The sequence below is a fragment of the Streptomyces sp. Ag109_G2-15 genome, assembly GCF_900215565.1.
Lineage (GTDB): Bacteria > Actinomycetota > Actinomycetes > Streptomycetales > Streptomycetaceae > Streptomyces > Streptomyces diastatochromogenes.
Genome location: NZ_OCNI01000002.1, coordinates 1 through 54,326 on the forward strand (window position 1 = coordinate 1; position 54,326 = coordinate 54,326).

Here is a 54,326-nt window from a genome sequence, read left to right on the forward strand (position 1 = left end):
GACGACGTCCGGGCACGTGTGCCGGGCGTGTGCGGTCTGCGCCTGTTGGCTTGGCGGTACTCGCGAGCCGCGTGCCACAGGTCGTACCACCGTCGCTCCGCATCCTTGTCGAGTTTCCCGTTCGGCAGCAGGACCACGGACAGAAGCTGCTGTACTGGTGGCCACTCGGGATGTTCTCACCCCGCTGCCACCGGCTCAGCTGCTGTTTGGTGATCTGCAGCCCTCGTTGTCTGCCTCGCTGCGCGGCCTGACCGAGCGTCAGCCCCCTGGAGCTCACCAGCTCCTGCAGCTTCTCCCCGAACGTCACAGCCGGGTCGTCGTCGCGCGTCCGGTGGTCACCCGTGTCGCCGGACGATCCCGTGACACTTTCTGCACCGTCCTCGGGCTGCGAAGACGCACCTTGACCGGAGGGCCGTGCGTCGCGCGACGGCGGTTGGGGGTGAACCGTGCCATGGCAAGTCAACTTACTCCAAAGGGGGCACTTTCATGGTCCATTTGTCGGCATTGCATGACGGTGCGTTGTCTGCGGGGGTGCTGCACTGCTCTACAGCGCAACCATCACCGTCAGCGCCCTCGTCGCGGTACTCGCGCCCACTCCGGCCCGTCGCCGGGCGGCACGCGACGTCCTCGGCATCCTGCTACGGCGGCCCCTGATGCTCAGGCGGAACCGGCGGCGTGAGCGGCGCGCCGGTCCCGGACGATGAGGCGCTGCGGAGCGCCGCATGGCGTGAGGGGAGATCCACAAGTGGCCGTGGGTCCCGGTACATCCCTGCGGCCGGCCGGCCGAGAGCGCGTGCGGCGCGGCCTCATGTCCGCCGCTGCGGGCCGTTCGCCGCCCGGATGAACGGCGGGGACGCGTCGTCGGAGCGCTCCGCGGCGACAAGCCGCTCGGCCGGTTACTGAGGCCGACACTGGCCACGAGGGCGGTTGATGGTATGACCTCCGCACGCCGAGGTGGCCACGAGGCCGGTCCTGGACCGTCCTCGTGGCCACCGGGACGACTTCTCAGCGCTGCAGCTGACGCTCCCTCAAAGGGCTTTTTCGGCGTGGCCACTGATCGGGTGACGCCGGTGAGGCCGAGGTGAAGACCGCAACGCACAAGGCCCCCGTGCCGTTGGGGGAGGTGTTCGACGTCTCAACCCACCGGCGCTGGAGCCCTGTTGGTTCCCTATCCTGCCGCACTCGACCTGCCGCACACCTGGTCGAGTGCGTCACCATGCTCATCGTCACCCGTGAGGGTGACCGGCGGTGCAAACTCCCGCCGCACCAGCGCGCGCTCGTCGCTCTGGTGTACCTGCGCCGCCACGACACCCTCGCCCGGATCGCGGCCGGCTTTCGGGATATCCGTCGGCACCGCCCACGCCTACGTCACCACCGTGACCGGCCTGCTCGCCGAACGGGCCCCTGGCCTGCTCAAGACGCTGCGCGAGCACGATCCGGAGTTCGTCCTGCTGGACGGGACCCTCTCCGAGTGCGACCGCGTCGGCGACAGCCGGGCCGACTACTCCGCCAAGAATCGCGGGCACGGAGTGAACGTCCAGGTCGTCACCGCCCCCGCGGAGAGGTGCTGTGGATCTCGCCCGCACTGCCGGGCCGCACCCACGACCTGACCGCAGCCCGGACCTACCGCATCATCCGGATCTGCGAACGCCAGGGCGTCCCCATCCTCGCCGACCGCGCCTACACCGGCGCCGGCCCTGGGTCACCACCGGCCTCAAACACCCACCGGGTGGTGAACTCACCCTCACCCAGCGCACCGTCAACCGGACCCTCGCCCAGGCACGGGCACCGGTCGAACGCGGCATGGCACGGCTGAAGTCCTGGCAGATCTTCCGCAGATCGCGCATCAGCCCCAACCGCATGACCGTCATCACCAAAGCCGTCCTCACCTTGGAGAGGCAACGCTGAAAACGCTCAGTAACTTGCCCGATGTGGCGCACGTGGGCGCCGGCAGTTGTTCCCGTGACGATGGTGAACCAGAGCCGGGGCCCGGGTAGACACGGCGACGTGACCGAAGCTCGTGGGCTCAGCCGAGACCGAGGCTGCTGAGCGCGGTGGTCCAGTCGGTGACAATGGCGTGCTGAGCGGCGGCCAGGGGACCTTTCCGTTGCAGACCGCGGTGTGGAGCTTCGTCTCCACCGGGTCCTTCTTGTTGTTCACACCCGCTCCCGGCTTGTGGCCGGGGTCCGCGGGCTCCACCCACAGGTTGCGGTAGTCGTTGGGATCGCCTCCGAGCTGAAGGCTGATCAGGTGGTCGTACTCCGCGTCCCCGAGGCGTCCGGTGTAGCCGTAGGAGGCGGCGTTCAGCATCTTCTCCTTGCGGGTGACCGACTCCGGCGGCCGGATGTCCCCGGTGTAGCCGCCCTTGCGGCAGATCGTCGACTTCAGATTCGCCTGGGTGACAGCCGGGGAGATCGCACCCGGCGTGCACTTGGTGTCCTCCAGCGGCTCCCCGTTCTCGTAACCGGTAGTGGCAACTGCCGCCGCCGGCTGCTGCTGCACCGTGTACGTCGTCTGCGCCCGGCACCCACCGCGATTTCCTGCCCCGCAGAACCCGTGGGCGTGACGGCACCGACGGCCCGGCCGCTGGGCTCCCCGTTCTTCCCGGATCCCTCCGAGTCGGAGAGCGAACCGGACGAACAGCCGCCAGCAGCAGGCAGGAGAGCAGCACCGACGGCACGGCGCGGCGGATGGAACCCATGGCAACCCCTCACGAAAGGCGTGACACCCGGGCATATACTCCCCCACTCAAGTACCGTCCTACCGCGCAGGGTCGGGCGCGAAGGCGCGGGTGCGCGTCGGGTGTGGAGAGCCGATCCGACGAGGTGTCCTGCGAGGGCCGTCTCCTGCGGCTGGAGGCGATCGCTGTGCGCATTCGGGGTCGTTTGCCGATGGCTACGGAAGTCATCGAGGAGGTGCCCGTGTGATCAACATCGATGAGTTTCGACGTCGTTCGGGCGACGTGCGTTCGTCCAGGTCGCGATGGTCTCGGGTCTGCTCGCCGACTGGAGCATCGATCCCCCAGCCTCCCACCGCTCCACGCTCTGGCCGAAGGCTCCGCGAGGACCTGGACTGCACCATGTACAACTCGCGCTCCACACCGGCCTCGTTCGATGCGGCCAAGGCGCCATCAGCAGGGGTCACGCCGGAGCCGAGGCGTCTCCTTGGGCAGGCACTTCCCTAGGATCGCCCCATACCGGCCAGTAAGTAGTTCAAACGGCTTATAAGATCCCGCTGCACTCGTCCACATCAAGGGGGATTCCTTTGCGCGCACGTCTTGCTGCCTCGGTCGTTGCTGTTGCCCTGGCCGGTGTCTTCTTCAGCGCACCCACTGCTTCGGCGGCGACACTGCCGTCCACCAACACGGCACACCACTGCGTCCACCACACCACCGGGGTGTGCGGCTGGACGCACCATCAAAGGCCGAAGGACAAGTACGAGACGGCGAAGTGCAAGGACGCTTCCCTGTCGTACTCCGGCACTCGCAGGGCACCTGCTCGCACCACCACGGCGTGAGGTACTGGTTCAAGTAGACCGCCTCAACGCAGGTCGCCTCCTCTGTTCCCAGAGAAGGCGACCTGCCCGGGTTCACTGCCAGCCCGATACCCGGGGGCATCCTGGACGTGCAGCCAGACAGCCCGGCCGGCGGGGCGACACGGCATCATCCCGAGCGGACCGCATCAGAGGCACATCAGGCCGCTGTCAGAAGCCCCTGCCAAAGTTGTTCACGTGAACGGCGCGGGACACCCCGAGGCCGGGAACAGGGAGAGGTGCCCGGAGTGGTTGATCGGGGACCAGCGAGCACGCCTCAAGGTCGGGCCCCACAAGGCCCACGCAGGTTCGAATCCTGCCCTCTCCGCCAGAACGTCTCCGGACGCACGCCTCAAGCTTTGCCGATCGGCATCCACGGCTTCTCACAAGTGGCGGGCCCTACGCTCAAGCGGTCAACGACGCAATGAGTGCGGTGGCGGCCTACCGCACAGGCGCCACTTCACCACTGGACGACGAAGACGACGCCCGGCTGATGCTCGGGACCGCCATACTGGCCGCGTCGCACGTCATCGCACACCCGGCTCCGAACCCCACGGCAGTGCCATTACCAGGGGGGTCGCATGCTGCGCGCCGACCGCCCCCTCGGACGCCTCGTAAGGGCCCTGGCCGGGCCGACTCCCCGGTCCTGCCGGCAGCAGACCAAGTCGGCTTCGGGCGCCGCCTCGTTCCCGCACTCGCCGACCGCGTTCCCTCACCATCAGGCGAAGACCGCCCGCCCAGGGACAATGCCGGCGTACCGCGGACATGGCCAAGGCCCACGCAGTCCCGCAGCCTGTGTGACTTACCACCCCCGCGGGTGAGACGACTCCGGATAACCCGGCAGCCCGCCAGGCCGTCCGCTACGAAGATCACAACAAGTTCGTGATCTTCGAGAGGAAGACCTCGTGCGCCTCCCCCGCATCGCGTTGACCACGGCCGCCACCTTCTCCGCGCTCACCGCCCTGCTCGCGCCGGCCACCGCCCACGCCGCCATCGCCCCGCCTGCCGCCGCCCCCGCTTCGCTGCAGCGGCACGCCCCGGGCGACACGATCACCCTGCCCGTCCGCGACGCCCTGGCCGCGCTCATCGTCCAGGACGAGAACCGCACCGGCTACTCCCGCGACAAGTTCAAGCACTGGACCGACGCCGACAAGGACGGCTGCAACACCCGCGCCGAAGTCCTCCTCGAGGAAGCCGTCACAGAGCCGACTATCGGACCGGGCTGCACCCTCACCGGCGGCTCCTGGTACTCGCCCTACGACGACCAGCACTTCGACAGCGCCAAGAAGCTCGACGTCGACCACCTGGTCCCCCTCGCCGAAGCCTGGGACTCCGGCGCCTCCGCCTGGACGCCCAAGCAACGCGAGCTCTACGCCAACGACCTCGACGACAAGCGCGCCCTGATCGCGGTCTCCGCCAAGTCCAACCGCTCCAAGGCCGACCAGGACCCCTCCACCTGGCTGCCCCCGTACGCCGGCTACTGGTGCACCTACCTCACCAACTGGGTCGCCGACAAAACCCGCTACCAGCTCACCATCGACCCTAAAGAACAGACCGCCCTCGCCGAAGGCCTCGCCCGCTGCCCCGACCAGCCCATCACCGTCACCCTCGCCCACTGACGCAGAACATGACCCCAGAAGGCCCGCGCCACCGCCTCAAAGCGCGGGCCTTCGTCATTCCACTCAGGTGCTGGCTGGGGCAGCTCTGTCCTCTACACCGCCGCCAATGCGCCGGAGCCGACAGCGGCACCCACGGACGAGGTCCAGCCCGAAACCGCCGGATAAGCCGCGGACCCTCGGCTGCCCGCATGACCGTGCTCGCCTGTCGTCTTGCGTTGGTCAGCGCTCCCGGACGGAAGCTCCGTAGCGGTCGGTCTGGCGGAGCACCACCACGTCCTGTGCCGGTGCGAGCCATAGCTGGATGAGGTACCACTCGGTGATCTCGTCCGGAGCAAGGTCGATGGCGGTGTCCCGGCCGCGGGCGTGGATGCGCAGCCGGTAGTCGCCGGGGCCGTTGAAAGACAGCACGGGCAACTCTTCGTCGAGATCAGCCATCAGACCTCGCACCATGAGTTCTGCCGATACCGCGTGCAGGGACAGTTCGACGATCTCGTCCCACCCGATGTGCTCCGGCTGGGGTGCATGGGTGTGGAAGGTGACGGTGACGTCGACGTCGCCGGTGTGGATGCCGGTGAGGACCGTCGCAATGCCGTCTTGGACGTGGACGAGACCGTTGTGCCCGCCGGGCAGGTCAGGGCCGGCGGAGCCGTCCTCGTCGCTGATGTGGAACTGGTGGTAGTGCACGGGCACGAGCCCACGCCCTTGCCCGACCTGGTCTCTCGTGGTGTGTCCTGAATGGTCTGCGATCAATTGGCTCACCCACGGGCATCGACAGTGCCGCCGGCAGGCCAGCCCTGTACGTCTACCCTGACGGGTGGCAGGTCCGACCGCGCACCAGGCTCAGCCTGCCCGGCCATCTCCCGGAGTCTTTCGCAGCCCTGATTGCCTGTGTCTGAACCCGCCGCCTTCTAGGCGAGGTCGTGTACGGGCGTTTGAAGACGGCTGCCGAGACGCATCCTTCTGCCATTGCGGCGAGCGTTGGCAGGAAGTGGTGGGGGATGGCCAGGTCGTCCAGAGGACAGAGGGTCCTGCCCGGACACCCCATACGCGAGGAGATACCCCCCGGGCCGCGCCGCGTCGGCCGGTCATGGGCGACGGGCCTCGCCGTAGTTTGCGGCAGCGTGGTGCTGGTCGCCTTCGTCACCGTGGTAGCACCGCGCTACCTGCTGAGCTGGGACGCTCCCTCGACACCCGTCGCAGACCGGGCGAAGGCGGTCAACGACATCCGCACCACGCTGCTGCAGGGCCTGGCGGGCGTAGCCCTGCTGATCGGTGCGTACTTCACCTGGCGGCAGCTGGACGTCAGCCGCCAAGGGCAGATCACCCAGCGCTTCACGGCAGCCGTGGAGCAACTGGGCAGCACCAGCCCGGAAGTACGGATTGGCGCGATCTACGCCCTCGAACGCATCGCCCATGACTCGCCGGACGACCGCGGGCCGATCGCGGAGGTCCTGTGCTCCTTCGTGAAGCGCAACGGACTGGCAGTTCCCCTCAGCGAGCGGCCGGCCCCCCGTGACGAGGCGCACAAAGCGAACTGGCACGTACCCACGGCGGGGAAGAGCCGCTGTCCGTGCGGTCCCTGACCGGCAGGCCGCGATGACGGTGCTTGGCCGCCGGGCGCTGACGCCGCGCCATCAGGTACTGCCACTGGACCGGATGACCTTCGGCGGGCGCGGCTGGCCTTCGCCGACCTGGCCGACGCCGACCTGCACTACTGCGACCTCTCCGACGCAGGCCTGACTAGTGCGGATCTAGGACGTGCGGATCTGACCGGCATCTGGCTGGCCGGCGCCGTGCTCATCAACGCCAACCTGCACCAGGCCGACCTGCGGACTGCGGTCTTGTGGCATGCCCGGCTCGATGGGTCGGACCTGAGCGCGACGGACCTGACCGGGGCCGATCTGACGGGTGCGGTGGTCATAGGCGCGCGGTTCGAACTGGCCGATCTGCGCGGCGCTGACCTGACGGGTACCGACCTGGCTATGGCCAGCCTGACAGGCGCAGTGTGTGACGCCCACAACGATCTGGCCAGCAGGATTTGACGCCGCAGCCGCTGGCGTCGTCACGGCCCCGGACGACGCGCCACCGCTGCGGCCGCAGTCGTCCCACGACCTGCCCCGGTGAGAGCCGCGAGGTAGCCGGCCCAGCTGTCCTGGGCCAAAGCCCCCACTGCGTGGCGGTGTTCCTGTGGATTCCGAACAGGTCACACATGATGATCGGCGGAAGTTCACCGGCCATGCCGACAGGGCTGTGTTCCGGGCTGCGAGGGTGGGCAGATCGTGCTTCGCAAGCTGCGCCGCCAGACCTCCAGGGCTTCGCGGCGGCCAGCGAGACGGCTCGGGAGGAGCAGCTCCAGGTGCTCGCTGTCGGGCAGGGACCCCACAGCCGAGCGTCTCCGGCCCTCAAAGAGCGTTTTGTCCTGGCAAGGATGTTTGTAACTGGCGCGATGCCAGCCGCTTGGGGTGGCCCGTGCTGGCGTGTGAGGATCCGCCTGTGGAGTGTGATGTGTGCGGGCGGTCGATGTGGCGGTGGCCGTGCCACCGACGGCCTGGGAAGAGGAGATCTGGTCCTGTTCCTGGTGCCATGCGGCCACCCATGTGGGCGGCGAGTGGTTCGAGATTTCGCGACCGCCGTATCTACCATGGGGATGCGCTGGAGGGTTGCGTCTGAGAAGTGGTGTACCGGTTCCCACCTGATCCGGGCGTTTGCCCTGGCGTCGGAGTGAGTGTCCGGATACAAGAACGGCCACCGGCTGATCTCGAGATGTCGAAGGCTCGAAGGAGATCAGCACGATGACCGCACCTGACAGTGTGCCCCTGCACACCCTCGCGGAAGACGCCCTCGCCGCGGCGAGTCCCGATCTGCTGCGCGCGATGGTCAAGACGATCGCCGACGCACTCATGTCCGCCGAGGCCGACGCGCTCTGCAACGCCGAATACGGCAGGTCAGCGATGAGACAGTCAACCACCGCAACGGCTATCGCCCACGCGAGTGGAACACCCGGGCCGGCACCGTCGAACTGGCCATCCCCAAGCTCCGCAGCGGCAGTTACTTCCCTCACTGGCTCCTTGAGCGCCGCCGACGGGCCGAGCAGGCCCTCATCAGCGTGGTTGCCACCGCATTGGCTCGGTGTCGGTAAGAAGGCCATGCTCGGACGGTACGTTGTACCTCTGACAGCGTCCCGCCTCGGTCTCCCCTCGCGCCGCCGCCGACCGACCCGACACCCTCGGCGTCGTCGGCGTCGCGACGGCAAGCCGGGCCTCGATGCTGGTGATGCGTATGACGTCAGCCTCTTCGCTCCGTTCGATACGGTCGCCTCGCCGGGCGCCCCGCTCTACCTCCTCAGCGGCCTCGACCGCAGCGACCGGTCGGCCACCTGGCGTCCGAGCGTCGAGCAGCCGTATCGATCGTCTGCCGGGCGGAGGTTCATGCCTCGGGGAGCCGGTCGAGGAAGCCGAGGACGGAGGTGATCCGCCCGTCCTCGGCGAGGGTGACCACGTCCGAGCCGGCGACCGGCGCCGAGCCGTCGGCGGTGGACACCAGCTCCCAGCCGAAGCGGCGATGTGATGGTTGCCGTCCACCTCACCGCCAGCCTGAACTCAAAGCCGGGGAACTGCTCCTGGCGGCCCGGATCACCGCGGCGACCTCCTCGTGGCCGCGCACGTCGGCCAGCGGGTCGGTGTAGGTGCCGTCCTCGGTCCAGGCCGCGGCAACCGCCTTGGCGAGCGCGTCGGCGTCGGTGCGTTCCACGCCTCGAAGTAACGGACGACGGCGGCAGCGTAGATCGACATGGCGAAACTCCCCTTTAGGCGAAGTGGCACAGTAATGAAGTCAGTCGGCCCGGGCCCCGGACCGGAGTGCGCCGGCCCGGAACCCGATGACTCCACCTTGCGGCCCCCGCCCGGCCACGCGATTACCCCCCAGGTAATAGCCCCCGTCCCACCGAAACAACCCTCGATCGATTTGCCATCGCTGTTGGCTCGAACGGCTATAAACTCCGGCTGCACTTGCTCCACATCAGGGGGATTCCGTTGCGCGCACGTCTTGCTGTGCCGGCCGTCGCTGTTGGCCTGGCCGGCGTCTTCTTCGGTGCATCGGCTGCTTCGGCGGCGACGCTGCCGTCCACCAGCACGGCCCACCAGACCACCGGGGTGTGTGGCTGGAGGCACCGTCAAAGGCCGAAGGGCAAGTACGAGACGGCGAAGTGCGAGGATGTCTCCCTGTTGTACTCGCGGTACTCGCAGGGCTCCTGCTCGCACCTCCACGGCGTGAGGTACTGGTTCAAGTGGATCACCTCACGGCAGGTCACCTCCATGGCGCCCTGGGACGGCGACCTGCCTGGACTCACCGGCGGCCCGATAGCGGGGGCATGCTGGACTTCCGGGGAACAGCCGCGGTCAGCGGGGCAACGCGGTGGTCCCGAGTCCGATGCGCAGGGCTCGTCCGCCTGACCACTGGCTGACGGCCGCGTGAGTCGGAAACCAGTCACCACACGAGGAGATCGTTCTGTGTCCCGATGGTCCACCGCCCTGACCCGGGCCGGCGTCAGCGATGAGGGCATGCGGCGGGACTACGACGTCCAGCGCAAGCTCGTACGGAGGTATCGCCGTGAGGAGTACCTTGCGGCTCGCCTGCTGCTTCCGGCCGAACTTCGCCCGTATGTCCTGGCCGCAGTTGCCTTCATGCATGAAACGGACCGCCGAATCGACCTTGGAGACCTCAGTGCTCGGCACGAGGCTCTTCGCTCCTGGAACGGTGAGGTCGGGGCGGTCCTGGACGGCGCGGAAACCGAGCAGGGCACACTGCGGGCCCTGGATGACACAGTGCGGCGCCATCCGCAGATGGCCGGGCGTGTGCGCGATTTCCTGGACGGAGCTCCCGTCGAGGCCGCCTGGCGCGGTTTCGAGAGCGAGGCCGAGTTGCAGACGTATGTGGACTGCTACTCGATGCCGGCCCTGATGCTCACCGCCTGCCTCATCGGCCCGCTCCCGGGGCTGAACCGTACGAGGCGTTCGAGAGGGGCTGCCGTCGGCTCATCGAGGCGATGCAGCGCACCGACTTCCTGGCCGACTTGCCCGAGGACCTGCGTCAAGGGCACATCGGCATTCCCCGGGACGAGCTGCTGCGTCATGGTCTGGACGTTGAGGATCTTCGTGAACGGCCCGAGGCGTGCCTGCCTGCGATGGAGAGGGTGGTGAACGCCCAAGCGGCTCTTGCTGAGCAAGTGTTCTCGCAGCACGAGGGCTGCCGGCACTCGTGGAGCCGCAGTATCGCTCGTTCCTGCGTGCTCTGATAGCCGTCCAGGAAGTGCGCCTTCAGGCGGTCAAGGCCGCGGCGGCTCTGTTCTCAAGAGCGGGGCGAGCCCGGCCGCTTCGACGACTTTGAAGATCCTCTGGAAGGAGTACCGGGCGTTCAGGAAGTATCAGCGCTGAAGGTGCGGAAAGGGTGCATGGTCCCGTGCACCAGCTGACCCTGACGGCACCGATCGTGTAGTGGGACGCTGGGGTGGGGAGGGTCTTGTCAGTCCATCCCCACAATGGTGCGGAGAACGCGGATCACGCCTCTCCGCTTCTTCTCCGGCAGTGACCGGCCGGTAATTCCTGAGTTCGCGCAAGTCGGCGTCCTCTTGTGCGGGAGGCGTCTTCGTTGCAGGCGTCCTGGCTCGCCGGGCAGAGGCACGTCAGGCGGGTGTCAGAGGCCCCTGTCAAGGTTGTTCACGTGACCGGCGCGGGGTACCCCGGGGCCGGGAGCAGGGAGAGGTGCCCGGAGTGGTTGATCGGGGACCAGCGAGCATGTCTCACGGTCGGGCCTCACAAGGCCCACGCAGGTTCGAATCCTGCCCTCTCCGCCAGAACGTTTCCGGATACGTCCCTCAGAAAATTCGCGCGACCGCCGGCTGGATCGAGACCGCGGCCGCGACCGGGCAGGTCGTCCTGGACGAACAGCTCGCCCGGCTGCTGCGGGGCCGGTAGCCGTGGGGGCGGGTCTGCCCGCCGGTCGCCGTCCGCTTCACCCGCTCGTGCTTCCAGGCCGTGATCATGGCTCGATCAACGCCCACTGCTGGTCGGACAAGTCGCTCGGATACGCCGCTCGCTCCATGCCCCGCATCCCAGCATGTCCATGGCTATCGGCGAGCCCACCCCGGCGATCAGTGCTCCGAGCGAGCGATCACCAACCGAGAGAGAAGAGGCATGACGACCCATTAGCGGGCTGGAATCGGCACGGCCGACGGCCGCCACTCTCGCCTGATCAACCCGAACACCCACGAGTCGGACACCTCGCCGTTCACGACGCAGTCCTCCCGCAACGTCCCTTCACGCACGAATCCGATCTTCTCCAGGACCCGGGCAGACGCCACGTTGCGCGTATCGGTCTCAGCCTGAACTCGATTCAGGTCCAGTGTGTCGAATGCCCACTGCAGCAAGGCGTGCGCAGCCTCCGTCGCGTAGCCGTGACCCCACATCGCATCGTCGAGACAGTAGCCCAACGATGCACTGCGGTAGTCCGGGTTCCATCCCGTCAGACCGCACCAGCCGACGAAGGCCCCGTCAGAAGCACGGTCGATGACCACCCGCGCCCCGGTGCCTTCGTCCGCCATCTTCCGGCAAGCCGTGATGAAGCGCTCGGCGCGCCCCTGTTCGTTCCACGGTGGGGAGTCCCAGTAGCGCAGCACGTAGGTGCTGCTGTGCAGCGCGAAGAGAGCGTCCGCGTCGACGTCGTTGAAGGGTCGCAGTCGCAGGCGAGCAGTGTGCAGTACGGGAGTGGCCAAAGTCATGCGCACCATGTTGCGTCCTCATGGGGCGGGCCGAACACCGAATATTCGATCCCGGTCCGGTCCCTTCAACCAGCACCCCGACCAGTCGTTCCGGGTCCGCGAACTGCACGAACTCCTCGGCATGCCCACCGACGACCCCGCCATGAACGTCACCCGCAGCCGCCTCGGACGCCTCACCCGCCAAGGCTTCCTCACTCAACCCGGCCGAGGCCGCTGCCAGAAGCGGACCTAACGACCTCTAAGAAGTGAACGCCCATCCGCCCGCCTGTGTCGGCCCCCTCGCCCTGACGTGCACCGGACTCCCGAGTTGAACGCGTTCAAAAGAAGGGCTACGCTGATGTCGAGCGAAGCCGAGGGGGTTCGATGAAGGTAGTGCTGCCCGGGGGAACCGGACAGGTGGGCACGATTCTCGACCGTGCGCTGACGGCGGCCGGCCACGAGGTCACGGTAGTGACCCGACGTCCTGTACGGGCGCATGACATCGGATGGGACGGGGCCACGCTCGGCCGCTGGGCCGCGGCGATCGACGGCTGCGACGTCGTGATCAACCTGGCCGGGCGCAGCGTCTCCTGCCGTTACACCGCCGAGAACCTGCAAGCCATGATGGACTCCCGGGTGGATTCGGCGCGGGTGCTCGGCGAGGCGATCGCCGCCGCCGCGCGGCCACCGCGCGTCTGGCTGCAGATGAGTACGGCCACGGTCTACGCCCACCGCTTCGACGCGGCACACGACGAGGCGACCGGAGTGATCGGCGGCTCGGAGGCCGGGGTGCCGGACTACTGGGCGTACAGCGTCGAGATCGCGCAGAACTGGGAGCGCACGCAGGCCCAGGCGCCGACTCCCGCGACCCGCAAGGTGGCGCTGCGCTCGGCGATGGTCATGAGCCCGGATCGGGGCGGTGTGTTCGACGTACTGTCGCGGCTGGCGCGACTCGGGCTGGGCGGTCCGGTGGCCGGCGGCGCGCAGTACGTCTCCTGGATCCATGACGAGGACTTCGTGCGAGCGGTGGAGTTCCTCATCGCCCGGGACGACCTCGAGGGGGCGGTGAACCTCGCCTCGCCCGGCCCCCTTCCGCACCGCGACTTCATGCGGGCGCTGCGCACGGCCTGGGGCGTCCCGGTGGGGCTGCCGGCGACGCGCTGGATGGCCGAGCTGGGGGCGTTCGCGCTGCGCTCGGACACGGAACTGCTGCTCAAGAGCCGTCGGGTGGTGCCGGGCCGGCTGCGCGCAGCCGGGTTCACTTTCGCGCATCCCGAGTGGGAGAGGGCCGCTACGTCCCTCGTACAGCGGGCCAGGCTGGTTCGCGCGACCTCGAGGCGGGCCCGTGAATCGAGCCACGCTGCGCAGACCACCACAAGAAGCGGACCAGAGCCTTTGTGAGGGAGTCATTTCGAAGCGACTTCGGGAGTCATTCCGGGGCGGGCATCGCGATCAATGGCAGTGACTTTTCATGTCACTTGGGCACTGCGGAGCTACTCCCTCCGGTTCCAGGCTTCTCTGAACCAGACCATCGCTCTGGCTTGCAGGAGTCGCCTCGGATCGGCTCTTGCTGCCGTGAGCAGGGGGCTCTTGACCCTCACGTGGCGTCAGGCTGCATAGTCGGTGCCGTGGAGGATCACTGGACCGTGGGACGCGTGGCCGAGCTGGCCGGCGTGAGCGTCCGCACGCTGCATCACTATGACGAGATCGGGCTCGTTCGGCCGTCGGCGCGGACCGCGGCCGGGTACCGGGCCTATTCGGCGGACGACGTGGAGCGGCTGCGGGAGGTGCTGGCCTATCGGCGGTTGGGCTTCGGGCTGCGGGAGGTTGCGGAACTGGTCGGCGACCCGTCCACCGACGCGGTCGCACACCTGCGCCGCCTGCGCGGCCTGCTGCTGGAGCGGCGTGATCGCGCTGACGCCATGGTGGCGGCCATCGACAGGGAACTTGCGGCACGGGCGAAGGGACTGATAGTGACTCCGGAGGAGCAACTGGAGGTGCTCGGTGCACGGTTGTACGACGCGATCGGCGGCGCTTACACCGCGACACGGCGTACCGAGCCGCGGATCGCCGCGCAGATCTGGGACGCGCTCGGCGACGCGCAGACGGTGCTGAACGTCGGGGCCGGCACCGGCTCCTACGAGCCTGCTGATCGCGACGTGACCGCGGTGGAGCCATCGGCGGTCATGCGAGGGCAGCGGCCTGCCGGCTCGGCGCCGTGCGTGGCCGCCGCCGCGGAGAGCCTGCCGTTCGAGGACCAGTCCTTCGACGTCGCGATGGCCATCTCCACCATTCACCACTGGGAGGACCCGATAGCGGGGCTGCGCGAGATGCGGCGCGCGGCCCGCCGCGTGGTGGTGCTCACGTTCGACACCGACGAACCCGGATGGCAGGACCGGTTCTGGCTCACCCGCGACTACCTGCCCGAGTTCGCCGCCGTCCTCGCAGAATTTCCCTCCCTTGCCGGGATGGCCGACGCGATCGGCGCCCGCGCTGAGCCGGTGCCCATCCCGTGGGACTGCGCTGACGGCCTGTTCGAGGCGTACTGGCGCCGACCCGGGGCGTATCTGGAAGATCACGTGCGCCGTGCGATGTCGGTGTGGACGAGGGTCGGGCCGGAGGCCGAGCAGCGCGCGGTGCGAAGCCTCAGCGACGACCTCGACTCCGGCCGGTGGGCCAAACGCAACAGCGACCTCGCCGACCTCGACGCGGCAGATCTCGGCCTCCGCCTGCTCATAACCTGACCCGCATCGCAGGTTCAGCGTCATGGCGGCTCCTGGACAGCCCGCTTGGAGGCCGGGCTGACCGACTGCGCTACTACGCCAAGCCCGGGGTGCTCGCCGGGATCGTGGAGAAGGCCGACCGGCCCTACGAGAGCCTGTCCGAGGACGGTGCCTATGCGATCGGCATGACGCCCCGGCGCTCATCGGGAGGGCAGGACTGATGGCCGTCACGGACGTGCGGACCGGCGAGTAGAGCGAGACAGCTGGTCCCAGGCCCAGCCCAGCCACAGGTGCACGTGCCCGAAGGCGGACGCTGTGCTCGATCCGCCGTTTCAGCTGCTCCATACGGTGACATCAAGCTTCATGATCCCATTGGCGGAGGGGAACGTGATCTCCTTGATCTTGGCTGCCACCACGGCGTCCTTATCTGTGCGGATGCAGAAGGTGGCGCCCTTCCTGACTCCCGCAGCTCGATTCGACAACCCGCTGTTGTCGTCCAGTTCGAAAGTGGTGATGCCGCCGCCGCTCGCTTGCCTGCATGCCTCGGCAGTGACTGTTTCGTCCGGCTGCAGGACTGCGGCGCCGGACGCCGACAAGAACTCCACAGTCGGCTCTCCCCGGTCGTTCGTGCCCATGTCGTACCGCGCCTTTGTCGGCCTCGGTCATGGACTCGAATTCGTCCGCTGCGATCCGGCGGGTCACCGGTTCGCCCGAGCTCCCGCTTCGACCTCAGCCCCTGCCAGTCTGCTGCGTCGGTTGCTGTCGCGTCCTACGTCGCTGCGCAGGAAGCCCACCCCTGCTGAGAGTCCGGCGGAGACGAGAGCCAGCAATGCCACAGGGACACGAAAATCCGGCGACGTCAGCCCGGCAGCTCCGGAGATGCCGGCGAGCACTGCAGCGGGAAAACCCAGCGCGACCTCGATGACAAGCCAAAAGCGCAGCCGTAGTTCGGCACGGCGTTCTTGAAGCGGAGCATCAGATGCGGGTGGCGACCAGTTCGTGCAGCGACAGCCCCTCACCGAGGTTCGCGTCCAGGGACAGCACCCGGCCGTGGACCGTGCGGCGCCGCCAGATCGGCACCAGCTGCCGGTGCAGCGCACGCGCCTGCGCCTTCAGTGCCCCGAGCGCAGTCGAGGACAGTTGCCCGGTCTGCCACAGGGGATCGCACCAGCTGCCGAGCAAAACGGTGGACACCGCTTCCCGCCAGCGCTCGCTTCGTGGGACGACGAGGACATTCGCAGCCAGGAATTCATCCACTGCCAGGCTGGGCAGTTGGGAGCTGCCGCTGATCCAGCCGCGGGTCTGCACCGCGTGTACCAACCCCGGGATGTGGGGCCGCCCGCCCCATACCCATCCCTCTTCCTGGGCCTTCTTCGGCAGCGCCGACCGGACCCTGGCGAAAGAACAATCCGTAGCCCCTCCGGACCTCTTGCTGTAACTGTTATTGTTACAGCAGGGGGTGAAGGACGTGAGCGCGAACAGCAGGATGACGGTCGCCGTCCATGTGCTGACCTGGATGGCCCTGGTGCACGGCCGCGGACGTGACGTGGTCACGTCGGACCAGATCGCCACGAGCGTGGCCACCAACCCCGTAGTGATCCGGCGCAGCCTCGCCGAGCTGAGGAAGGCGGGCCTGGTGACGGTCCGCCACGGTGCCGGGGCCGGCTGGACGCTGGCTCGCGAGCCTGAGTCCATCGCGCTGCTCGACGTCTACCGCGCGGTGCACGCCGAGCCCCTGTTCGCCCTGCACCACGGCGAACCGAACCAGGCATGCCCCGTCGGCCGCGGCATCCAGCCCGCGCTGCGCCGCATCTACGTCGACACGGAGGAGGCCGTCCGGCGACAGCTCGCGGGGGTCTCGATCGCGAACGTCCTGCGGGACACCCTGGCCGCCCGCTCCGACTGAAGCGCCAGCAAGGCCGGTCGGGGCTCATCCTTGCGCATAGCTGTAACAGGACCTGTTTCATTGACTTGATCACCAAGGGGCGCCGAACGGCCCGTGATCCGATGTACGGAGGCGAAACGCCATGCGAGCGATCGAGTACCAGCGCCACGGCGGCTACGAGGAACTGCGGCTCGTGGACCGTCCCGCCGAACCGGCCACCGGCCACCGGGCGTCGATTCGGCTCTCCTATGCCGAGGTAAGCCCGGCCGACAACACCATTAGGGCAGGACGGATGGACCCCTCCCTGCACCAGACGCCTCCGCACATACCCGGCGGCGGCGCGGTGGGACGGATCAGCGACCCCGGGGCGACCGGCTTGGCGGAGGGAGCGCGCGTCGTGGTCGGCGGCGGCGGACTCGGCTGGCGCACCGACGGCACCTGGCGCGAGCAACTGACCGCGGACGCCCGCCAGCTGATACCGATCCCCGACGGGGTGAGCGACGAGGCCGCCTGCGCGCTGTTCGCCGGTGCCGGATACAGCACCGCCTACCTCGTCCTGACCCGACTTGCCGGGCTGAAGGCCGGCGGCACCGTCCTGGCGCCAGGCATCGGTGGCTCCGTCGGCATGGGCACCGTGGAGGTGGCCCGCGAACTCGGCGCATCCCTGACCGTTTCCACCGCAAGCCGCACCGATAAAGCCGAAGCCGCCCGCGCCGCCGGCCACGAGCACGTCATCGACCTGTCCCGCGAATCCCTGACCAACGGCGTCGCGCGCATCACCGACGGCAGGGGCGTGGACATCGTGGTCGACGGCGTCGCCGGTCCGCTGCTCGGTCCCTGCATCGCCTCGCTCGCACACGGCGGCGTCTACGTCGGTGTCGGGTACTCCGGTGGCACCGAAGGCACGGTGAACATCACCGATCTGATGTGGAAGAACGCCACAGCCTACGGCTACACGTTCACCATGACTCCGCCGGACGTCGCCCGCGCCGCCCGCGTGACCCTGCTGGACTGGCTGCGCACGGGCCGCATCACCCCTGCCATCGCCCGCGTGTTCCCGCTGGAACAGGCCGCCGAAGCGCAGCGCCATCTGATCGAGGACCGGCCCTTCGGACGCGTCCTGCTCACCATGGCCCGCTGAACCCGGGCCGAACCAGCAAGAGGAGCTACGACATGCAGCCCCGCAAAGCCTCCACAGCCGATATTCCGGAACTGATCCGGTTGCGCGCCGTCGCGCTGGAGAGCCTGGGCACCGACCCCGGACCCGCCGACACACCATGGCGGCGGATCGCCCGCGACTGGTTCGACGAGCGCATCAACCACCGCGACGACTGCGTCTGCCTCGTCGTCGGCGGCGACCCCGGCCAACCCCTCCTCGCCTGCGGCATGGCCTGGGTCACCTACCATCTGCCCGGTTCGCGCTGGCCCGACGGACGCCGCGGCTACCTCGACGGCATCGTCACCGACACCCCGGCCCGCGGCCGCGGCCACGCACGCCGCATCGTCAACGAACTGGTCGACTGGCTCCAGCAAGCAGGCATCCACTACATGCAACTGCACGCCAGCCAGGCCGGAAAACCGGTCTACGAAGCCGCGGGCTTCGTCACCAGCCGCTACCCGGGCATGGACCTGATCACGGCACCGCCCACCAGGTGATCCCTCATGGCATCCGCAAGGCACCCACGAAAGCCAGTCAGTCTTCGAACCCGTCCTTCTTCGAACCCGTCCTTGGTTCGCGTCCGCCGGCGCCCTGCCGCCGAAGCCGTCACCAGCACAGACATCTCCGTCCACCGTCCCCATCCACGGGAAGCGACTTCGCCACAGGCGTCCTAGCACGCCGGGCACAAGCACGTCAGGCCGGTGTCAGAGACCCCTGCCAAAGTTGTTCACGCGACCGGCGCCCAACACCCCGAGGCCAGGAACAGGGACAGGTACCCGGAGTGGTCGTCCGGGGACCAGTAAGCACGCCTCACGGTCGGACCCCACAACGCCCACGCACGTTCGAATCCTGTCCTCTCCCCCAGAACACTTCCAGACGCACGCCTCAAGTGTGCCGATCGGCGTCCACGGCTTCTTAAAACCGTGTCCTACGTGGTGAGGCGGACGAGTCGCTTGTAGCAGCAGAGAGCGGCGGCGAGTCCGAGGAAGGCCAGGTAATTACGAGGATTGCGTTCGTAGCGTGGGCTGAGACGTCGGTAGCCGGAGAGCCAGGACATCGTCCGCTCGATGACCCATCGGCGGCGCCCTAATCGTGCGCTGGACTCGATGCCTTTGCGGGCGATGCGTACTCCGAATGCGTTTCCATCGAAGCCATCTGCGCAGGTCAGCTCGGTCGTAATCTTTGTCTGCAGGTAGGCGCTGGGGCTTGAAGTGTCGGCCGCGGTGCGGGTCGTGTCTCGTTTGGTGACCCGTCACCATGGGCTTCAGTCCTTCGCTGTCGTGTGTGTTGCCGGCTGAGAAGCCGTATCTCAACCGAACGTGATCGTTTGATTTCTGCTGGTCAGGCATGGTTTTGCACGCCCTGAGGCAGGGATGCGGCGTCCTGTGTCCGCTTGGTGGCTGAGGGGTGCGCGGTGGCGTCGGTGCTGGGAATGCTGGAGGAGCGGGAGACGGCTGCCCGGGTGCGGGTGGAGGGTCTTCGGGAAGAAGTCGCGCGGCTGGCCGGCGTGTTGGAGGCCGCGGAGATCGAGCTGGACCGGCGGGTGATCGCGCGGGAGGAGCTGGTCGAGGCCCTGGCTGTCTCCGCGGCCGAGTCCACTGCCATGACCGAGTCCGAGGCGGAGCAGGAGACAGCGCCCTCGCCTGTGCCGGGCTCGACGGTGCCGCCCTGGCGGGACGGGTTGCCGGTGACGGTGCTGACACCGGACTACCAGCGGATCCTGGGTGTGCTGGAGGAGCGGCCCTCAGCGGGTCAGGGATCGCTGAAGGCCAGGGAGATCGCGGTGCAGCTGGGTCTGGAGACGACGCCGGCGAAGGTCGAGGGGGTGCGCTCGAAGGCCAGGCGCCTGGCGGAACGCGGGCGGCTCGTGCAGGAGACGTCGGGGATGTTCAGCGCCGGCCGGCGGCCCGTGCCTTTGCCAGACGCCGGCCCGTCCGCGTGATCATCGACCACCGGATCATCGCCTCGCTGGTGGCGGGCAGAGTTTCGTAATCGCGGGCCAGGCGGCGGGAGTTCATCAACCATGCGAATGTGCGCTCTGCCACCCAGCGTCTCGGCAGCACCACGAACCCCTTCATGTCGTCGGTGCGCTTGACGATCTCCAGCGTGAGGGCGAGTTTCTGCCGGCACCAGTCGACCAGGTCGCCGGTGTAACCGCCGTCGGCCCAGACCAGGGTGATGTCACGGTGCAGTCGGCGCACTCGCCCCAGCAGGCCCGTCGCGGCGTCCCGGTCGCCGATGTTCGCGGCGGTGACCACGACGACCAGCAGCAGACCGAGTGTGTCGGTCACGATGTGCCGCTTGCGTCCGGGTACCTTCTTCCCGCCGTCGTAGCCGCGTGAGGCGGCCGGCACCGTCGCGGCGGCCCGCACCGACTGCGCGTCGATGATCCCCGCCGTGGGCTCGGCCTCACGGCCTTCGCGCTCCCTGACCCGTCCGCGCAGCCGGTCGTGGAACTCTGTGATCAGCCCGTGCTCGCGCCAGCGGCGGAAGAAGGCGTAGACCCGGCTCCAATCGGGGAAGTCTGCGGGCATCGCCCGCCAGGAGATCCCGCCCGCGACCAGGTAGCGGATTGCATCCAGCATCTGGCGGTGGCAGTAGCCCTCGGGCTGTCCGCCCCGCCCCTGGAGCCATGCCGGCACCGGCAGCAACGGCCGGATGGCCGCCCACTCCGCATCCGTCATGTCCGACGGATACCGGCGCACCCGATCGGGGTGATCGGCCGCGTTGCCGTACACGTGCGCGAGACAATCGCACGACACGGCAGGCGAGTTGAAGCGGACGGGATCGGGCGCGTACAACAACGACAACAGGGCCTCCGGGAACCGCTCGGAACGGGGTCGCACCCCCGAGCTACCAGGAGGCCCTGCCTCCATGCACCTACCGCCGGAAGTTCACTCAACCAAGACCCTGTTCGACCCACACGTTCCAAGGTCGGTTGAGACGGCTTCTGACAACCACCCAGGGGGTTTGAAATGGCTGTTCCATGGGAGCTCTTGATATCCACCGTAGGCGGTGTCACGGCCACCATCGTGGGCGTCGTTGCAGGCGGGGTCATTGGGCGGCGCAGCGAGAATCGAAAGTGGCTTCAGGAGACACAGACGTCCGCCTACGAGAGGTTCCTGCAGGCTTTCGGCGCCGTCGAGACGGAGCTGCGTGAGGCGTTCCTCGAACGGCGCAGACCTGCAGTCGCATGGGGACCGTTCAATGCCTCGATCCAGTCGCTGAGCTTGGTGGCGAATCCCGAGGCGGCCGCAGCAGCTCTCCAGCTCTGCGATGTCATCGAGGATTTCACCATCCTCTTCCACGATCGTCAGCCAGCGGATCTTGAGGAGCTCCGACCGATCCACACCGCCTTGGACCAGGGGCACTTGAAGTTCGTCAATGCGACCCGACGCTCACTCCATCCCTCGCAGGAACGTCTCACCCAGACACTCGGCGGCCCGTCGCCCTGGCGTGGCGTCGCCTTCGTGGACCAAGGCGACGGCGCCGGCGAGGCTGAATAGCACAATGAGTCTCTTCATCGGTGCTTCTCCAGGGTGAGGACGGCCTTGCTCACCGCCGGAAGATCACTCAACCAGCACCCCTGTTCGACCTGCACGTTCCAAGATCGGTTGAGATACGGCTTCTAAGCAGCCTGTCCCAGGAGCGGCCGTCAGCTGCGCGGCACTCCAGGGCAATCCCCACATTCGCAGGGTCCCCATGATGGAACCCCAGCCCAGCGCACAGGTCGAGGACCGTACCTGGCGCAGGGATGTTCCATACGACAGGCTGTGGCAGCCACTCATCGCTGTGCTTCGATCGCCGCAGACCTCGGACATCAGTGCCGGACACGGTGACGCGAGCTGTCTCCAAAGCGGCACCGCCAGTCTGGCGGATTTTGATCATGGCGAACCACTCGCCATAGTCTTCCTTCACTGCAGACTCGACCTCGAACTTCGGGCCAGTTTCCTCATGTTGGGCCCGTTGCTCGGCGTCGAACTGCACACGGGCGAGAGTCAGGGCCTGCTTCGCAGTCTCGTTTGCCTCAGCAGACACCGTATTGGCGGGGTGTGTCAATTTAACGGCTGATCTTGGTTGTTGAAGGTCAGTTGTTGCTCGGGGTCAGACGGCCCTCGAAGGCGATCTGGAACGCGTTCAGGGGTGCCTTCCAGCGCATGGTCCACCGCTTGCGGCCCTTGCCCGCCGGGTCCAGGCTCATCAGCGCCATGTAGATGCACTTGAGGGCGGCGGCCTCGTTGGGGAAGTGTCCGCGGGCGCGGACGGCCTTGCGGATGCGGGCGTTGACGCTCTCGATGGCGTTCGTGCTGCAGATGACCTTGCGGATCTCGACGTCGAAGGAGAGGAAGGGCACGAACTCGGCCCAGGCGTCCGACCACAGGCGGTCGTGACTAAAGATCGGGGACGCCGCCACGAAGCGCAGCCCGCAACTACTTCAGACAGGCCGGTTTCTAACCGCCTTCAGCAACTGAGCAGCAAGCATCGGCAGCAAGAGGCGCGCGACAAGTACATCGGGCGTTCGATCGTGGCCAGCGCGAGCCTAGCCACATTGATCTTGTTTTTGGCCAATGTATACAGGATGGAGGAGGCTGCGAAGCCACCGTTCTCATGGCTGTGGCTCATCCTTCCCATCGCTGTCATCGTCATCACCTCCGTTGTCATCGCTGTACGCGTTTCAGACCGGAGAGCCGCATATGAGCAGCAGGAGATCGACGAGCGAATCGAGCAAGAAGCAGTTGCTGCGGAGGCAGACAAACATTTCTCATCTGGTCTGCGATTCAACCGATCACTCTTGAAGCGGTATCACGACCTGTCGACTGAGCAAGCGCGCGCTTGCCCACTACGTGATGATCGCCACCGCTTCGCTCCTGATCGGCGGCACCGTGGCAGCTGTGGTGGCCCCAAGCAAGACGGCAAGCGTGACCATCGGCGCATTGGCTGGCCTGGCCTCTGCGTTGAGCGGATACATCTCCTCAACCTTGATCAAAAGTTACCAAGTGGCCGTCCAGCAGGCGCAGGTGTACTTCCGAGAGCCGCTCGCGGGTGGTTATCTGCTCTCCGCTGAGCGTCTCGTTTCCGACCTTCCCGACGCATCGACCCAGGCTCAGGCCACACAGCATGTGATCAGCGGACTGGTTCAAGCAGCTGTCGGGGTGGCGCAAAGTGCACCTGGTTCAGCCCCGGACGACGCTGCTGGGACCACAAACGTTGGCCCCCAGCAGGATCCCCCTAAGGGATAAGCCTGGCCGCGCTGCCCGGCTGCCTGGCTGCCCGGCTGCCCGGCTGCCCGGGGTCACCCTCCCGAGCGTCTGGCCCCAGCCATACCCGCTGCCTGGAGCCGGAGTTATGTGCTCCATTCGGCGGTATTGCGGTTACGGAGAGCGCGATGGGGCGTTGAACGTGTATGAGCGGAAGTCACAGACGGAAGCGGTCAGGGTCGCGAGCGTTCGAGCAGGTGCAAGCGCAGTTGGCTCGTGCGGCTGCCGCGATGGCCGTAGGGAAGAAGTCACCGCGGCAGGGAGTCGAAGAAACGGTTAGCCCGGCCGGCGCGAAGCCAGACAGCGGCCGCGGCTGAGGCGACGCCGGCACGCGAAACACGCCACACCACCAACCAGCACCCACCACGGCGCGCCCCGACCGGGCAAGAGCCGATGCTGCGCCCCGCCCGGCCGCGCCTGGACGGCGGTGAGCACGGGCGTACCGGGCAGTTACCAGCAGCGCGACACCTGCCCACACATACCCGAAGGATGAGCTGTCCTGGGTCGGGCACCGGCAGGGCAGAGCCGGTGCCGGAGAGGTGCGGCCCGATCGGGCCGGCTGCTTTGTGTCGGTGCGGCCCCTTAGCCTCGGGGCACGGGAGATGCGGTCAAGCCGGAAACGCTGCGTTCCGCCATAGCCAGCGCCGTCGCCGAGTTGAAGTCGTACGAAGTCCCGGACGAGTGCGTGCGTCTGGGACTGGCGCCAGGAGATGAGGGCGACGCATTCAAGAGCAAGCACCGCTACGTCATGCATCGGCTGCGGCCGCTGGCGGTACCAGAGCTGACCGCCGTCGCACGAAAGGTCCTCGACGAGTACGAGGCGCCCGAGCTGGAGCAGATCCTCGCGTCGTTGGGTATGACGGGCGTCGACGGAGAGTTCAAGAACCTGATCTTTGCCGCTAACGGCCCCAAGCCTGAGATCGTTCTGCGCGACGCGGTCAACAACCGCCTCGACATCGTCCGCAACGCCCAGTACTGCCTGACCTACACCCGGCCTCTCGGCGCCGCCGGCCTGTCCTGGGCGGAGCTCGTGAGCTGGTGGCAGGAGACAAACCCGGCCGTGTCCGGTGATCAGGCTGCCGCATCCGCTGGTCATTTGCCCAAGGCTCTCGTGGGACAACTCCCTGGACAGCCAATGTCGAACTCGTCCCGTACGGCCCGTCCTGGGCCAGCCAGAGACTCATGGGGAGTTCACGCGATGAGCCGACTTCAGATCCTGTCCCTGCTGCTCGCCCTGTCCACCGCTACGAACATCGGTTTTGCCGCAGGGGTCCTCACCCATCGCACTGGCACCGGCGTCCCCCAGGCGATCCTCGCCGGGGCGGGCGCGGCCGCAACCGCTCTGGCCATCTACTTCGCCGCGGTCGCCGCATACGCGTGACCGCAGCCGAACGGGCTCGTTCCTCGAGGTACGCGGAGCGCGGACGGCTGCCGCTCCGCCAGCCACGGATGCCCAGGGTGCACACGCTCCAACCACCGACTCAGGGCGTCCCGCCGTGCCCGGCCCCACAGCGGCAGTACCCCGCCGAAGTCCGCCTGGTCCTTGGGTCGCGGCGCCTTTGCTTTGTACAGCAGTACCAACTCCGGTACTAGATACGGGATCCCGTCTGCCGTCCGCTCAATGATCGCGCCATACGGCAGCCGAAGAGTTTCGTCCCGCCGGCAGATCCATGTCAGACCCTCGTGCGGCTCACGGAAGACGTCGAACAGGTACTGACCGCTCGCCGGATCCCGCACCCAGGTCTGATGCGTTGCCGCCAGCACCTTAGCCCCTGCACCCGCCCAGACCCGACCCGAACCCACCGCGTCAAACACGTACTCGGGGAAGCGGTCCCGAATCTCCGAGAACCTGGTAGCGGGCACCGCGATCTCCAGATCGCCATGCGGCCGCGACTGCCCGCCGCGGAACAGATCCAGCGCCCATCCCGCTGCAATGCACCAGGGCGCGCCGACTCCCACCAACCGCTCCGCGACCTCTTCCGGGCGCCAGGCATCCGCCCATCGGGCATCCAGCTCGTCCGCATCGAGCACAACACCGCCGGGCGGCAGGGATCCGGTCATCAGCACAAACTACCGCTGAGTCCGGTCAGGGCGGAGTCACCCACGGCACCTCTGTGGCCAGGTATCACTGTGACTGGCCAACTATCGCCGCGAGTCACAATGGCAGTGACGTTCAGCGATAGTTGGCCATACGCTTCAGGGACACGATGGTCGAGCCATCCGTATGGTTTCGGGGCGCCCAAGGGTGCCGGGGCGATCCTCGCGGCACGACCGTGCGGCTCGTGTCGATAGAGGGCGAGGGCGGGCACGTTGCGGAGGCTGTCCAAAATGGCGGCCCGGTGGTCGCGGGGGTGGGCGCCGTTGTCCCCCACTCCGTGATTGAGGCGATGCGCTGATGAGCCACTCCGAGGACCAGCCGGCACCGGGCGAAACATGTAGATCGATTACGCCAGCCGAAGTCCTCCGGGCGGGGTGGGCCTCACGGTCGGCGTCTGGATGGGTTGCTCTCAGAGTCCGAGTCGCGTGATGGGTCCGATGAGGCGAGCTGGACAAGGCGCGCCACCACCTCCGGCGGTAGGCCCTCCAAATCTCCGGTGCCTTTGAGCCTGCCCAGCAGGGGGTACAAGCGTTCCAACTCCTCGTAGTTCAACTCCTGCCCAGCCTCAGTGCGAAGAAGCCGAGATGCATTGAGGAGGTCCAGGTGGGCGGCACGGTCGGTGGCCTCGATCAAGTCCTCGTAAGCCCTGGTGCGCCCGACCCAAGCATGCAGAGTGCTGCCCAGGCGGGCCAGATAGACGGCGCGGTCGGGGTGGTCGTCCGGGGTGCTTGCGACAGCCGCACGGCGCACCTCGATGACCTCGATCAGGTCTTCCTGGGCTCCGGTGTGTGCGAACCGCGCCTGCAGAGCGTCGCCGAAGCTGGTCAGGATCAGGGCTTTGACGGGGTGTTGGTCGGGGGTAGCTGCGACAGCAGCGCGGCCCATGTCGATGGCTTCGTTCAGGTCTTCCTGAGTTCCGGTGTGTGCGAACCGCGCCTGCAGAGCGTCGCCCAGGCGGGCCAGGTGGGCGGCGCGGTCGGGGTGGTCGTCCGGGGTGCTTGCGACAGCCGCACGGCCCAACTCAATGACATCGTCCAGGTCAAGGGACCGCGGATCCCATCGGTGTAGTGCGTCGGCGTGCCGCGCCGCTGCTGTCATCAGCGCGCGGGCGCCCTGGAGACGACCACCCATTAGGACGCGCGCAGCCTCATATTCCACCGTCGCGTGGCTCTGAAGCGCAGAGAGCGAGCGGGGGTGCTCGGCCCCCAGGGTCGCCGACAACCGCTGCGCCGCGATTGCGATGACATCGCCCGCGCGTTCCATGCGCTCATGCTCGCCAGCTGCCCTGGCCGACTCGAACTCAGCCGAGGCCAATGTGACCAGGGCCGAGAGGGACTTTGGATGGTTACCGCCCAGGAGGCGTACGAGGCGCCGGACGAACCCTTCGAGCTCGTCAAGCAGCTGATCAGCCTCGGCGTCCCGGCCGACCTGGCGAAACACCTCAGCGAGCACTGCGGTCGCCAGCACCTGGACGTCTAACTGCCCCTCAGCCTCATGGTCGCCTCCTGCCGAGACGGCAGCGCGGCGGGCCCGGGCCGCAGTGTCAGCGGCCCCCTCTAGATTCTCCAGACGCAGCATCACGCACGCCTGATTCGCCAGCGTGGCGGCTGGCCACGAGCCGCCCTCGGCCGAGTGCGCGAGCAGCATGGCGGCTGTGGTGAGATGTCCCCGCTCGGCGAACGCCACGGCAAGTTGGTTGCGTACGGCCGCGTCCATGTTCAGCGCACCCGGATGCTGGCCGAAAGACGAGACCACCTGCTTCATCAGCAACCGGGAGGTGTCATACAGGCCGAGGGAGTCAAGTAGCGAGAGGAGATAGGTGACGTCCTGGCCGACCGACGGACGGCCGAGCAATTGCGGGTATCCGCAAAGCGCCCCAACCGCGGTCGCTACCTGTGCACGTGTCACACCGTCGCCCCGCAGCGCGTGCTCGGCGGAGCCAATCGCCTCCTGCCATGCACGGACCAGGTCGTCGTGTCCCCGGGAGCCGGTCACGCAGCACCCCCGTCCGGGTCCTCATCGATGATGTGCTTCAGGGCGCGATATCTCAGCTCAGCGACAAGCGAGGGGGCCAAGACTTTCAGGCTGGACAGCTGCTGGAAGATATCGAGCACACTTTCGACGCGGTCCGTCTGGCTGCGGAGGGACGGAGCGTCCGCAGATGGATCCTTGGCGGCGTGTTCTTGACGGGCTGGCTTTTCGGCCTGCTCTGTACCGTCTGGACGCAGAACATCTATGAGGTGAGCGGCGTCGAAAACGTCAAACCGTCCCATCACCTCATTCATGGTGGCGGCGAAGAGTACGTTCGCGCTGCGACTGGCGTCGGCACGGTCGGGGGCCTGCTCCAGGAGGATCCCGACGACTGCTGGCGTCCGGTCCGGGGCGAGTCCTTCGACCGGGCCGCCGGAATAGCCGGAATAATCACCGAGCCGCTGGTCAGGCGTCAGCTGCAGAGCCTCGATCGACGCGCCACCCTCGCAGAGGTACTGCACAGCTCCGCTGCTGATATGACCGCTGAGCTCCACCTCGTTCTTGGCGGGCCGATAGGGACCGCGCCAGCGATCCCCGCCGCGGGCAAGCCCAGGCATGGGCAATGAGCCTTTGAACTCGGCAGAGATCTTGATCAGGGCGAGGTCGGCATCCTTATCCTGGCGGCACACGTGTCCTGCTACGGAGCTGCCGTCGGGCAGCACGATATTCAAGTCCGCGTCTAACGCGGTCAGCCCGCGCAGACAATGGAGAGCGGTGAGAACGAACGGAACCGGCGGTATGTACCTGAAGTTCATGGAGCCACACGCTACGACGCAGCACTGACACTCTTGGTCCGCTTTTCCGTGTCGTGTCGCCTTGACCTGATATGGGCTGGTGCCTTTGGATCAGCGCGGGCCTGTGAACGCCCGGCCGCGCGACGGATGACGCCCCCGCAAGCTCCGTTGCCGAGGACCGGCCAGAAGTGTCACCACCTACGGCATCGGATGCACAACCACGCAGACACAGCGCTGATCGACGGGGGCCGGCCAGCGCGGAACAGGCATCGATGAGCCACCAGACAGCTCTGGCCGCCACTGAGGACCGCCGTCGCTGCACGGGCGAATCCCATCAATCCCTGCACTCACTGGTCAGCCCCGCAGGAGAAGCGCTGGCCATCCCCGCGGCGCGCCATCCGGAGCAGGCGGATCTGGAGGCCGCCCTGTTCCTCGCCACCTGCAAGATCGGCGGAGTTTCACGAGATCCCCTGGGGATCGTCAGCGTCCGGCCGGAACCAGAGCGGCTCGGCATTCGGATGCTGGCCGAGCCGTACGTGACCCGGTACTGGGCTGACATGCTGCTCCCCCGCTCGGTCGCGGACGACAGCAGTGACCCCCACAACCGCATCGCAGGTGTACCCGGGCTCCGATATCGCAGCGAGCGGGGCGGCATCTGCCTGTACCGCCCGGGAACGCCGGCCCGCATCCTGCTCACCGGCTTCAACCCCCGCTGGTGGGAGCGCGTCACCGACCTGCTGCGCGACGACTACCAGCTCCTGCAAGACCAATCGGACTGGACCCCGGACGAACGAGCGACCCACACCGCAGCCAGCGCCTTCCCAGTAAAACCGGCGCCCATCTTCTCCCCTCTGCTGCGCCGCATCCGTGCTACCGCAGGACCGGGAGAGATCAACGCAACCGACGCATGGAGCTCCAGGGGCGGCTTCCGGCTGGAGGCCACCGACGGCCCGCCCTGCCCCGATCTGGTCCGCCTTCTCGGTGACGGGCCGACCGGGCTGGGCTGGGAAGCCGATCACAAGACGTGCACCTGTCTGTGCGATCACCTCCGCGGCGGCTGCAATATCGACTTCCGTGACCCGTCCACGGGCTACTTCGTGTACTACTCGAACGGAAAGTGGGGCCGCACCCACGACGAGCGGCACCGCAGCTTCATGGCCGACGCGAACCGCGATGCCTTTGCCCGCTGACCGCTGATGCCGAAACAAGGCAACATGCGTACACGGTCTGTGCCGCCCGGCTGGTCACCCAGCCCGGCCACGGCTCCACTGCGGACGCTCCGTGCGGGATCATGTACGGCACGCTACCGGCCATCTGTGACATCAGAGACGGTGACCGGACGCCCCCCAGGCAGGGGAGACGTGCGGCAAGTCGGCCTGCGGGCAGGCATGTTGGGCGGTCAGGTGAGGGTGCCCCGACAAGCAAGAGGACGACGGGTCAGGGCTTCCACGTGCGGAGCATGGCGGCGATCCCGGCAGCGGTGGAACGCGGGCTGTTCAACTCGTGGGCGAGTGCGGTCAGTTGCTCGCGTGTCGGGTTGGCCGGGATGTTGCTGGCTTCGAGGTACATGACGGCGACGGCGCAGGCGACCGTCAGGTTGGAGCGCTCCAGCCAGCGGCAGCGGCCGAGGGTGTGCACCAGGGCGGCAGCGCGGGCGTAGGGACCGTCGTAGACGGGGCGCTCTAGGAGTTCGCCGCGGTGGCGGGCGACAGCGGCGACCGGCACGCCGTAGTCGTCGACACCCGGGTCACGGTGGCCGGCCCGTTCGGCGACTTCCAGGATCCAGGACTCGTCGACGTGCAGGATCACGCGGCGGCGCCCGGCTGCGGCTGGGCGTAGGGAGCGTCGAGCTGCTGCTCCAGGTCGTCGAGGAAGGCGCCGTGCTCTTCGATGAGGCGCTGCGCGGCGGCCATGCCGGCGGCGCGGGCGCCGGTGGTGTCTTCGATGATCAGACGCTCGACGTAGCGGTTGAAGTCCAGGCCGCGGGCGGCCGCGGCGTCCTTGCCTGCGGCGAGGACGTCAGGTTCCAGACGGACCTGGGTCTGCTTCTTCGGGGAGACCATACGCAAAGGGTAGCAGGGTGGTAGCAGGGGCGGGCTCCTGCCCGGAGGGCCTGCGGCCGGTCTTGTCCGCTCGGCATTTCCGCCCCTCTGGCCCTCATCGGTTCGCCACCAGCCGCCGACCCCAGTCACCGCCGCTAGCCTGCTCACCCTGACCGCAGGCGGCCGCGGGGTGATGCGCGGCTGGTGGGATGTCCGCGTACCGCGGAGCGGTCGATCGCGTTGTGGGTCGGCTCGTGGGGGTGTGGTTCAGCGTGACGGGTGCCTGATCCGGCCTGCAGCCTGGGGTCCGTGTCGGGAGCGGCTGCCGCGGAGGTGGGCTGGACCCGTCTCGCGTGTGGGCTCAGTGCGTCTTTACTCCGTCTGCTTGTTCCGCGAGCTGTTGCAGGGCCTGGGCGGACGCAGACCCGGGCTCTGCGGTCATCAGGATGAGGGACTGGTCGGGGGTGTCGGGCACGGGTAGGGATTCGAATTCGAGGGTCAGGTCACCGACCAGGGGATGGTGGTAGTCCTTGCTGCCGTGAGTGTGGCCGGTCACGTCGTGGTCGCTCCACCAGGCGCGGAAGTCGGGGTCCCGGTCTGACAGCTCACTGATGAGTTCCGTCAGGAGCGGATCGTGGGGGTGGCTGCCCGCGTACAGGCGGAGGGAAGAGACGGTGTCACGGCCGGCGGCGGGCCAGTTGGTGAAGAGGCTGCGGGCGGCCGGGTCGAGGAACACGTAGCGGGCCACGTTGCGTTCGCGGTGTGGCTTGGCGTCGAAGTCTGTGTACAGGGCGCGGGACAGCCGATTGCTGGCCAGGACGTCCATCCGACAGCCGATGATCATGGCAGGGGTGTCGTGCAGGCTGTCCACGAGACGGTGCAGACCGGGCCGCACGCGCTGAGGGGGCACCGGGCGAGATGACCGGGGGGCCGCGGTACGCCGGGCCAGGGCGAACAGATGGGCTCGCTCGGCAGCGTCCAGACGCAAGGTCTGGGCAATGGCCCCGAGGACGGTGTCGGAGGCGTTGATGGGGCGGCCGCGCTCCAGACGCGTGTAGTAGTCCGCGCTCACGCCGGCCAGCAGCGCGACTTCCTCGCGGCGCAGACCGGTCACCCGACGGCCCGCCCGGGCCGCGAGGCCCACCTGCTCCGGAGTCACCCGGGCGCGGCGTGACCGCAGGAAATCGCTCAGTTCCGCGTTGCCGCCTGCGCCGGAGGACGCACTGCTCACGGCTCCCAGCATAGGCGGCGAGCGGACCACAGCCCCTGGGAGAGGGGGTCTGGCAGACCCCGGATCGGCAGGCCCCTGGTGAAGGAGCCCCCTTTGGCCGGTCCGCGGGCGTCGAAGGTGCGCTTCGCTGGATGCACCGGCCCAAAACGGGCTGCACCGAACCGGCGATCGCCGCCGGAACAGCGCCTCGGCCGGACCGACGAGATCATCCGACGGAGGAATCCAGAAATGCCCGGACCCCAGCACAGTGCCCCCGAGCCCACCCGTACCGTGTCCATCGGATCGGAGCTGGTGGTCGACCGGATCGGCTACGGAGCGATGCGCCTGACCGGCGATGGCATGTGGGGAGAGTTCCCCGACCGCGAGGCCGGCGTCGCGCTGCTCAGGCGCGCTGTCGAGGCCGGCGTCACCTACATCGACACTGCCGACGCCTACGGCCCCCACACCAATGAGATGCTGATCCGCGACGCCCTGTACCCCTACCCCGAAGGCCTTGTGATCGCGACCAAGGGCGGCTTCATCCGGGGCGGTCCGGACTACGCGGACTTCGGCGCGGTGGGCAACCGCGAGTACCTGCGACAGTCGGCCCACCTCAGCGCCCGGCGCCTGGGTGTCGAGCAGATCGACCTCTACTACCTGCACAGCCCCAACGCCACCGACGTGCCATTCGCCGACCAGGTCGCCACCCTCGCTGAACTGCGCGAGGAGGGGCTGATCCGTCAGATCGGTCTGTCGAACGTCAGCCCCGAGCAGTTCCGGGAGGCATCCCGGATCGTCGACATCGCAGCCGTCACCGCTCTGTACAACCTCGGCGACCGCACAGGCGCCGACCTGCTCGCGGCAGTCGAGGAAACCGGCACGGTCTTCTCCCCCTGGTATCCCACCAGTCTGGCCAAGTTCTCCGCCGGCGCATCGGACGCAGGCCCTGACCCCGACGACGTCAACGCCGTCCTGAGCCCCATCCGCGACAAGCACGGCGCCACCGTGCCCCAGATCGCACTCGCCTGGCTGCTGCACCGCTCACCGTTGATTCTTCCCATCCCCGGCACGACGTCGCCCGCTCACCTCGACGAGAACCTCGCCTCGGCCGCGATCCGCCTCACCGCCGAGGAAGTCGACGCCATCACCCACTTGGTTCCCGAAGCAGTGCACGCAGCATGACCCAGAACAGCGGACCCCACGAAGGCGCCGTCATCGGCACGGACCGGCCGCGCTTAAAGCTGTGGGGACGAGCATCGACGTGACATCGATCAGCACGTACTGTCACGTTGGCGATCTTGTGGCGGGGTCCTGTCGCCTCGCTGACTGGCGAGCGCACCGCGGGCGACCGCGCGGGCAATGTGCTTCGTCAGCTGGCCAGGATCACGGAGGCGACCGTCCGCCATCCCGCGTCGGTACGGGCGGCCAGGTAGAGCACACGGACACGCTGGAACTCCCGCCCCTGGCTGTCCTGGCGCGCCCAGGTCACCTCGATTTGCGCGGCCCGCTCGTTGAGCACGCGTACCACCGGGTCGAGGGCCTTGCTGCCCCCGTAGTCGGCGTCGCGCAGTGCGCGCAGCTCGTGTGCGAGTCCCTGGAGAGTGCCTCGGCGGAGGTGAGAGCGGTGTGGGCCGTGCCCGTGGTCATGCTGATCGGCACCGAGAAGTAGTCGAGGAGCGGCGCGGGATCGGTGCTGCCCTTTGCTGCCAGTCCGATGAACGTCTCGACGTAGCTGTCGAACCATGCCTGTGCTTCGTTCGCGACGGCGGCCAGATCGGTGTGCGTCATGATTTCGTGACCCTTCTTGCAGAGATTTCAGGTGCGGGCTTCTTGGAGGGGAGTGCGCTATGCCGTCGTGTCACCGGTTCGCGAACGCGTTGGTGCCGGTTAGCTGGGCGGACAGGGTCCACAGGCGTGCGGCCTGTTCGGGGTCGACCGCGTAGGGCCGTACTCCGGGTGCGTCGTCCTGGGAGAGCAGGGCGATGTCGCAGTCGTTCAGGTAGACGCCGCCGGTGTGGGCCAGCTGCGGGGAGGCGGCCGCCCAGACCTGGGTAGCGGCACCCTGTTCGGGGGTCTTGAAACTGGGGGCCGTGTTGCCCTGGTCGTCGATCCAGCCGAAGGCGATCATCTCCTCGCGGGTCATGTGCCGCTGGAGCGGGGTCATGACGGCACCGGGGGCGACGGCGAAGGCCCGCACCTGGTGCTCGCGGCCGAGCGCGTCGAGGTGGACGGCGAACAGCGCGATCGCGGTTTTGGACTGTCCGTAGGCGACGGCCTTGTCATAGTCGTTTGCGAACATGACGTCGTCCCAGCGGATCGGCGAATAGCGGTGTCCGGCAGAGCTGAGCGCGACCACGCGCGCGCCGCCGTCGGCTGCCAGGGCGGGCCACAGCCGGTTCGTGAGTGTGTAGTGGCCCAGGTGGTTGGTGGCGAACTGCGCCTCCCAGCTGGGTCCGAGGCGGGTCTCGGGCAGGGCCATCACGCCGGCGTTGTTGATGAGGATGTCGATGCTGCGGCCGCTTGCCAGGAACTCGTCCGCGAAGGTGTGCACGCTGGCCTGGTCGCCCAGGTCGAGACGGCGCACCTCGACCCCGTCCACTGCGGTGAAGGCTTCCGCGGCCGCTTCCGGGCGGCGGACGGCTGCGACGACAGTCGCGCCGGCGCCCCGCAGGGCGCGTGTGGTCTCCAGCCCCAGTCCGGAACTACCGCCGGTCACGACTGCGAGCTTGCCGGTGAGGTCGAGGCCGGCCAGGACGTCGGCCGTGGTGCTGCGGGCCCCGAAGCCGGAACCGATGGGCTGCTGTGCTGTCATGATCGCCATTCCTTGCGCGTGGAGCGTCACGGTCAACGCCGTAACCGGGGAGTTCCCCGGTTAGTCATGACGGTAAGCGGGGAACTCCCCGGTTGTCCAGTTAGACTGGTCCCCCGATGAAGGGAGCAGCCTTGACCACCAAGCCGAGCGTGTTGCGCGCCGATGCCCGCCGTAACCGGGAGCGCATCCTCGAAGCGGCCGTACGCGCCTTCTCCGAGAAGGGCCCGGACGTCGCGATCGACACGATCGCCAAGGCCGCGGGCGTCGGCTCGGCCACGCTCTACCGCCACTTCCCCACGCGCGAGGCGCTCGTCGAGGCGGCCTACCGCAACGAGCTGGCCCGCGTCTGCGACAGCGCCGCGAAGCTGCTGGCCGACAACCCGCCCGACCGGGCGATCCGCCTGTGGATGGACGACTTCATCGACTACCTGGCTGCCAAGCAGGGCATGGCGGACGCGCTGCGGGCCGCGGTCGCATCCGGTGCGGACCCCTTCGCCGAGACCCTCGACAAGCTCGCCACCGCGCTGGGCACCCTGCTGCACGCCGGCGCCGACGCCGGTCTCCTGCGCCCGGGCATCGACCCCTTCGATGTCGGCTTCAGCCTGGCCGGCATCGGGCTGATCACCAGCGCTCCCGACCAGCGCGAACGGGCCGGACGCCTCCTCGACCTGCTCCTCGACGGCCTCCGGTACGGAGCGGACGGATCGGCGTCCGGCTCGTGACCCGGCTTTGGCCGCAATCCTCGCCGGCTTTGTGACGTCAGCGGTCCAGCAGCCCCGACCGCGTTGCGGAGCGCGAGCCACTGACACGGGTCAGGAAATGCGAAACAGGCACTGAATCGGTTTCGGACCCATCGGACAGGGCCTAGCGCAGCGGGCAGAAAGCCCTACACGGGCTACTCGTTGAGCAGCGGCGCGAGCGTCATGCGTAGTTCGTCGAGGCCGCGGTAGTGGAGGGCGGCCATTCCGGCCTCGCGGGCTGCGGTGACGTTGGCTTCGGTGTCGTCGATGAACAGGCAGCGCTCAGCCGCGGCCCCCACGCGTTCGGCCGCGATGCTGTAGACGCGGGGGTCGGGTTTCGCGACGCCGATGCGGGCGGTGTTCACCACAGTGTGGGCAAGGCTGTCTAGTCCCTGGCGGGCGAGGTCCTGCTCCAGTCGTGTGGTTCCGTTGGAGACCAGGGCCACGGAGGCGACGTCGCGGACGCGGGTGAGCAGGTCCACACCAGGTCGACGACAGGGAGGAGTTCGCTCCACGCGGCTACAGCGGCGCGGGCCCGCTCCTTCGAGCCGCAGCTGTTGGCGAGGTCGGCCGCCACGGCGGACCTCCACTGGTCATCGGTGATCTGCCCGGTGATGGCGGGGTGGATGCGGGCCGGGGCGAAGGCCGCGGCCGCGAGTGCGCCGGCGGGTAGTCCGTGAGCGTGTTCGATCTCGGTGTCAGCGGGCCAGTGCCGCAGGACGCCGTCGACGTCGCAGAGTACGGCGGCATACGGCATCGAAGGGTGGGGCGGGCGGTGCTGAGTCATGCCCGCAGTGTGCTGTCCCGCGCGGTGCGGGGAATGCTCATCCGGCCAGGACGACGGGGCGCATGGGTGCACCATGCGCGAGGACGCCGGTGAGCAGGTCGGTGAGACCAAGCGGGTAGATGGTCTCGGCCGTGGCTCGCAGTTCGGCGAGGGTCCACCAGCGGTGTTCGCGAATGTTGTCGGGCTGCGATGCCCGGGCCGGGTCGACGTCGGCTGCGGAGACTCGGGTGAGGAAGTACTTCTCCACCTGGCGGACCTCACGGCTGCCGACGAGGTGGTCCTTGCTGCGCTCCGCGAGCTGCGCCCCCAGTTCGACCGCCCGAGCGGTGGGGGTGGGTCTCGTAGTCGCGGGCGAGGCGTCGGTGGTGCATGAGCCAGCCGAAGGTCCGCTCGACCACCCAGCGTCGGGGGATCACCTTGAACCCCTTGGTGCCGGGGTCGCGTTGGACGACCTCGACGTGGATGCCGAGGTGCGCACCGTGATCGATGGCTTTGGTTCGGTAGCCGGTGTCGGCCCACGCTTTGGTCACCCGAGGGCTGGTGGTGGCGATCCGGGAGAGCAGGTGGATGCCGCCGACATTGTCGGAGACGCTGGCGGCGGTCACCCAGACGGCTAGCAGCAGGCCGAGGGTGTCGACACCGAGGTGGCGCTTGCGGCCTGCGATTTTCTTGCCCGCGTCGATGCCCTGGCCGGCCGCGGGCACGTTGGCGGAGGTCTTGACGCTCTGCGCGTCCAGTACGCAGGCGCTCGGCTCGGTATCCCGGCCTTCGGCCTGGCGGACCAGACGCCGCAGCAGGCCGTTGAGCTGGTCAAACATGCCTTCCTTCTGCCAGGCGGCGAAGTAGCCGTAGACCGTCTCCCACGGTGCGAAGTCGTGCGGCAGGTAGCGCCAGGGGATGCCGGTGCGATCCACGTAGAGGATGGCGTCCATGATGCGGCGCAGGTCGTGCTCGGGCGGGCGGCCGATGTCCAGTCCCTTGCCTCTGCGCTCGGCCCGCCAGGCGGTGAGCGTGGACCCGATCAACTCCCAGCGCGCATCGGACAGGTCGCTGGGATACGGGCGCTGTCGCGTCATGTTTCGGTAGTACCGTCGGGCACGACGCACCCCCAGGGCGCAAACAGCGTCAACCGGGGGCGCTTTGGGATCAGACAGGAGCGACCCAGCTCAAACGGGCGGAGGTATGGAGTCTCCTGTCGCACAGCCCGCATTGACCACTCTTGCCTCAGCAGTCACAGACCCCCTCGTCCCCCGAAGCGGCACCAAACAACCTCGCCGGGACAAAACGCTCTTATAGTGCCTGTTTGCAAAGGCTCCTGGGCTGCACGCGGACGGATTCACAAAATCGTAGGGGCCTGCCGCAGGCCGAGACCAGTGGCCGCTATGGCGTCAGGCGCGCGAGGGCTTCAGCCGCACTGCTCGCCGCTTCATCGTTCTTCGTGGCTGCTGCTTTGGTGTACCAGTCGCGTGCGATGTCCGGGGCGCCTTGCCGTTCTTCGAGAGTGCCGAGGTTGAACATGGCCCAGGGAGCTGCATGGGCCCTCTTTGCGGCAGCCTTTTCGCACAGGCCGCGGATGGTGGCCGCTACTCTGCCCTCCCACGGCTGCGTCACGTCCAGAAGTACTCCGGTCAGCCCGCTCTCTCGGGCATGTGCGCGTTCAGTCGTGATCGCACGCGTATACCAGTCGCGTGCGGTGTCCGGGGCGCCTTGCCGTTCTTCGAGAGTGCCGAGGTTGAGCATGGCCTGGGCAGCCGCTTTGGTGTGCTTCGTGGCTGCTGCTTTGGTGTACCAGTCGCGTGCGGTGTCCGGGGCGCCTTGCCGTTCTTCGAGAGTGCCGAGGTTGAGCATGGCCTGGGCAGCCACTTCGGTGTCCTTCGTGGCTGCTGCTCTGGTGTACCAGCCCCGGGCGGTGTCGTCGTTCCCTTCAGCTGTTTCCAGGTCGGCCAAATACTGCATGGCCAAAGGGGCGTTGAGCCGGTGTTGCATGATGACCTTGTGGTACCAGGCCCGCTTACGCCGCGCACCGCGCGACGTCCCGACGAGGAAGCACAAGCCGACCGTGGAAAGCCCCGCATAGGTGGCGTACTGAAGCACAGTGGTGATCGGTAGCGAAAAACTCACGCTGCAGGCCACTACAAGGATTGCTGTCGAGAGGAGCGGATCCGTCAATATGGTTTTGTACGCCGCATAAATTCCGTAGATGCACAGAGGGATCGCCCCGCTCAGCACGGCGACTGCCTGCACCTGCCCAGAGGTGTTGTCGGCGACGGCCTGAACGGAGATGGCCCACAGATAGACGATGGCGAGGGTGCGGACGAACTCCATGGACAGGGACTTGGGCGCGTAGGGGGCGTGTCTTCGCAGCAGCTGGCGCCAGGTCGTGCGCTTGAGGGATGTTCTCCTCAGAGCCACCGCGATGGCACTACGCTCGAGCCAGTCCCACCTCTGCGAGCCGTGGAGCAAACACTCGACGTCCACGCTGCCGTCTGCTTCCCGGCCGAGGGCGACAACAAGATCGACCACGACACTGGACCTGCTCACGCCGCTCAGCACAGTGGAGGCCTCGGGGTGCAAACCGCGGGCTCGGAGAGTCTTCGTCAGCTCGACGAGACGCTCGGCCGAGGACGACCGGCCGACCAGCGTCAGCAGGGTGGTCGCCGAGTCCGTGGGCAGCTCGGTGATCAGATCCACCAGCTCGGGGACAGGGCGGGCTGCGGCCTCCGTGAGGACGCCCTCAATCTCATGGCTCTGCTGGTTCTCCGTCAGGGAGGAGACCAGCCCGACGATCTCATGAACCGGGCGGTCCTGGACGGCTTGGCGGAGGAAATCGCTGACCTCGTCCCACATTCCCGCCTTCGGAAGTAGCTCCGCAAGTGTCGCCACGTCGGCCACCGGACCGCGGGCGAGGGCTGCCAGCCGGACTTCCCTGGCTGTCGGGCTCGATTCGATGAGAGTCTGCAGAATCCGTGCTCGCTGGTCCCCAGCCGTTGGGGGTGTCCCCTTGCGGGATGCACGCTCGGCTTCGAGATCGGGATCGTAGGCGCGGTTGGGAAACGTGACGCGGTCAGCGGTGTTACGGACCGCGCGCTGGGGCACCGGCCGACGCTTGGCACGCAGGGACTGGTCAAGGTGCTTGAACAGGGTGTCGAGATCAAGGTAGCGGCCTGCGTCGGGAATCCCCCGGGAAAGTACGTCGAGCAGTTCGCCGGTGAACGCCGTGTACGGTTCGCCCGGAACAGAAATGGCTTTCTTGGTCTCGGCCGCGGCAGCGATCACGTAGGTGCCCTCAGCGCGAGCTTCTTGGGCCACCGTCATCGCCGGCTCGCCGGACGCCATGCCCAGAGCACGTCCGCTGTAGCAGCAGTCGAGGACGACGATGCGACGTCTGGCGCGGCTCTTGACCAGTTGTTCCTTGACCTGCCCGTACGGGACAGATGTATAGGACCGGTTCGGCTCCGAACCGGTCAAAGCCAGGTGGAGTTCCAGCGTTCCGGGCGTGGGCAGCCCGTGACCGGCGTAATACACCAGGAGCGCGTCTGTGGCCTCGGTGGCCGCCTGGTCGATAGGGCGGACCAACTCTTGGGGCGTGGTTGGATTCAGCACCACGACGCAGTTCTGCTCGGGTAGCCCCCACACGTCAGGAGAGCGCAGCAGAGTCGCGAGCGCTTCGAGATTGGCCGCGACGGCAGGAAGATCGTCCATCTGGTCGCTGGTGTAGACACTGGTCCCAATGAGTACCGCACGGGACGCCGACGGGACAGGAGGTGCGCTCACTCCTCAAGTGCCCTGATGAGTCGGGCGATCGCTTCCGGGTCGCTGTCGTTCAGGGTGACCTTGACGCCAGCGCGTTCGACTGTCACAGAAGAGGGCGTCGGGCGGGTACCTCGCCAGGCAACGTAGGCAAGGCCGAGGTTCAGCATCTGAAAGCCGCTGTCGATCACCAGCTTCACGAGTTCGAGCGCACTCCCCATCTCGCCCTCGCTGGTCTGCGGGCTCTCCCACGAGATCAATGCGTAGTAGCGGATATCCGGCTCATCGCTAAGCCACTGGGCGAACGACTGCAGTTCCTCCTCCGTGCCGTCCACACGGATTCGGAGCACATCGGACATGTGCGCCCCCCTTTCCCCGATCGCGCCCCACGGCAGAATAGAGTGTCAGAAGGAGTTCTGCTCTGTCCTCCACCCAACGGGGTGTGTGAATGGTTACCACTGCCCGGTGGCCTGCTGGACGAAGAGCGGGTGAGTCAGGCGCCTGGTCATCAGGGTGATCGCCGCCCAGGTGATCAGGGCCTCGCTGTGCTGCGGCAGGCGTTCGTAGTCGCGGACGAGGCGGCGGGCGTGCATGATCCATCCGAGGCTGCGTTCGACGACCCAGCGGCGTGGGAGGACGACGAACCCGGTGGCGTCCTTGGGCCGGGACACGGTGCGGATGGTGAGGGACAGGAACTGCTTCGCCCAGTCGACGAGCTTGCCGGCGTAGGCGGAGTCCGCCCAGACCACGGTGAGTTCGGGGTGCATCAGGCGGAGCCGGAAGAGAACCTCCCGCCCGGCGTCACGGTCCTGGATGTCGGCTGGGGTGACCATGACCAGCAGGGGCAGCCCCTTCGTGTCCACGACCAGGTGCCTCTTCCTCCCGTTGATCTTTTTTCCCGCGTCGTAGCCCCGGCTGTTCTTGCCGACGGTCTCCGCGGCCTTCACCGACTGGGAGTCGATGACGATCGCGACGGCCTGCGGGGCCCGGCCCATGCCCTGGCGGATGCGTCGGCGCAGAGCGTCACGGATGACGCTGAGCACGCCTGCGGCGGCCCACTTCGCCATGAATCCGTAGACCGTGCGCCACGGAGGGAAATCGAGAGCCCGGTATTTGCAGCCCGAATCCACGAGACACCTGATCGCATCCACGACGTCCCGGCGTGGCCACTTCTCGGGCCGGCCGCCCGCCGGGGTCTGGCAGGCCGGGACGGGCAGCAGCGGTTCGAGCAGAGCCCACTCGGCTGCGGTGGTGTCGGAGGGGTAGGTGCGTCGGCGCACGGTTTCACCTTGAGTTCGATCACGAGGTCTTCGAGGAGACCAGCAGGTCGAGGGTCGATTCGACGGCGGCGAGCTGGGTGACGAGGTAGGCGACCCACTTGTCGGCGGGGTGCAGGGTGGCGTGCGGAGCGACCGTGCCGGTCATGAGCCGGCGGATCTCGACAAGGTGCTCGTGGATCTCGCCGATCTCGTACGTGCGCAGCAGGTCGGGGTCCCCGCTGAAGCGGTAACCGCCGTCCAGCAGCCACACGATCGGCGGCCAACCCTTCTCGGCGCACTGGTCGCGCAGCATGGCCAGCCCGGAACGGACCTGGCTCCTGGTCAGCTCACATGCTCTTATCAGCTGGGGCAGCTCCAGGCCGACGCCCTGGGCCTCGAACAGCACCTTGCGCAGGCGATCCGCGTGGGAGCGGGCCGCGTCACCCTTCTTCCGGGGGCGCCCCTTGCGGCGCCGGGACTTGGCGCGGGGCACGGCTACTCGCCCCGGATCAGCCGCTCAAGCTCGGTCTCCAGGTCGACCTCGCCCGTGTCGACGGCGTGCTCCACCCACTCCAGGGTGGCCTTCACCCGTGCCACGTTCTCGTGGATCACCGCGCGTTCCTCGTCCGACAAGGTCCTGTCCCGCAGGCGCGGGACGATCCGCCCGGCCGTCGTGACCAGGGCGTGGAAGGCGCCGACCAGCTCGATGAACTCGATCGAGCGCTCCAGCCGGCGGATCGTCGGGGCGACCGGCGCGTCGCGGTGGAATGCCTCGCGGGACTCCTCGTCGTTGTGGTGCTGGGCCTCATGGACCAGGAAGCGGGTGGTGTCGTCGGCCATGGCTCGACGCGCAACGGTGGGCCGGCGCAGGATGTTCGTGGTGACCTCGGTGGCGACGTCGTCGTCCCGTGTGAACTCCTCCACGACTCGCACCTTGTCCTCCGCCCTGACCTGGGAGGCGACGGCCGGGCGGCGCAAGAAGTCGGTGGTCACCTGGGCGGCGACCTCTTCGTCCCGGACCAGGCGGTGGATCGCCCTGGCCCCTGAGTAGTCACCGCTCAGCACACGGCGCAGTGCAGCCTTGGCGCTCACCAGGTCAATACCAAGTTCGGCTCGCAGCACCCGCATCATCACGACACTCTTCGCCGACGGACTGACCACCTGCAGCCTCGCTGGCCCATACTCGGACAGCATCTGATCCCGCCGTTCGCTCGGCAGGTCTCCACCACACACGGCGACCGCAAATCCACAGGCGGAACACGTTGACTCGACATCCCACCGCAAGCGGCCGCCCACGAGGGCCTGGACACCACAGCACTCCAGCTCCGCACCACAGTCCTGACACATCGCGGAGTACCTGACGGATTCGAAAACGGCCTGCTCCATCCCCCACCCCCAACAGGGACGAGGTTAAACGACAAGCTCAGAGTCCGTGGGTGTACAGGTCGCGTGAGTGGATATCTGAGCGGATCCGCCGTGACCGTCGGTCTCGGGCAGGGCGCTCGCCCAGCGGTACAGGGTGTCGCGGTACACGTCGGCGAAGGCCTTGTCGTGTCCGGTGCACTCCCGCTCTGGTGGCCGAGGACCGACCGCCCCCACGTCACCTCGTCCGTGGCCGGACGACGGCGTGACCTGGGCGGCGGCCCGTGCGGCGGCCGGGCTGAACCGCCTGCGGCGTGCCGGATGCCCCCTGCGGGGTCATGATGAGACTGCCCGGCCGCCGCGGGAGCGCCGGGCGGGAAGGGGCAGGCGATGGAGCTGTTCCCGCCGGTGCCGCTGGTGGAGTGGCGCGACACCAAGGAGACGCTGCACCGCTTCGCGCAGATCGTGGGCAAGATCCGCTTGGCCGCGAGCGCCCGGCGTAACCACTGGTGGAACGTCCCGTTCCATGTCACTGGGCGCGGCATCACCACCCGTCCGATGGGTCAGGTCGACGGGAATCCGATCTTCACGATCGACTTCGACTTCGTCGACCACCGGCTCGCCGTTATGACGCTGGACGGCCAAGAGCGGTCCTTTCCGCTTCCGGGCCAGTCCGTCGCATCCTTCTACGACCAGACCCTGGCCGCTCTGGCCGCTCTGGGCATCCGGGCGGACATCGCTATTCCCAGGCCCTTCGATCTGTCCGACGCCGACCGGCCGTTCGCCGAGGACACCGAGCACGCGACCTACGACCCGGTGGCCGCAAACCGCTACTGGCGAGTGCTGAGCCAGGTGGCGTCCGTGCTGGAAGAGTTCGCGGCGGGCTTCTCGGGAAAGGCCAGCCCGGTGCACCACTTCTGGCACACGTTCGACATCGCCCACAGCCGGTTCTCCGGGCGCCGGGTCGACCAGCCCGGGCAGGTCGACCCCGTCACCCGGGAGGCGTACTCCTCGGAAGTGATCAGCTTCGGCTTCTGGTTCGGCGACGACACCTTCGCCGAGCCCGCGTTCTACTCGTACACCGCCCCCGAGCCCGCCGGCCTGGCCGAAGCGCCACTCAGCCCGGCGTCCGCGCAGTGGGTCGCGGGCGGAGACAGCCACCTGGCCGTGCTGCGCTACGACGCGGCCCGCGCCGAAGCCGATCCACGTGCCGCTGTGCTCGCCTTCTACGAAAGCGCCTACCAGGCCGGGGCCGGACGCGCCGGATGGGACATCGCGGCGCTTGCGTGCCCCGGCGGAATCACGGACCCGGTCCGTCGCATCTGACGAATTCGGTCAGCAGTGCAGGGCAGTGCAGTGGTCAGGCTTCGGTATCGGTGCGCGCCAGGATGCCCTTGAGCAGGCCCGTGGACTGGCCGACCTCGATGAGGTAGCCATCCGGGTCGCGCATGTAGCAGCGCAGCTCGGCGCGCCGGTCGATGGGCGGGGTGAGGAACTCGGCTCCCTTGGCGCGGGCTGCCGCGTAGAAGCCGTGGATGTCCGCCACTCGTACGTTCAGGAAGCTGGAGACGGTGTGGCGGTCCTCCGGCGGGCGCAGGACGACGTCGGGTTTGTCATCGGTGGGCCCGCCCCCGGGGTTCATGATGATCCAGCTGTTGGCGACCTTGATGATGCAGGGGTTCTCCTCCAGCACCACCTGCCCGCCCAACACATCGGCATAGAACGCCCGCGAGCGAGGGACATCGCCGACCGTGAGAAAGTGCGTGAGCAGCAGACCCTCGGCCGGTGCGGGAAGGTCGTCGGCTGAAGCGCCGGCGGCGATGAAATCGGACATATGGCGAGCGTAAGGCGGGAGCCCCCGCCCGGCATTCCCATCCGGCAGAGCCCGCCGGGCATCAGGCCCCGCCGGCACGGTCGGCCGCCGAGCGCCGCCAACCTACTGGTTCCCACCCAATCGCTACCGCGGACACTCCGACCTGACCCGGACAGCACGTGCTGCCAAAAAGGGTGGCTCCCATTCCCACTGTCGAACACGGAACTGTGCCGGTGTCCATCCGTTTCACAGACGGAGCAACGCGGCTCTCACTGCCGTTACCAGAGTGGCTCCCGTTCACCTTGCCGAACAGATGGGTCCCGATACCCAGGTCAAGGCCACCAGCAATGAGGGCTGGTGCCTCGAACGCCAAGACCGAGAACGAGTCGCTGTCATCCATTCACGGCTGACCGCTGCACTGAGCGAGCATTCCTCCAGGCTCGCCACCTGCATCAATGAGAACGCCCTCGTCAAGTGAAACGCTCACCCACCAACTCAAGCACTCGCCCGCCAAGTGAAACGCTCAGTCACATCTGCTGTGACTGAGCGTTCTCGTTGGTTCTGACCGGTCTTCCGTGATGAGTACGCCCGGCAGGGGACCCGGGCGATGCCGATACGGAGCGGCATATCGTGTCCAGGCAAGGGGCATCTCCATCACGGGGGGGCGGACATGACAACAGATGACCAAGAGGCGGAGATGCGGGTTGCGGCCGATCCCGATCCAGCGTCGCCTGCGGATCTGGTGCGGCGCATCGAGCACATCGCACTGGCTCAAGGTTTCGACTTGGGCGAGGTGCGGACTCGCTCGGGATGGGACGCCGGCGCCGAGGTGAGCACCGATCGGGGAACGGTCGTTGTTTCCCCTTGCGCGGAGGATTCCTTCTGCATACGGATCCTCCGCCACCGTGGCTTCGCGTCCTCGGAGGGGTGGACGAACGACCTTGTCGCTGCGGTGGGGGCCGCGAATCTGTGGCACCAGGGCGGTAGTCTGCGGGAGCTGCACGACCGCTTCCCGTTCATGAGCTGGAGCGAGCTGGCGCAGGCGTTCGAGGATGGTGACCCTGCTCCCGCGAAGTGGCGTGAGCTGCTTTCCAGCGAGTGGCACCTGCGTGATCGACCGTTCCTAATGGCGGCCCACGCACACCCTCAACTGCGGAGGTTCTGGCCCGACATCAGCCACAGGAGTCTGACGCTGTGCCGGACGCCGTTCGACTTGGAATCGGGCCTTGTGAAGATCTGGCCTCTGGAGGAAGGCCGCTATCGAGTGACCATGTATCCGGGTGAGTTCTGGCGTGAGGTGTCCTCGCTGAGTGTGGCACTTGAGGTCGCCGCTGCCTGTTTCGCTTCCGTTCCGGATTCGTAGCCGCCCGACGCGCAGGCGGAGCATACAGGATCGTTCAGTCTGGGGATGCCTTGTCTATGCAGGCTGAAATGCTCGAAGAGTTGCTCTTCCCTGGGCTGAAGCTCGCTGTGCGGCAGCTGACGGTGGTTGAAGGAGCCTTGATAGTCGATGCCGCCGCCTGCGCGCCGGCCGGGACGTGTCCGCAGTGCGAACACCCTGGCGTGCGCGTTCACAGCCGTTACTGGCGGCACATAGCAGGGTTGCCCCTCACCGGCCAGAAAATGGTTGTGCGTCTTCGTCGAACAGGTGGCGGGTCTGACCGAGCCACGGCTCCGTTCTTCGACCGCGGCGCGGGCAGCCATGAGGACAGTCGCGGTGGAGCTTGGAGGCCGTCCGGGTCAACGCCTCTGCACGAAGCTGCGACTCCATGGCCGACGCACTGCACTGCTGGGGCAGCTCAAAGCACCACCCGTGTCAGCCAGGGCACCGCGGATACTCGGCATCGACGAGTTCGCCTTCCGCAAGGGCCGGACCTACGGTAGCGTCCTCGTCGACATCGAGACCTCCAAACCGGTGGACGTGCTGCCTGATCGAGAGACTGGCACGGTCACCGCGTGGCTCCAGGAGCACCCCGGCGCCGAGACCGCCTGATGGCATTCACCAAGGCCATCAGGCAGGCCGCCCCGGATGCGCTGGAGGTGGCAGATCCCTGGCACCTTCTCCAGAACCTCTCGACGGCTGTGGAGAAGACTTGCCGTCAGCACCGTGACTGCCTACGGCGGCCAGCCGGATCAGAGGCCAACAGAGGTTCGAAGTCGCCTCAAGCACATGTTGCTGCATGCGAGTTGAAGTCGGCCAGGATCGAGGTCGGCGCGTATCTCGTAGCGGGTCCATAGCCGTTTGAACTGGGGCAGCCAGGCGAAGGTTCGCTCGACCACCCAGCGGGTCTTGGAGCCGTGCGGAGCACCGCGTCGGGCGATCTTGGGTGGGATGCCGCGGGACCGGAGGATGCGGCGCCGGGCTGGCCGCGCTCATCGGCGTCCATGAGGCGGATGGGCGGTTCGCAGATGAACGCTCCCTCCACAGGTCGTCGGCGCCAGCTGGCGACGTCAAAGGCACGTTCGGCACGTAGGTGCGGTGATCCGCAATACGTCTGCAACAGGCGACAATGTGGCACGATCCGCGCCCGCCTGTCTCAGCAGTTCGCGCTATAGCGGATGCAAGCGGGTGACGGGGAGTGGTTGTTGTCCCACCCGTGCCGCGCGGACGCCAGTACTCCGCCTGCCAGGAGGGCCACCAGCAGGTGTGCGATCACCGTCCAGCGGGCACGGAAGATTCCCGCGAGAACTGCCAGGATGAGTACGGCGATCAGCAGAATCCGTACCCGCCCGATGTGCGCGAGGCTGGCCGCGTCGATCCGTGCTTCGTCGCCTTGCGCTGCCCATACCTCCAGGCCGAGGCCGTATATCCAGTCCAGCGCGAGCCACGCGGTCTCCAACAAGAACAGTGGGATCGCGAGGGCGAGGTCTATGCCCAGGCGTGTTCTGTGCGACCAGGGGCGCCGGCGTTCCGGGGCTGAAAGGGTGTCAGTCATGGGTGCAGGGTGCCGCGCCTGGTGGTGATGCGCATGAGCACCCGTACTCAACTCTGGCCCGGCGGAGGGGCGGTGACTGTTGCGTCCTGAGAAGTGCCCAACCAGTCCGCATTGCAGTACCGGTGCGAGATCGTCACGTTGTCCCGCGTATCCGCCCCACCCTGGACCATCGCCGTGGTGTGGTCGACTTGCGGCGCGCGCGGGTCACGCGGATCGGCCTCGCATGGCACAGGCGTCAGGCAATGACCGCACTCCCAACCGTCCCGCTCACGGATCTCCTTCCGCGTGTGCGCCTCCCGCTCCACGGCAGCCAGTCGCGGCTCCGGGCGGCGCATCGGGTCGAGTGCCGATGCTGTCCGGAACATATCCACGCCGACGGCTGACGAGTGGTCAGGGGCAGTCGTATGTGAGGTGCGTGGCCACGGTGCGGTGGGTGGGAGTGAGGATGCGCAGTTCGGCTCGTGCCCTGTAGCGGCCCTTGCCCTGGAAGGTCCACAGGAGGTGCAGCCGTGCCTGCCTCTGGCCCCGGGCCACCGTTTCCCGCAGGACGGCCGAGGCGGTGCCGTCGCTTCGGCTCCAGCGATAGGAGAGCGTGCCCGGCCGATCGTTCGTGGTGACCAGACCGACGATATCCGCGGTGCCGTCGCAGCCGACGGTCGTCGGCCGGACGGCGACTGCCACCGTGCGCACCCCGACGGATGGCTGGAAGTACTGCCAGGCCAGGAACGCGAGGACGCAGACCAGCACCAGCGCGGGCAGAGCGTGTCTGCGCATGGGCCGACGCGGGGGTGCGGGGGCTGGTGGCACGGTGGGCAGCGTTCTATCGGTGCGGTGCGCGACGGCGGCCGTCACTCCCGGGCCGAAACGCAGCACGGTGCCTTCGACACGGTCGGGTTGCGTCGGTGCGGTCGGCGTGATCTGCGTGCCGGGCGGTGCGACGAGAGTGTCGGTGTCGTCGGGCTCGGGCCGCTGGATCCAGTGGCTGGCCAGCACGGTGGCGCTGTACTCGGCGTCGTTCGGGCCGGTTTCGTGGGCCGGGGGGTGTTCGGCGGTGGAGGCGAGGTGGGTTGTGGGGGCGTGTTCGTCGCTGGGGTCCAGTACGTGGGTGGGTTCATCGGTGGGATCGACTACGCGGGTTGGTTCGTCGGTGGGGTCGAGCACGCGGGTGGGCTCGCAGTCGTCGGCAGGGGTGCGGTCGTTCTGAGCGGTCATCGGAGGTCACACTGCCTGGTCAGAAGCTGCTGCGAGGCGCCGCCGTTGGCGGCGGCCGGGGTCGTCGTGGCCTGCACCGCCCAGTAGCACCCCTTGTTCTGGAAGGTGTGGTCGACGGCGAGCGAGTACTGGGTGGCGCCGCTACGTTCGAAGGTCTGGGGCGCACCGTCCGGGATGCCGAGCACTCCTGCGGAATCGCTGGTGAACCACGAGACGGTGATGGAGATCGGCCCGGTGCCGTCCGTGGTGATGTCGACGGTTGCCGCGGCGGTGGACGGACCCGTCTGCCGGAACGCCGACACCGCGACGTCCTTGACTGCGGGAGCGGCCGGCACGGTGGGGGAAGCGGTGGTCGGTGTCGCGTCGGTGGTCGCACCGCCGGACGTCGTCTCCCCGGACGGCGTCACGGTGACGGACATCGAAGGCTCGCTGGCGCCGGTGGTGTCCGGAGACGGTGGGCCCGAAGGCGACAGGCTCGGGGACACAGTGGCGATCGGGGACGGGGACGCATGGGCCGACGAGGCCGATGCAGTGGGCCCCTGCGACGTCACGCCGGGCTGGGCGCTGGTGGTGGCGAGGGCCTTGGCCGTCGGCTGCGGATCCGCTGCCCGGGCGTGCTGGGCGGCGTAGGTCAGGAGGATGCCCAGGAGCACGGCCGCCGCCGACACCAGCATCCCCGCCCGGCCGGGGAGCCACGACCGAGCCGGGCCGTGGCCCGCTGCCTGGACCAGGACCGTGCGTGCGGTGTCCGTCGTGGTCTGCGGGGCTTTGCGCGCTGAGGGCAGCAGCAGCGGCAGCAGTGCGACCAGCGCGGCGAGCCGTCCCCGACCGCGTTCCTCCCAGTCGGGCCCATAGGCGGCGCCGGCGGCCGCCTCCAGTTCCGAGACGAACGCCTCGGCGTGCTCGGGCCGCTCCTCCGGGTCCTTGGCCAAGCCGCGCCGCACCAGTGCGCGCACCGGCTCGGGGACCTCGTCGGCGGGGACGGGCGCGTCGACGTGCCGCAGCGCGAGTTCGGCGATGTTGTCACCCGAGTACGGCTTGTGGCCCGTCAGGCACTCGAAGAACGTGGCCGTGGCCGCGTACACGTCGGCGGTGGGAGAGGCCGGCGCGCCGGTCCACTGTTCCGGGGCCATGTAGGAGGGGGTTCCCGCGACGCCGACACTGGTGCCGGTATCCACCGCGATCCCGAAGTCGACGAGCTTGGACGAACCGTCCGGCACGACCAGGACGTTCTCCGGCTTGTAGTCGCGGTGGACGACGCCGATGCGGTGCGCGTCGGCCAGGCCGAGCAGCGAACCCTTGAGGATCACGAGCGCGGCCTCGGGATCCAGCGGACCCCGCCTGGCCAGCAGGTCCCGCAAGGAGACACCGTCCACCAACTCCATCACGATGGCGGCGCCGTCCGGGCTCTCGACGTACTCGTACAACCCGGCGACGTACGGGCTTTCCAGCCCGCCGAGCAGCCGCGCCTCGGCCCTGAACTCGTGCACGAATCCCGGCCGGGTGCGCAGTGACTCGCTGAGGTACTTCACCGCGACCGGAAGGCCGGTCCCCTCGTGCACGGCCAGTACGACCCGTCCGCTCGCCCCGGATCCGAGCTCCAGCGACTCGGTGTATCCGGGCACCGCCCATGCGTTCATTCCGTCCCCCCAGATCCGCTGTGCCGACCGAGATCCCACTCGTTCCGGCGCTTCCGGCACGCGTTCAGAGACACATTTTCGGCCACTGCGGTTGCGGTGCGGCGCCGCGGACGTCACGGGTTGACCACTCCTGGCAGGGGCACCGCGGAGCGCGGCGGTCTCTTTGGCGGCCGGTGGACCGCCGCTGGCGGGTCCTGTGGATCGTGGCCGTCCACGGGCAGATCGCGCTGACGTACGTGCTCCGCCCGACGAGGGCACAGGCCACCGAGGTTGCCGACAGAAGGGAGACGGGCATTACGCTGACCGGGCGCTGACGGCGGACGTGTACCCCCTACGCCGGCCGGGCGTTGACGGCGAGCAAGGGAGGCGCTTGGGCGGGACGGCACCCCCCGGGACGGTCCTGGTCGTGGACGACGACGCGGCCATCCGGCGGTCACTGGAGCGCGGGCTGCGGCTGAGCGGTTTCGCGGTCCGCACCGCGCCCGACGGGCTCGGCGCGCTCGCTGCCGTCGCGGACGGCCCGCCCGACGTTCTCGTCCTGGACGTGTCGATGCCCGGGATGAGCGGCATCAAGGTGTGCGCGCGGTTACGCACCGACGGCCGGGATCTGCCGGTGCTCATACTCTCCGCGCTCGACGAGACCGCCGACCGGATAGCTGGCCTGCAGGCCGACGGCGACGACTACCTGGTCAAGCCGTTCGCCCTGCAGGAACTTGTGCTGCGGCTGCGCGCGCTGCTGCGGCGCCAGCCGCCCGCCGCCCAGGAACAGGCGTTGCGGGTGGCGGACCTGCTGATCGACCCCGCCGCCCGCACCGTACGGCGTGGCGGATGCCCGCTGGACCTCACCCGGCGCGAGTTCGAGCTGCTGAAGGTGCTGGCACGCAACGCCGGGCTCGTCCCCTCACCCGTGACCAGCTGCTGGAGCGGGTGTGGGGCTACGACTTCGACGTGCGCAGCGATGCCGTCGACACCTCCGTCAGCTATCTGCGGCGCAAGCTGGAGGCCGACGGCGCACCACGGCTGATCCACACCGTGCGTGGGGTCGGCTTCGTGCTGAGGGAGGAGCCGTGAGGCTGTCGGCCCGGATCGGACCGGCGGTCGGCTGCACGGCGCCGCTGCTGGTACTGACCTGCGGATGGCTGCTACTCCAGCTCGTCGCCCGCGATCTGCACCGCGCCGAGGACGACCACCTGCGGGAACGGGCGGCGGCCGTCGCCCCGGACGCCCGGGCGTTGCTGCGGGCCGGCGCGGCGGGTCGGCCCAAGGCAGCGGACGCCCCTGAACGCGCCCTCTACAGCGCAGCGCTCGACGTGGGCGTACGGGTGGTGGGACCGGACAGTTGCTTCAGCGGCGGCCCGCAGCCCGGTTCCGACGTGCCGCTGCCCGCGCGCACGGGGGCACCAGTCACCGAGCGCGCAGATGGCACCAGCTCGCGGGCGCTGGCCCGCCCGGTGCGCACGCCGCTCGCCTCCGGCACCCTGTGGGTGTTCGCGTCGGACACCGCCGACCGCGGACAGCAGCGGCTGGTCCGGCGCCGGGTGCTGGTCACCACTGTGCTCGCAGCCCCCGGTCCGGCCTGCTGGCCTGGGGGACGGCCGCGGGTGCCACCGCGCCGCTGCGCCGGCTGACCCGCCGTACCGCCGGACTGGACCCGCGCACCGATCGCGTGCGCATACCGCTGGAGCGGACCGGTGTCACCGAGGTCGACGAACTGGCCGCCACCATACGCACCGTGCTGGCCCGCTACGACGAGCAGGCCGCCCGCACCGCCGAGGCCCTGGACACGGCCCGCTCGTTCTCGGCGGCCGCCGCCCACGAACTGCGCACCCCGCTGATGAGCATAGGCACCAACCTGGACATCCTGGCCGGTCACCCTGGGCTCCCCGAACCGGACCGCACGGAGGTCGTCGCCGATCTGCGCCGCGAACACGGGCGGCTCCTGGGCCTGCTGCTGATGCTGCGCAACCTCGGGCGCGGGGACCTGGCGGAGGCGGAGACATTCCGCACCGCCGACCTGACGGAGATCGCGGAGGCGGCCGTCGCCGAGGCCCGGCGCCATGCGCCCGGCGCGCTGATCGTGCTGGACGCCCCGGCAGGGGTCACCGTGCGCGGCTGGGAACCGGGACTGCGGCTGCTGCTCGACAATCTGCTGGCCAACGGCGTAGCGCACGGAGCCGACGCGGGCGGGCTGGCGAGCGTGACGGTGGGGCTGCGGCGCGTGGGAGAGTGGATCACGGTGGACGACGGCGGACCGGGAGTGCCGGGGCAGCACCGGGAGCGGATCTTCGAGCGGTTCCGGCGCGGCCCGGCCGGCGCCGGCTCCGGGCTCGGCCTCACGCTGGTGGCCCAGCAGACCGCACTGCACCGGGGCGCCATGACGGTCGGCGGAGCACCGGGCGGCACGGGGGCACGCTTCGAGGTGCGCCTGCCTGCCGGGGAGGGAGAACTGCCCAACCGCCGCGACTGGTTGATCGGGACAGCCGGGATATACCGGTCACAGGGTTTCCCCAAAGAGGACTCCTAGCCTGCCGCGGGTCGGGCGGACGAGTGGTCCGCCCGGGAACGGAGGCATGTGATTGAGCGATGGGACCTCATCGGCCTTCGGTGACGGCCCCATGCTGCCGGAACTCATGGTGAGAGCCATAAGGAAGTAAAGGGCAAGATGGGACCATGACCGAGATCCACACTCCCCGTCTTCTCCTGCGCCGCTGGCTGGATGACGACCTCGTCCCCCTGTCCGAGATCCACGCCGACCCGGACGTGATGCGGTGGGTCGGCGACGGTGCGCCGCGCTCCTTTGAGGAAACCTCCCAGGACATCGAAGCCTGGGAGGAGGAGTGGGACGAGGAGGGTTTGGGGATCTTCGCCGTCGAACTCCTCGGATCCGGGGAGCTGGCCGGAGCGGTCGGCCTGTACCTCGCCGACTCCCCGCCCGCCATCGCGGACCAGGTGGCGATCGGCTGGCGGCTCGGGCGCCAGTACTGGGGGCAGGGCTACGCGTCGGAGGCGGCCCAGGCCACGCTCGAGTTCGCCCTCCAGGACCGCGGTCTGGACCGGGTCGTCGCCGTGTGCCGCAGCAGCGACACCGCGTCCGCGAACGTGCTGGACAAACTCGGCATGCGTGCGACGGGCACGGCGCAAGACCCGGACACGGGCCACGACCTGCGGGTGTACGGAATCGATCTCACAGAGTACGAGGCCTAACTACAGCCAGCGGTGGTCACCGTAGTCGTCGCCCCATGAGGCAGCCCAACGCACACGGCGGCCACGGCGTAGCGCCATGGGCGGTGCACGGCGAGCCCACTGCCCGAACTCGCTCGCTGCCCTCCTGCACGGCATCTGATCCGTGACCGAAACCCCTCCCCGCTCCCGGCCAGGCAGGGGTCCCCTCCGCGGGGTCAGGCCCATCTGGTCCGCACCGGCCCGCAGCCGCACGCTCGGCACCGTGCGCGCGTGCGCTCCGAGCCCCGGCGCCATCCCGTGTCACCGGCGAGGCCGGGACGGGCGCCTCGCCCGGCTGACGCCCCTGCGCTGCGGCCACGGCCGGCTGCTCCGGCTCGCCGTACGACGCACCCGCGGGCGCCTGCAGGTCACCGTCCGCACTCCGCACCCTCCGAGGCGGTGCGTCGTACAACCCGTTGGTCGTGTGCGGGTGGGCGCAGACAGCGACATGGACCCGGTCGTGGTCGGCGTGTGCCGCTCCCAGCTCGGCCGGCGCTGACCGACACCGACCACGCGAGGCGGCCCGGACACCGAGGCAATGTCCGGGCCGCTGGCCGAGGCGGTCATGTCGGCCTCGGGCGCGTTCTTGTTGGTCCTCGGGTTCAGCCCTGCAGGGTGCTACCGGCCGGGTGAACGGTCTCGGGGTGCTTGGAGCCTCGGTGGGAGTCGCTGAGCGCGGCCAGCAGCTCGGCGGGCTCCGGCTGCCGGTGCTCGCTGAGGTAGCGGATGCCGTCTCCCTCCGGCGGGCCAGTCTCCTTGGGGTCGGTGATGCACAAGATCAAGAAACTGACGGGGCGAAGCACGACGTCGCTCTCGTTGGAGGAGGTGCTGCGGTCGGCGAACCCGGTCCTTCGGGGCTGGGCTGCCTATTTCCGCTACGGCGCATCGAAGAGAACGTTCTCCCACCTCGGCTGGTATGCGTGGTGGAGGCTGCTTCTCTGGATCCGCTACAAGCACCCCCGCCTGACCTCAAGCTGATGAGAATTCGTGAAAATGGCTCTGTTCGCAGTTCCGTGAATCCCCAGGTCAGCGTGGGGAACGAGGGATCGTTTCGGCAGAGTGTTTCCTGTCATGGCGAGCAAGACGGTCGAGGCTGTGCTGTTTCCCGGGATCGATGTGCGAGTGGAGCGCGTCAGCGCCTCCACCGACGTCCTTGTGGTGGAGGCGGTGTCTACCGCTCGCCCGGGCCGTTGCCCGGACTGCCGGATACAGGCGAGGCGTAACCATTATCTCGTACCAACGCTCCTTGCACGAAAGGCCTTTGGGCTCTCGCCGGGTCATAGTCCGGCTGCGGGTCCGCCGGTACTTCTGTGACCGGAAGAGTTGTTCTCGCAAGACGTTCGTCGAGCAGGTGCCGGGCCTATGCGAGCGGCACCGCCGCTCCAGCACCGGTCTGACCGGCTGGCTGTGGTCGATCGCGATCGAGCTCGGCGGCCGTCCGGCCGCGCGGTTGTGCCGCCGCCTGCAGCTGGTTGCGGGCCGGACTCGGCTGCTCAGGCTGTTGACGGCGGCGCCGGTGCCGGACCGTGCGCCGCGCGTGTTGGGGGTGGACGAGTTCGCCTTCCGCACGGGCTGCGCGTACGGCACCGTGCTGGTCGACGTCGAGGCCGGCCGGGTCGTGGACGTGCTGCCCAATCGCACCTCCGAGACTTTCGCGGCCTGGCTCACCAAGCATCCTGGAGCCGAGATCATCTGCCGGGACCGCGCCACCGCCTACACCAAGGCGGTCAAGGAAGCTGCCCCTCACGC

The 54,326-nt window shown here is 68.2% G+C and carries 57 protein-coding genes and 14 pseudogenes (1 of these 71 running past the window's edge); 35 read left to right on the plus strand and 36 right to left on the minus strand.

Features of this window, described 5'->3' with window-relative positions:
* The first annotated feature begins 1,160 nt into the window (after positions 1-1,160).
* A pseudogene (locus CRP49_RS36290) lies at positions 1,161-1,908 on the plus strand (transposase family protein).
* A gap of 6 nt (positions 1,909-1,914) precedes the next feature.
* Here CRP49_RS36290 and CRP49_RS36295 read toward each other — a convergent pair.
* A complete protein-coding gene (locus tag CRP49_RS36295) occupies positions 1,915-2,502 on the minus strand; it encodes a hypothetical protein (protein ID WP_257033727.1) in 588 nt (195 codons plus the stop codon).
* Positions 2,503-2,904: 402 nt separating this feature from the next.
* Positions 2,905-3,081: a nucleotidyltransferase domain-containing protein gene (locus tag CRP49_RS49325; RefSeq protein ID WP_373560414.1), complete on the minus strand. Its 177-nt coding sequence runs from the start codon at positions 3,079-3,081 to the stop codon at positions 2,905-2,907.
* Positions 3,082-3,264: 183 nt separating this feature from the next.
* On the opposite strand from CRP49_RS49325, the gene CRP49_RS36300 reads away from it, so the two are divergent.
* The 3 genes and pseudogenes from CRP49_RS36300 to CRP49_RS36305 all read left to right on the plus strand — a co-directional run bounded on the left by CRP49_RS36300 (position 3,265) and on the right by CRP49_RS36305 (position 5,150).
* Positions 3,265-3,516 (plus strand): hypothetical protein, encoded by a 252-nt coding sequence (locus CRP49_RS36300; RefSeq protein ID WP_257033728.1) that lies wholly within the window; start codon positions 3,265-3,267, stop codon positions 3,514-3,516.
* 248 nt (positions 3,517-3,764) lie between these two features.
* Positions 3,765-3,862, plus strand: a pseudogene (locus CRP49_RS47150).
* 574 nt (positions 3,863-4,436) lie between these two features.
* A complete protein-coding gene (locus CRP49_RS36305) occupies positions 4,437-5,150 on the plus strand; it encodes an HNH endonuclease family protein (protein ID WP_373560415.1) in 714 nt (237 codons plus the stop codon).
* A gap of 219 nt (positions 5,151-5,369) precedes the next feature.
* On the opposite strand, the gene CRP49_RS48415 is transcribed toward CRP49_RS36305, so the two are convergent.
* Positions 5,370-5,840 carry a hypothetical protein gene (locus tag CRP49_RS48415; RefSeq protein ID WP_257033633.1) on the minus strand — a complete coding sequence of 157 codons (471 nt, stop codon included), beginning with the start codon at positions 5,838-5,840 and terminating at the stop codon, positions 5,370-5,372.
* A 431-nt stretch (positions 5,841-6,271) separates the two neighbouring features.
* Here CRP49_RS48415 and CRP49_RS36315 point away from each other — a divergent pair, with 431 nt between their 5' ends.
* The 4 genes and pseudogenes from CRP49_RS36315 to CRP49_RS49330 all read left to right on the plus strand — a co-directional run bounded on the left by CRP49_RS36315 (position 6,272) and on the right by CRP49_RS49330 (position 8,620).
* Positions 6,272-6,733 carry a hypothetical protein gene (locus tag CRP49_RS36315; RefSeq protein WP_097257737.1) on the plus strand — a complete coding sequence of 154 codons (462 nt, stop codon included), beginning with the start codon at positions 6,272-6,274 and terminating at the stop codon, positions 6,731-6,733.
* Between the two features lie 87 nt (positions 6,734-6,820).
* A pseudogene (locus CRP49_RS36325) lies at positions 6,821-7,192 on the plus strand (pentapeptide repeat-containing protein); the annotation flags it as partial.
* Between the two features lie 750 nt (positions 7,193-7,942).
* Positions 7,943-8,271, plus strand: a pseudogene (locus CRP49_RS36330) (transposase); the annotation flags it as partial.
* A 25-nt stretch (positions 8,272-8,296) separates the two neighbouring features.
* Positions 8,297-8,620 (plus strand): DUF5701 family protein, encoded by a 324-nt coding sequence (locus CRP49_RS49330; RefSeq protein WP_220378252.1) that lies wholly within the window; start codon positions 8,297-8,299, stop codon positions 8,618-8,620.
* Here CRP49_RS49330 and CRP49_RS36335 read toward each other — a convergent pair.
* Positions 8,577-8,941 (minus strand): annotated as a pseudogene (locus CRP49_RS36335) (nuclear transport factor 2 family protein). The gene CRP49_RS49330 and the pseudogene CRP49_RS36335 sit on opposite strands and share 44 nt — an antisense overlap.
* A 768-nt stretch (positions 8,942-9,709) precedes the next feature.
* Between CRP49_RS36335 and CRP49_RS48420 the strand changes: the two are divergent.
* The 4 genes and pseudogenes from CRP49_RS48420 to CRP49_RS49335 all read left to right on the plus strand — a co-directional run.
* Positions 9,710-10,123: pseudogene (locus tag CRP49_RS48420) on the plus strand (squalene/phytoene synthase family protein); the annotation flags it as partial.
* 71 nt (positions 10,124-10,194) lie between these two features.
* Positions 10,195-10,443, plus strand: coding sequence for a squalene/phytoene synthase family protein (locus CRP49_RS48425; protein WP_257033729.1), 249 nt, complete (start codon positions 10,195-10,197; stop codon positions 10,441-10,443).
* A gap of 460 nt (positions 10,444-10,903) precedes the next feature.
* A pseudogene (locus tag CRP49_RS47155) lies at positions 10,904-11,001 on the plus strand.
* Between the two features lie 49 nt (positions 11,002-11,050).
* Entirely contained in the window at positions 11,051-11,122 is a 72-nt protein-coding gene (locus CRP49_RS49335) for a hypothetical protein (RefSeq protein ID WP_373560437.1), read from the plus strand.
* 20 nt (positions 11,123-11,142) lie between these two features.
* On the opposite strand, the pseudogene CRP49_RS48430 reads toward CRP49_RS49335, so the two are convergent.
* Positions 11,143-11,249 (minus strand): annotated as a pseudogene (locus CRP49_RS48430) (IS5/IS1182 family transposase); the annotation flags it as partial.
* Positions 11,250-11,352: 103 nt separating this feature from the next.
* Entirely contained in the window at positions 11,353-11,925 is a 573-nt protein-coding gene (locus CRP49_RS36345; RefSeq protein WP_097257732.1) for a GNAT family N-acetyltransferase, read from the minus strand.
* Between the two features lie 363 nt (positions 11,926-12,288).
* On the opposite strand from CRP49_RS36345, the gene CRP49_RS36355 reads away from it, so the two are divergent.
* Both CRP49_RS36355 and CRP49_RS36360 read left to right on the plus strand, forming a co-directional pair.
* A complete protein-coding gene (locus tag CRP49_RS36355; RefSeq protein WP_097257095.1) occupies positions 12,289-13,305 on the plus strand; it encodes a TIGR01777 family oxidoreductase in 1,017 nt (338 codons plus the stop codon).
* Positions 13,306-13,550: 245 nt separating this feature from the next.
* On the plus strand, positions 13,551-14,648 hold the full coding sequence (locus CRP49_RS36360) for a MerR family transcriptional regulator (protein WP_179851939.1): 1,098 nt from the start codon (positions 13,551-13,553) through the stop codon (positions 14,646-14,648).
* A 311-nt stretch (positions 14,649-14,959) separates the two neighbouring features.
* On the opposite strand, the gene CRP49_RS36365 is transcribed toward CRP49_RS36360, so the two are convergent.
* The gene (locus tag CRP49_RS36365) at positions 14,960-15,262 is read right to left on the minus strand and encodes a hypothetical protein (RefSeq protein ID WP_097257093.1); all 303 of its coding nucleotides are present in this window, start codon (positions 15,260-15,262) and stop codon (positions 14,960-14,962) included.
* Between the two features lie 340 nt (positions 15,263-15,602).
* Positions 15,603-15,821 carry a hypothetical protein gene (locus CRP49_RS36370; RefSeq protein ID WP_143670071.1) on the minus strand — a complete coding sequence of 73 codons (219 nt, stop codon included), beginning with the start codon at positions 15,819-15,821 and terminating at the stop codon, positions 15,603-15,605.
* 274 nt (positions 15,822-16,095) lie between these two features.
* On the opposite strand from CRP49_RS36370, the gene CRP49_RS36375 reads away from it, so the two are divergent.
* From CRP49_RS36375 to CRP49_RS36385, 3 genes are all read left to right on the plus strand, one after another.
* Entirely contained in the window at positions 16,096-16,533 is a 438-nt protein-coding gene (locus CRP49_RS36375) for an Rrf2 family transcriptional regulator (protein WP_097259204.1), read from the plus strand.
* A gap of 121 nt (positions 16,534-16,654) precedes the next feature.
* A complete protein-coding gene (locus CRP49_RS36380; protein WP_097257741.1) occupies positions 16,655-17,653 on the plus strand; it encodes a zinc-binding dehydrogenase in 999 nt (332 codons plus the stop codon).
* Between the two features lie 32 nt (positions 17,654-17,685).
* Positions 17,686-18,168 (plus strand): GNAT family N-acetyltransferase, encoded by a 483-nt coding sequence (locus tag CRP49_RS36385; RefSeq protein WP_097257742.1) that lies wholly within the window; start codon positions 17,686-17,688, stop codon positions 18,166-18,168.
* 431 nt (positions 18,169-18,599) lie between these two features.
* Here CRP49_RS36385 and CRP49_RS36390 read toward each other — a convergent pair.
* A pseudogene (locus tag CRP49_RS36390) lies at positions 18,600-18,975 on the minus strand (transposase); the annotation flags it as partial.
* Positions 18,976-19,103: 128 nt separating this feature from the next.
* Here CRP49_RS36390 and CRP49_RS36395 point away from each other — a divergent pair.
* The gene (locus CRP49_RS36395) at positions 19,104-19,613 is read left to right on the plus strand and encodes a hypothetical protein (protein ID WP_097259206.1); all 510 of its coding nucleotides are present in this window, start codon (positions 19,104-19,106) and stop codon (positions 19,611-19,613) included.
* On the opposite strand, the gene CRP49_RS36400 is transcribed toward CRP49_RS36395, so the two are convergent.
* A complete protein-coding gene (locus CRP49_RS36400; RefSeq protein WP_257033730.1) occupies positions 19,561-20,409 on the minus strand; it encodes an IS5 family transposase in 849 nt (282 codons plus the stop codon). The genes CRP49_RS36395 and CRP49_RS36400 overlap by 53 nt on opposite strands.
* 237 nt (positions 20,410-20,646) lie before the next feature.
* Here CRP49_RS36400 and CRP49_RS36405 point away from each other — a divergent pair, with 237 nt between their 5' ends.
* A complete protein-coding gene (locus CRP49_RS36405) occupies positions 20,647-21,177 on the plus strand; it encodes a hypothetical protein (RefSeq protein WP_097257743.1) in 531 nt (176 codons plus the stop codon).
* Positions 21,178-21,758: 581 nt separating this feature from the next.
* Here the strand turns inward: CRP49_RS36405 and CRP49_RS36410 are convergent.
* Positions 21,759-22,055, minus strand: a pseudogene (locus tag CRP49_RS36410) (transposase); the annotation flags it as partial.
* Positions 22,056-22,518: 463 nt separating this feature from the next.
* Between CRP49_RS36410 and CRP49_RS46600 the strand changes: the two are divergent.
* Together CRP49_RS46600 and CRP49_RS36415 are read left to right on the plus strand one after the other, a co-directional pair.
* Positions 22,519-22,911 carry a hypothetical protein gene (locus CRP49_RS46600; protein WP_143670072.1) on the plus strand — a complete coding sequence of 131 codons (393 nt, stop codon included), beginning with the start codon at positions 22,519-22,521 and terminating at the stop codon, positions 22,909-22,911.
* Positions 22,912-23,584: 673 nt separating this feature from the next.
* The gene (locus tag CRP49_RS36415) at positions 23,585-24,310 is read left to right on the plus strand and encodes a hypothetical protein (protein ID WP_143670073.1); all 726 of its coding nucleotides are present in this window, start codon (positions 23,585-23,587) and stop codon (positions 24,308-24,310) included.
* Here CRP49_RS36415 and CRP49_RS36420 read toward each other — a convergent pair.
* The 3 genes from CRP49_RS36420 to CRP49_RS36430 all read right to left on the minus strand — a co-directional run bounded on the left by CRP49_RS36420 (position 24,280) and on the right by CRP49_RS36430 (position 27,813).
* Complete coding sequence (locus tag CRP49_RS36420) at positions 24,280-24,990, minus strand: nucleotidyltransferase domain-containing protein (protein ID WP_257033731.1); 711 nt, start codon at positions 24,988-24,990, stop codon at positions 24,280-24,282. The genes CRP49_RS36415 and CRP49_RS36420 overlap by 31 nt on opposite strands.
* Positions 24,991-25,408: 418 nt before the next feature.
* Positions 25,409-27,022 carry a hypothetical protein gene (locus CRP49_RS36425; RefSeq protein WP_097257745.1) on the minus strand — a complete coding sequence of 538 codons (1,614 nt, stop codon included), beginning with the start codon at positions 27,020-27,022 and terminating at the stop codon, positions 25,409-25,411.
* Complete coding sequence (locus CRP49_RS36430; protein WP_097257746.1) at positions 27,019-27,813, minus strand: serine protease; 795 nt, start codon at positions 27,811-27,813, stop codon at positions 27,019-27,021. Before CRP49_RS36430 ends, CRP49_RS36425 begins: the two co-directional genes overlap by 4 nt.
* A gap of 251 nt (positions 27,814-28,064) precedes the next feature.
* Here CRP49_RS36430 and CRP49_RS36435 point away from each other — a divergent pair, with 251 nt between their 5' ends.
* On the plus strand, positions 28,065-28,982 hold the full coding sequence (locus tag CRP49_RS36435) for a hypothetical protein (RefSeq protein WP_101375766.1): 918 nt from the start codon (positions 28,065-28,067) through the stop codon (positions 28,980-28,982).
* A 247-nt stretch (positions 28,983-29,229) separates the two neighbouring features.
* On the opposite strand, the gene CRP49_RS36440 is transcribed toward CRP49_RS36435, so the two are convergent.
* The 3 genes from CRP49_RS36440 to CRP49_RS36450 form a co-directional block, all read right to left on the minus strand.
* Positions 29,230-29,601, minus strand: a complete 372-nt coding sequence (locus CRP49_RS36440) for a fic family toxin-antitoxin system, toxin component (RefSeq protein WP_097257748.1) — start codon at positions 29,599-29,601, stop codon at positions 29,230-29,232.
* Positions 29,598-29,855 carry a hypothetical protein gene (locus CRP49_RS36445; protein ID WP_229854811.1) on the minus strand — a complete coding sequence of 86 codons (258 nt, stop codon included), beginning with the start codon at positions 29,853-29,855 and terminating at the stop codon, positions 29,598-29,600. The genes CRP49_RS36440 and CRP49_RS36445 overlap by 4 nt, the downstream gene beginning before the upstream one ends.
* Positions 29,856-30,195: 340 nt before the next feature.
* Positions 30,196-31,065 carry a helix-turn-helix transcriptional regulator gene (locus CRP49_RS36450; protein WP_257033732.1) on the minus strand — a complete coding sequence of 290 codons (870 nt, stop codon included), beginning with the start codon at positions 31,063-31,065 and terminating at the stop codon, positions 30,196-30,198.
* A 228-nt stretch (positions 31,066-31,293) separates the two neighbouring features.
* Here CRP49_RS36450 and CRP49_RS36455 point away from each other — a divergent pair, with 228 nt between their 5' ends.
* Entirely contained in the window at positions 31,294-32,226 is a 933-nt protein-coding gene (locus tag CRP49_RS36455; protein WP_097257750.1) for an aldo/keto reductase, read from the plus strand.
* A gap of 187 nt (positions 32,227-32,413) precedes the next feature.
* Here the strand turns inward: CRP49_RS36455 and CRP49_RS49340 are convergent, their stop codons facing one another.
* From CRP49_RS49340 to CRP49_RS36460, 3 genes are all read right to left on the minus strand, one after another.
* Complete coding sequence (locus CRP49_RS49340; protein ID WP_373560438.1) at positions 32,414-32,623, minus strand: hypothetical protein; 210 nt, start codon at positions 32,621-32,623, stop codon at positions 32,414-32,416.
* Positions 32,530-32,832 (minus strand): hypothetical protein, encoded by a 303-nt coding sequence (locus CRP49_RS46605; protein WP_143670074.1) that lies wholly within the window; start codon positions 32,830-32,832, stop codon positions 32,530-32,532. The genes CRP49_RS49340 and CRP49_RS46605 overlap by 94 nt, the downstream gene beginning before the upstream one ends.
* Before the next feature lie 70 nt (positions 32,833-32,902).
* Complete coding sequence (locus CRP49_RS36460) at positions 32,903-33,859, minus strand: SDR family NAD(P)-dependent oxidoreductase (protein ID WP_097259208.1); 957 nt, start codon at positions 33,857-33,859, stop codon at positions 32,903-32,905.
* Positions 33,860-33,987: 128 nt separating this feature from the next.
* Here CRP49_RS36460 and CRP49_RS36465 point away from each other — a divergent pair, with 128 nt between their 5' ends.
* Positions 33,988-34,578 (plus strand): TetR/AcrR family transcriptional regulator, encoded by a 591-nt coding sequence (locus CRP49_RS36465; protein ID WP_097257751.1) that lies wholly within the window; start codon positions 33,988-33,990, stop codon positions 34,576-34,578.
* A 173-nt stretch (positions 34,579-34,751) separates the two neighbouring features.
* Here the strand turns inward: CRP49_RS36465 and CRP49_RS48435 are convergent, their stop codons facing one another.
* The 9 genes and pseudogenes from CRP49_RS48435 to CRP49_RS36505 form a co-directional block, all read right to left on the minus strand.
* Positions 34,752-35,078, minus strand: a complete 327-nt coding sequence (locus CRP49_RS48435) for an HAD-IA family hydrolase (RefSeq protein ID WP_306459789.1) — start codon at positions 35,076-35,078, stop codon at positions 34,752-34,754.
* Positions 34,982-35,383 carry a hypothetical protein gene (locus tag CRP49_RS48440; protein ID WP_143670075.1) on the minus strand — a complete coding sequence of 134 codons (402 nt, stop codon included), beginning with the start codon at positions 35,381-35,383 and terminating at the stop codon, positions 34,982-34,984. Before CRP49_RS48440 ends, CRP49_RS48435 begins: the two co-directional genes overlap by 97 nt.
* 37 nt (positions 35,384-35,420) lie before the next feature.
* A complete protein-coding gene (locus tag CRP49_RS36475) occupies positions 35,421-35,630 on the minus strand; it encodes a hypothetical protein (protein ID WP_097257752.1) in 210 nt (69 codons plus the stop codon).
* A 73-nt stretch (positions 35,631-35,703) separates the two neighbouring features.
* Positions 35,704-36,459: pseudogene (locus CRP49_RS36480) on the minus strand (IS5 family transposase); the annotation flags it as partial.
* A gap of 304 nt (positions 36,460-36,763) precedes the next feature.
* Complete coding sequence (locus CRP49_RS36485) at positions 36,764-39,157, minus strand: caspase family protein (RefSeq protein WP_097257753.1); 2,394 nt, start codon at positions 39,155-39,157, stop codon at positions 36,764-36,766.
* A complete protein-coding gene (locus tag CRP49_RS36490; RefSeq protein WP_097257754.1) occupies positions 39,154-39,492 on the minus strand; it encodes a hypothetical protein in 339 nt (112 codons plus the stop codon). The genes CRP49_RS36485 and CRP49_RS36490 overlap by 4 nt, the downstream gene beginning before the upstream one ends.
* A gap of 93 nt (positions 39,493-39,585) precedes the next feature.
* On the minus strand, positions 39,586-40,413 hold the full coding sequence (locus CRP49_RS36495; RefSeq protein ID WP_097257755.1) for an IS5 family transposase: 828 nt from the start codon (positions 40,411-40,413) through the stop codon (positions 39,586-39,588).
* 19 nt (positions 40,414-40,432) lie between these two features.
* Positions 40,433-40,885: a RacP protein gene (locus CRP49_RS36500; protein WP_179851948.1), complete on the minus strand. Its 453-nt coding sequence runs from the start codon at positions 40,883-40,885 to the stop codon at positions 40,433-40,435.
* 2 nt (positions 40,886-40,887) lie between these two features.
* Positions 40,888-41,484 (minus strand): DUF6192 family protein, encoded by a 597-nt coding sequence (locus CRP49_RS36505; protein ID WP_143670077.1) that lies wholly within the window; start codon positions 41,482-41,484, stop codon positions 40,888-40,890.
* Between the two features lie 660 nt (positions 41,485-42,144).
* Here CRP49_RS36505 and CRP49_RS36510 point away from each other — a divergent pair.
* The gene (locus CRP49_RS36510) at positions 42,145-43,080 is read left to right on the plus strand and encodes a DUF5996 family protein (RefSeq protein ID WP_097257757.1); all 936 of its coding nucleotides are present in this window, start codon (positions 42,145-42,147) and stop codon (positions 43,078-43,080) included.
* 34 nt (positions 43,081-43,114) lie between these two features.
* Here the strand turns inward: CRP49_RS36510 and CRP49_RS36515 are convergent, their stop codons facing one another.
* Positions 43,115-43,588, minus strand: a complete 474-nt coding sequence (locus tag CRP49_RS36515; RefSeq protein ID WP_097257758.1) for a VOC family protein — start codon at positions 43,586-43,588, stop codon at positions 43,115-43,117.
* Positions 43,589-44,237: 649 nt separating this feature from the next.
* Between CRP49_RS36515 and CRP49_RS36520 the strand changes: the two genes are divergently transcribed.
* The 4 genes from CRP49_RS36520 to CRP49_RS49350 all read left to right on the plus strand — a co-directional run bounded on the left by CRP49_RS36520 (position 44,238) and on the right by CRP49_RS49350 (position 45,805).
* Complete coding sequence (locus CRP49_RS36520) at positions 44,238-44,930, plus strand: DUF6193 family natural product biosynthesis protein (RefSeq protein ID WP_097257759.1); 693 nt, start codon at positions 44,238-44,240, stop codon at positions 44,928-44,930.
* 68 nt (positions 44,931-44,998) lie between these two features.
* Entirely contained in the window at positions 44,999-45,451 is a 453-nt protein-coding gene (locus tag CRP49_RS49345) for a transposase family protein (RefSeq protein ID WP_373560416.1), read from the plus strand.
* Positions 45,381-45,560 (plus strand): transposase, encoded by a 180-nt coding sequence (locus CRP49_RS47170; RefSeq protein ID WP_179851949.1) that lies wholly within the window; start codon positions 45,381-45,383, stop codon positions 45,558-45,560. Before CRP49_RS49345 ends, CRP49_RS47170 begins: the two co-directional genes overlap by 71 nt.
* Positions 45,560-45,805 (plus strand): transposase, encoded by a 246-nt coding sequence (locus CRP49_RS49350; protein ID WP_107487135.1) that lies wholly within the window; start codon positions 45,560-45,562, stop codon positions 45,803-45,805. Before CRP49_RS47170 ends, CRP49_RS49350 begins: the two co-directional genes overlap by 1 nt.
* On the opposite strand, the pseudogene CRP49_RS36530 reads toward CRP49_RS49350, so the two are convergent.
* From CRP49_RS36530 to CRP49_RS36545, 5 genes and pseudogenes are all read right to left on the minus strand, one after another.
* A pseudogene (locus CRP49_RS36530) lies at positions 45,701-45,925 on the minus strand (IS5/IS1182 family transposase); the annotation flags it as partial. The gene CRP49_RS49350 and the pseudogene CRP49_RS36530 overlap by 105 nt on opposite strands.
* A gap of 179 nt (positions 45,926-46,104) precedes the next feature.
* Complete coding sequence (locus CRP49_RS36535) at positions 46,105-46,503, minus strand: DUF6234 family protein (RefSeq protein WP_257033734.1); 399 nt, start codon at positions 46,501-46,503, stop codon at positions 46,105-46,107.
* Between the two features lie 47 nt (positions 46,504-46,550).
* Entirely contained in the window at positions 46,551-46,868 is a 318-nt protein-coding gene (locus CRP49_RS49355; RefSeq protein ID WP_373560439.1) for an HNH endonuclease, read from the minus strand.
* 25 nt (positions 46,869-46,893) lie between these two features.
* Positions 46,894-47,715: a hypothetical protein gene (locus CRP49_RS36540; protein ID WP_097257761.1), complete on the minus strand. Its 822-nt coding sequence runs from the start codon at positions 47,713-47,715 to the stop codon at positions 46,894-46,896.
* Positions 47,712-49,355, minus strand: a complete 1,644-nt coding sequence (locus tag CRP49_RS36545; RefSeq protein WP_097257762.1) for a serine/threonine-protein kinase — start codon at positions 49,353-49,355, stop codon at positions 47,712-47,714. Before CRP49_RS36545 ends, CRP49_RS36540 begins: the two co-directional genes overlap by 4 nt.
* 370 nt (positions 49,356-49,725) lie before the next feature.
* On the opposite strand from CRP49_RS36545, the pseudogene CRP49_RS36550 reads away from it, so the two are divergent.
* From CRP49_RS36550 to CRP49_RS36560, 4 genes and pseudogenes are all read left to right on the plus strand, one after another.
* Positions 49,726-50,426, plus strand: a pseudogene (locus CRP49_RS36550) (response regulator transcription factor).
* Positions 50,423-50,983 carry a hypothetical protein gene (locus tag CRP49_RS48445; RefSeq protein WP_257033735.1) on the plus strand — a complete coding sequence of 187 codons (561 nt, stop codon included), beginning with the start codon at positions 50,423-50,425 and terminating at the stop codon, positions 50,981-50,983. The pseudogene CRP49_RS36550 and the gene CRP49_RS48445 overlap by 4 nt, the downstream one beginning before the upstream one ends.
* A gap of 38 nt (positions 50,984-51,021) precedes the next feature.
* Entirely contained in the window at positions 51,022-51,879 is an 858-nt protein-coding gene (locus CRP49_RS48450) for an ATP-binding protein (protein WP_257033736.1), read from the plus strand.
* 146 nt (positions 51,880-52,025) lie between these two features.
* The gene (locus CRP49_RS36560) at positions 52,026-52,559 is read left to right on the plus strand and encodes a GNAT family N-acetyltransferase (protein WP_097257763.1); all 534 of its coding nucleotides are present in this window, start codon (positions 52,026-52,028) and stop codon (positions 52,557-52,559) included.
* A gap of 620 nt (positions 52,560-53,179) precedes the next feature.
* Here CRP49_RS36560 and CRP49_RS47175 read toward each other — a convergent pair.
* Positions 53,180-53,353 (minus strand): hypothetical protein, encoded by a 174-nt coding sequence (locus tag CRP49_RS47175; RefSeq protein WP_179851941.1) that lies wholly within the window; start codon positions 53,351-53,353, stop codon positions 53,180-53,182.
* On the opposite strand from CRP49_RS47175, the gene CRP49_RS36570 reads away from it, so the two are divergent.
* Together CRP49_RS36570 and CRP49_RS49360 are read left to right on the plus strand one after the other, a co-directional pair.
* Positions 53,346-53,555 carry a group II intron maturase-specific domain-containing protein gene (locus tag CRP49_RS36570; protein WP_218893008.1) on the plus strand — a complete coding sequence of 70 codons (210 nt, stop codon included), beginning with the start codon at positions 53,346-53,348 and terminating at the stop codon, positions 53,553-53,555. The two genes, CRP49_RS47175 and CRP49_RS36570, sit on opposite strands and share 8 nt — an antisense overlap.
* 136 nt (positions 53,556-53,691) lie before the next feature.
* Positions 53,692-54,326, plus strand: a pseudogene (locus CRP49_RS49360) (ISL3 family transposase); its annotated part runs 97 nt beyond the window's last position; the annotation flags it as partial.

Excerpts from the sequence above, each read along its gene's own strand:
- CRP49_RS36345 (WP_097257732.1), bottom strand. The coding sequence starts at position 11,925 with ATGACTTTGGCCACTCCCGTACTGCACACTGCTCGCCTGCGACTGCGA.
- CRP49_RS49325 (WP_373560414.1), bottom strand. The coding sequence starts at position 3,081 with ATGGTGCAGTCCAGGTCCTCGCGGAGCCTTCGGCCAGAGCGTGGAGCG.
- CRP49_RS36430 (WP_097257746.1), bottom strand. The coding sequence starts at position 27,813 with ATGAACTTCAGGTACATACCGCCGGTTCCGTTCGTTCTCACCGCTCTC.
- CRP49_RS48440 (WP_143670075.1), bottom strand. The coding sequence starts at position 35,383 with ATGACTCAGCACCGCCCGCCCCACCCTTCGATGCCGTATGCCGCCGTA.
- CRP49_RS36560 (WP_097257763.1), top strand. The coding sequence starts at position 52,026 with ATGACCGAGATCCACACTCCCCGTCTTCTCCTGCGCCGCTGGCTGGAT.
- CRP49_RS36405 (WP_097257743.1), top strand. The coding sequence starts at position 20,647 with ATGGCTGTTCCATGGGAGCTCTTGATATCCACCGTAGGCGGTGTCACG.
- CRP49_RS49330 (WP_220378252.1), top strand. The coding sequence starts at position 8,297 with ATGCTCGGACGGTACGTTGTACCTCTGACAGCGTCCCGCCTCGGTCTC.
- CRP49_RS49350 (WP_107487135.1), top strand. The coding sequence starts at position 45,560 with ATGGCATTCACCAAGGCCATCAGGCAGGCCGCCCCGGATGCGCTGGAG.
- CRP49_RS36455 (WP_097257750.1), top strand. The coding sequence starts at position 31,294 with ATGCCCGGACCCCAGCACAGTGCCCCCGAGCCCACCCGTACCGTGTCC.
- CRP49_RS48425 (WP_257033729.1), top strand. The coding sequence starts at position 10,195 with ATGCAGCGCACCGACTTCCTGGCCGACTTGCCCGAGGACCTGCGTCAA.
- CRP49_RS36365 (WP_097257093.1), bottom strand. The coding sequence starts at position 15,262 with ATGGGCACGAACGACCGGGGAGAGCCGACTGTGGAGTTCTTGTCGGCG.
- CRP49_RS36420 (WP_257033731.1), bottom strand. The coding sequence starts at position 24,990 with ATGACCGGATCCCTGCCGCCCGGCGGTGTTGTGCTCGATGCGGACGAG.
- CRP49_RS36520 (WP_097257759.1), top strand. The coding sequence starts at position 44,238 with ATGACAACAGATGACCAAGAGGCGGAGATGCGGGTTGCGGCCGATCCC.
- CRP49_RS36540 (WP_097257761.1), bottom strand. The coding sequence starts at position 47,715 with ATGACCGCTCAGAACGACCGCACCCCTGCCGACGACTGCGAGCCCACC.
- CRP49_RS36490 (WP_097257754.1), bottom strand. The coding sequence starts at position 39,492 with ATGTCCGATGTGCTCCGAATCCGTGTGGACGGCACGGAGGAGGAACTG.
- CRP49_RS36515 (WP_097257758.1), bottom strand. The coding sequence starts at position 43,588 with ATGTCCGATTTCATCGCCGCCGGCGCTTCAGCCGACGACCTTCCCGCA.
- CRP49_RS36385 (WP_097257742.1), top strand. The coding sequence starts at position 17,686 with ATGCAGCCCCGCAAAGCCTCCACAGCCGATATTCCGGAACTGATCCGG.
- CRP49_RS36395 (WP_097259206.1), top strand. The coding sequence starts at position 19,104 with ATGCTGGAGGAGCGGGAGACGGCTGCCCGGGTGCGGGTGGAGGGTCTT.
- CRP49_RS36570 (WP_218893008.1), top strand. The coding sequence starts at position 53,346 with ATGCACAAGATCAAGAAACTGACGGGGCGAAGCACGACGTCGCTCTCG.
- CRP49_RS49345 (WP_373560416.1), top strand. The coding sequence starts at position 44,999 with ATGCTCGAAGAGTTGCTCTTCCCTGGGCTGAAGCTCGCTGTGCGGCAG.
- CRP49_RS36435 (WP_101375766.1), top strand. The coding sequence starts at position 28,065 with ATGAGCCACCAGACAGCTCTGGCCGCCACTGAGGACCGCCGTCGCTGC.
- CRP49_RS36445 (WP_229854811.1), bottom strand. The coding sequence starts at position 29,855 with ATGGTCTCCCCGAAGAAGCAGACCCAGGTCCGTCTGGAACCTGACGTC.
- CRP49_RS36380 (WP_097257741.1), top strand. The coding sequence starts at position 16,655 with ATGCGAGCGATCGAGTACCAGCGCCACGGCGGCTACGAGGAACTGCGG.
- CRP49_RS46605 (WP_143670074.1), bottom strand. The coding sequence starts at position 32,832 with ATGACGCACACCGATCTGGCCGCCGTCGCGAACGAAGCACAGGCATGG.
- CRP49_RS36355 (WP_097257095.1), top strand. The coding sequence starts at position 12,289 with ATGAAGGTAGTGCTGCCCGGGGGAACCGGACAGGTGGGCACGATTCTC.
- CRP49_RS36510 (WP_097257757.1), top strand. The coding sequence starts at position 42,145 with ATGGAGCTGTTCCCGCCGGTGCCGCTGGTGGAGTGGCGCGACACCAAG.
- CRP49_RS36545 (WP_097257762.1), bottom strand. The coding sequence starts at position 49,355 with ATGAACGCATGGGCGGTGCCCGGATACACCGAGTCGCTGGAGCTCGGA.
- CRP49_RS46600 (WP_143670072.1), top strand. The coding sequence starts at position 22,519 with ATGATCGCCACCGCTTCGCTCCTGATCGGCGGCACCGTGGCAGCTGTG.
- CRP49_RS36535 (WP_257033734.1), bottom strand. The coding sequence starts at position 46,503 with ATGACTGACACCCTTTCAGCCCCGGAACGCCGGCGCCCCTGGTCGCAC.
- CRP49_RS49355 (WP_373560439.1), bottom strand. The coding sequence starts at position 46,868 with ATGTTCCGGACAGCATCGGCACTCGACCCGATGCGCCGCCCGGAGCCG.